Genomic DNA, 57,671 nt, shown 5'->3' with positions numbered 1-57,671 from the left:
AGTTACCAAGACGTCCCAGTTTGGCAACTTCTCCTCCAGAAAAGTGAAGCCAAGAATGAATACCCAGCCGGCAGGCAAGAACCACCACGTGCCTGGGGAGCAGGGATTCGAACCCCAGTACCGTGATCCAGAGTCACGTGTCCTGCCGCTGGACGACTCCCCAATCTACTTCAAGAATCTTATCAGAGGATTTGACCTATGTCAAGCAAAACCCGAACGATACACAAACTCCGCACCCGACGTACACACCGCACCACTACACATCAATATTACTACAAACCTCCAGTCGGGGTCAAACCCCGAAAAGCAAATCCTTTACAGCCATCTCATGTCTTACATCTTACCGTCTTGTTTTCGTCTTAGCTGACAGCTGATGGCTAATAGCTATTGCAAAGCGTACAGCGCATAGAGTACAGCTACATTATCGAGAACTTCGCTTTTGTCATCAGCTCTGAATGGGCATCTATCACCTTGGCAACAATGGCCCCCAGCTCAACCCTCTCCCCTTTCATCGCAAGGTGATAGAGTTCCTTGAATCTCGCCTTCTCCTCCCCGGACAACTCTTCGGGGTTGTCCAGAAGTTGCTTGAGGAAACTCATTTCAGGGTTCTCGAAGAGAAGAGGGATGCTCGCCAGCAAAACGGGAGTGAGTGGATGTGTCGCCCTTTCTCTCACACGCTCTGCTATAGCATCCAGTCTTGTTTTGGCCACACGGTCGAGGATGTTCCTCGTGCCGCGACGGTTTTCAAGCCACAGGACTATCAGGTATACAGGATCCTCTTCAAAAGCAGTCAAGTTCAGCCTCACTTTTTCCAGTTCGATCCCCCCAAAACCTGTCTCCCGCAGTACTTCTCTCACGGGTGGCCAGTGCTCCGGCCGTATCAGTCCCCTTTTGGAAAAAAAACTGACCAGACTGCGCATAGTCATCTCTCGGAAAGGGAACTTCTGAGCCATTTCATTCTTGAGGCTTTCGGTCAGTTCTGAATCAAGCTCAGCCGCCTTTTCCTCGAACTTTTTCAGGTAGGATTCCAGCCCGGACTTCGTTCTGGAATCCAACTTGTCAGGGTCGGCGAGATAGGTCCTCAATTTCTCAAGGTTCTTCTCCATCTGACTCCTTGATTCGGCAATCTCAATGGCCGTGGTACTACTACGCCTGGTTCGAGCCATGATTCACCTCAAAAAGATCAACTTGGAGGAGACACTTCCGTGGCGGGAGTTGAACCTGCAGAAATAGACTCCGCTGGGAAGTCCATTGCCTCTATCATCTTTCCCGTCCCAGACCAGAGTGTGACAGTAGCCAGGTGCAACTTCTCCGCTGTCTTCACCGTCCCCACCCATGTGGAAAGTCTTGACCAACTGTCCTGTGATATCGTAGATGTAAAGAGAGACAGCGTCCTCGGATTGGGTACCCATCTTTGAGACCAGCGTGAGCTTAATGCTTCTGGCGAACGGGTTTGGCGAGACAGCGATATGCGCTTTTTCTCCCTGACGACCGTATGCATTTTGCCTTTCTGCGATGCCCGGCTCATTGCGGACGAGCTTCAAGATCCAGTCATCTGGATCGAATGCGAAGCTGTCCGTATTTGCACCTTCAAAAGCAAAAGTCAAACTCTCAGGAGATTCATCTACCCAGCCAACGACTACGGTATCTCCCGTTGAAGTACCCACTCTGAAATCTACGGGCATCACAAATACGGGACCTATTGTCTGCTCCTGTGTAACGACAACCCTTACTGTATCCACTCCAGACTGCCAGTAGCTGTAGACATACTTGGGATACTCCCAATCATATATCCACTGGTCGAAAAACCAGTCAAGGTCTTGACCATATACAGACTCGCAAACCGCCTGGAAGTTTGGTGTCACAACATTACCATAGGCATATTTGTCGCCATAACTGTTGAGAGCATCGAAGAAGATAGAATCGGTGATAACATGTCTGAGCATATGCAAAACCGAAGCTCCTTTTTCGTATGATGTCGCCCCCCACATTTCCTGGGGGTCATATATGGGAAACAGCTCTCCGGAAGCAAGGTAATAGTTCATGATACTATTCACCACATAATTGTGGTACGCATTCCAGCCACCGATGTATTCTTGATAAATCGCCTCACAGTATGTGGCAAACCCTTCATTCAGCCAAATATCTCGCCAGTCCGCAATCGTAACCCAATCACCCCACCACTGGTGGGAAAGTTCGTGAGCTAGTAACCAATCGTAGTTGTTGCCCCCGTTTATGCACAAATAGTAGTGTGACACACATGTCTGATGTTCCATATCACCCTTCGGTGTCTCCACAAAGGAGAACTTATCAAAATGATACGGAGAAAAGAAGGTTTCATACGCATCCATCATCCTGTGCACGTTGCGGAAACTGGTTACCGCCTTGCTTGAATCTTCAGGATACACATAATTGTAGATCCAGGCGTAGACCGAATCTGGTACGACCACGTAGTCTGATATAGACACGGCGACAAGATAGGTCGAAGTTGGATGGTGTTCTGACCAGACATAGGTCATGGTACTCTCTGGGTAGTCAGGGATTGTGTCAACAAGAATCCCGTTGGAAACCGCGACCTTACCCAGCGGTACAGTATAGGACATATCAAACTCTGCCTTGTCATTCGGGACATCGTAGCAGGGGAACCAGTACCTTCCCATCGAAGGTGGGTCAGTGTTCAGTCCTACACCCAAGTTGAAAGCAGCCTTTGACGTAAACCAAAAACCGCCCCATGCTTCGTGAGCCGGGTGGCCTTGATAGGCAATGTTTACCTGGAATGTGTCGCCCGCAGGAATTGTCGAATCCAAACCTATTTCTATGACTCCAGCACTGTGACCGAAAGGCAAGTTCCTGTCCATCATCCAGATACTATCCACGGTCAATTGCACAAGATGCAGGAAGATGCTGTCCAGATCGGCTACTTCGCTCCTTATGAGCACTCCCGTTGTCCCGGTGAGGGTCTGTGCGACCAGATCGAAACTTATGCTCAGGTCATATTTGAGAACATCAAAGTCATGAAGGGAATCTGGCTTCGACACAACGCAAGCACGGTGAGCCTCCATCTGGTGAAATTTATCCCTCATCTTCCACCTCTCCGGTCGCTCAGAAGATATCCCTAGGGTGACCGACACGAGAACAAGTCCCAACGCTACGGCCAGGGTTTTCATCACTTCTCCTTTTTGTTCAGTGGCATGTTAACATGAAAAAAACCGCCTGTCAACGCACCACAGCCGGCAACATCCACCCGCCTCTAAGCCCCTACACAATCCAAACTTATGAATGGGAACCTATAATGAAACACAGAATCTTACATCTTATGTCTTATATCTTGGATCTATTGGCTAACAACTCTTCGCCAGCGACCGAAGACGAGATCCTAGATCATAGATCTGAGATCTTAGATGTACTGGTAGCCCCAAGGGGATTTGAACCCCTGTCTCCTGGCTGAGAACCAGATGTCCTAGGCCGGGCTGGACGATGGGGCCACTTAACGGCACACTACAGCGCTGAAACTTCTCCAGCGCATTTCTGTATCTCAGATCCCAGATCTTAGATCTGAGATCTTAGATCATAGATTATGTATAAATTCGACAGCCCTGTCAAGTCTATCGACTACTCTCTCCTTGCCCAGGAGTTCCATGATTTCAAACAGGCCCGGACCCACCTGAAGTCCTGTCACAGCCATTCTGGCAGGATGAATGAGTCTGGCAGCCTTTACTCCCAGTTTCTCAGCCAGACCCCTCAAGAGAGTTTCAACATCTTCTTTGGAATATGAGGACGCAGAAGAAAACGCATTTCTCAGTGATTTAAGTCTTTCCCCAACATCAGCGTCACTGAAGTGCTTCTTAACTCCCTTCTCATCATAGCTGAACTGGTCTGCAAAGAAATACTGCCCCAGGGTTACGAAATCTCTTAGAGTCCTCGCTCTCTCTTTCAGAAGGTTGAGAACCTTCACTATCCACTCCCTCTTTTCTGCCGCCATTCTATCGTCTACCAACCCACCGCTTTTCAGAAAAGGAAGTGCTGCGTCAAAGAGTTCATCCGGTTCCATCCGGTTTATGTACTGACCGTTCATCCACTCCAACTTTTCCCTGTCGAATACAGCACCCCTTTTTATCACCCTATCAAATGAGAACTCCCTGATGAGATCATCCGTACTGAAGATTTCTTCACCGGTTCCGGGAGACCATCCAAGCAGAGCCAAGAAGTTAATGAGTGCTTCTGGAAGATACCCTGCCTCTTTGAGCTCCATAACCGAGACTGCTCCGTGTCTCTTCGAGAGCTTAGACTTATCCTCTGCAAGTATCAGCGGCTGATGGTAGAACAGAGGCCTGGATAAACTCAAGGCGTCAAAAATCAGAACTTGTTTGAAAGTGTTTGAAAGATGGTCGACGCCTCTTATGACATGCGTTATCCCCATGTCGTGATCATCGATAACCACAGCAAAATTGTAGGTAGGAACGCCGTCCGATCTCACCAAAATGAAATCTTCTATGTCCGAGTTGTCTTTTTCCAGATGGCCGTGAACTCCATCCTCAAAAGAGGTCCTGCCTTCAGCAACACGAAAGCGAAGCGCCTTTGGCACACCCTTTGAGTCGAGCGCTTCCCTCTCATCTGCAGACAGCCTCAGACACTTTCTGTCATACTTCCACGGCTTCTTCTGCCTGAGGGTAGCCGCTTTCCTTGACGCCAGTTCCTCGGGAGAGCAATAGCAGTAATAGGTCGTGTCAGTCTGGATGAGCTTCTCTTTGTATTCAGAATAGAGCTCGAGCCTTTGTGACTGGTAGTATGGCCCTTCTCCCCATTTCAGGCCGAGCCACTCAAGGCCCACGAGGACTTTCTCGGTCATGTCTTTGCTCGATCTGGCGAAATCCGTGTCCTCAATCCTCAGTATAAACGTGCCGTCTTTCTGTTTGGCGTATAACCAATTGTACAATGCTATCCTGGCGGTACCTACATGGAGATAGCCTGTGGGACTCGGCCCAAGCCTCACTCTGACTGTTGACAGATGCAGCCCCCTTCTAGAAAGCAAATCACAAATTCCAATTCCCGATTTCCAAACAATGACCAATAACCAATAACCCAAATCCCAAACTCAAGACAAATTCCAACTTCGAAACAAATCCCAAATCATAGACTCCAAAGGTTTGCTGCCTTTTCCACAACCTACGCCTGAGAGCTCAAGACAGCTGACCAGTTCGCATTTCCAGTTCGTCCTTCGACAACGCTCCCCTCGACGGAGTTTATGCTGAGCAGAGCGAAGTGCTCGCGAGGCCGTGAAACGGCCCCGGCAGACAGGATCTTCGATAGCTTATAGTTTGCAGTTCCTCAAGGTGCAATAGTAGCGCAATCTATAAGAAACGGAATGCCAAACTCGGTCTTCTCCCCAACCCCTTTCCCGGGAGCTGGAAGGAGTCTTGCTGATAGAGGCTTGCCTGTTCTTGAACTCAGAGCAGCAACATCAAAGAGAATCGCCTCGAGTTTTTCGAGTGAAATATCTCCAGGCAGTGGGATAGCATCCAACCCCGCGCCACATACCGCAGATATGGCCAGAAGAAGCGCAAGGCTCATTTTTCCTTCATTCGCCCTTTTAACTAGACCATAGTCCTCCAGGACCGGAAGAAAAATGCCAGAATATCCACACATGTCGATTTCCACTTTGCCCAAAGCATCAACCAGCATGGCCACTATCCTTAGCGTCCCGGAGCACCCGAGCGTTCCTCCTGCAAGCTTCTCCACAGCCAAGCAGATGCTCTCCGTCTCCAGAACTCCGGGGTTCAAAGAAATGTCCGCTCCCGCAAAGTCAATCCTTTCCGATCTGGAAAGCTCTTCACAAGCTGCCCCGACCTTTTCCAACTCAAACTCCATCTCTCCCAGGAGAATAGCAACTGCGGCCTCTGCGTTTGGTGCCTGGTGGGCAACAGCATAGAGGCTGCCCCCAGACTCGAACCCTACCGAAAAATGGGGATGCCCACCGTCGTGGTACCCCGAAGGAAAGAAGGGAACGAAAGGAGGGCAGTTGGCAACAACCCCGAATCTGAAATTTCCAGCCCCACGCTCAGTCCGCTCTGAGATTCGCTTAATCGCCGCCGCAGCCTCTCTGACCGCGTGTGCGACTGGCCCTCTACCGGGCAGAGTCAGAGAAACACAAAGAGAAACGGTTTCTGTCTCAGATATTATCTCAGGTATCAGTTCGTAGACTGATGGCTTCACTCCGGGTCTTATCGTCCCCAGGCTGACGAAGTCGATGCCACAGCTGTCACAGATGGATTGGATGTTGATCACCCACGGAAGCACATCCTCGTAACTCAGATTCAGCCTGGCACCCTCGAAGAAGTTGGTGGCAATCCGCGTCTCCTGCACCTCAAATCCTCGATCCTCCAGGAGCCGCTTTGCCCTTTTGTTGAAACTCGCAATATTCTCCAACTCATCGGGTTTGGCCGGGTATGACAGGTTACTGAACGTCGTTATTGTTCGGATTTTCATGTAAGTGTTCCGGTTAAGAACACAGTCTCCATCTTACAAAATATCAAATCCCAAACTACAAACCTCAAACTTCAAATTGCAGAAGGAAATCTAAAGGCAGCCATGCTGTTGGTCCTTTCCGCCCACGAATTCGCGGCTCCCCTAGAAGGCCCTGACCGCCGAAGCTGGTTGTTGGGATCGTGTGGTGAAGAAGCGCAGTCGGTCCTGACCGCCGGAGCTAGCTGTTGGCGTCGGGTGGTTGAGAAGCGCAGGCGGCTTTGTCGGGATCCGATGCTGGCGATTCAACCTCGACAGGTGGTTCCAGTCTTTCAGGATGTTGGTAGTAGAATGCAATCAGTTTTCCATCCCACTTACCAACTCTGAAGTTACTTGCGAGATGTGAGCCAAGCTCTTCCTGAAGGAGCTTCTTCTGAGGATCGAATTTCCTCAGGATCTCAAACCACTCCGAAATTGGCTTACCACTGCGTTTCTCCAGATCTGCGACGAACCTCAGCTCCTGTTCTCTGGTTACGACCTTGCTCGTTCTTATCCGCCTCTTCCTCTGCTTTGGCCTCTGCTTTTTCTTCTTATCCTTACGTTTTCCTCTGCCTCTGTTCTTGCCCCTATTGCCGTAAGGGACCATGCTCACCCCCGTTTTGTTCCGCTCGTGGTTCTGACCGACCGAAAGCTCATGTTGATGCCAACTCAGTTGGCCCAAATTCCTGGAGAGACTTCTCCTCTCCGGACGGACTACACCATGTCCTCAAGGCTGGTTATGGGCAGGTACTTACATCTCTGATCTCAGGCTTTCTCTGCTTGCCCAGTATTGTACAGAATTAGCGAATCCTGTCAAGTAGGATATTCACCTAAAATCCACCCCATCTCAGCTGGAACCGATATGGGGTCAGACCTCAGATGTCGAAATTGAAGCTCTGACCCCAGGTAGCGAAGCCCCACGCAAAATCCCACGGAGTCATGCAGGCGGAGTGGGAAAGCCCCGAGAGACGTAGTCGGGTCAAGAAGTCAAGCACCGTCCGCAGCTTTAAGGGCGATTCATGTTTTCAAATCCATTTTTCAAAGAATACATCAAAGTAATCGGTGAGTATATGTGAATGCTTATACCAAGCCAAGACATATACTACTTCATTCAAGACGCTAGGGTCTTTTGATTGTCCGAACTCCCCCTCAAGGAAACCGCTTCTTCATGAAGGCCATAGCCTTCCTTTTGTCCCCTAAAGGTCCTTTTTTCTTCATCCCTTCATTCTTCTATGCGCAAATTCTCTTCAGAACTTCAATTGCCTGTGGGGACAGGCAACACTCTGCACTCAACTAGAGGCATCATGGTGAAGGGATTCAAGTTGACAGGCCGGCGCACTATCTGTATCATAATTTCTGACTATGGAGGGCTAGACCTAACCCTCCGGCTCACTATGTTCGTAAACCGAAGGGCAGGCTGGTCGGCAGTGGATTTGAAATCCATTTCAGGGTGTTTGCGTAACTCCAAGGCCGACAAGATAATAGAAAGTCGGCCTTTGGCTTATCGCAGATTTTGACTTCACAGGAGTTCATGCTGATCGGAGCCACCCGGAGCGAAGCATCTCCCTTCGGTATCCCTCAGGGTTAACTCTCTGTAACAGGCTCGCCGCGCTACGTTTGTGACCTTTAACACAGAGTAAACAGGATTTGATTCTGGTTTATCACAGTATTATCATAGGAAGTTCACCGGACAAACTCTTCGTAGGACATCGCTGTTAGCCTTGTCAAGATGTGATGAACCATCATTCTGGTGTAAAGGTGGATCTCTCCACCCACCCAATCCGATCTCCGCTTGCCTGGATCTTCAGCCAGTCTTCTTGGTCGTAACGCTTGGGATCCTCGTAAAGGACAGTCACGCGGTTCCTTTTCGACAGGATGAAGAGATCCTTTGCTTGACGGGCCGGCCTCGATTTCACAGCCACTTGCCCCACTGAAATGATGGCTTCGTATTCCTGAAAGGACAGGATGGTATTCAACCTTTTACGCACTCTCCAATGGTTGCATTCTTGGTAAGCACTGACAACAGCTTCTTTCGAGGTCTGCAGAACATCAAGAAGCCGAGCTCTGGCGCAGAGCAGATTCTTGTGCAGTGTGGGGTGCTCTGTTTCTGAGATTAACTCCTCACAGAAAGCGAGTGCTTGATCGTAGTCATCAAGGTCTTCAGTCAGTGATTCGACTACTAGCTCAAGAACCTCCCGGGAGTAGTCAACGCGCATGTCCTCCTTGTAGCCCGCACCAGTAGCGGTTGGCCACCGGAGCACTGCCTGCATTGCAGTATCCTTCAACCTTTCATACTCTTTCTGTCTTCTATACCCTTTACAGAGTAGGACATGTCCAATCATCTTCACTGTCGGATCCGACGCAAGACCTATCATTTTGTGACCGTGAATAAGGAGCTCGGGGGGGCTTGGTGGCTCCTCACTCAACATGCGAAAGGCATATTCCCCCGCTTCAACATCAGCCTTGCCGTAGTGCTCAAAGCCGTTTGTCGGTTGTCCTGGGAATGCAACCATTATCCGGTAGGCAGTCTGCAGGCCCGAATCGTGGTCTCGCAGATCGTGATCATAGATCCTTATCATCATCAACCCGGCTTTAGCTCTTGCCTCGGTAGGAATGGTGCTGTCCGAAACAATCATCTCGTAGTGTTCAAGAGCTTTCTCGTATTCCCTCATAGACCTGTACATTATCGCCAGGCCCATTGAGGCACCTGTTCTTGCGCTACCCCTAGTCAATATGTAGTTATCGTAGTATCGTATCTCGACTTCAGGCTGATTGTCTAGAAGTTGTCTGAATAGACGCTCCGCAGTCTCATAGTTTTTCTCATGCAGAGACCTCAGGCCGACAAGATATCTCTGGTAGGCAAAATCATCTCGTCGGGAACCTATGTACCAGAGGAGGTGGAAATCAGGACCTTCAAGACCTGTATACACGAACACAGCTTCCCTGCCTTCTGTGCCTGCAATCCAGCCATAGGTGGTGCTATCGGGAAGAAGCACGTGAAACCACGGAGGCGGTTCCCGCCCAGGATAGTCCCTTCTGTTCGACCTCTTGGGCACTTCGGGATCGCCAAGGCTGTAGAAGGGTGTGCCGAACTGGAGCTTCTTAATGACCGCTGAACCACTGTCGGGTTCCGAGCGAAGCAACGCCTTTTCCGCAATGACGATTCCACCGCAGATTATCTGCTCGTCCGGGTCTGCGCTCGCACCGACTGTTGGGGGATTCAGAAGGCCGGAGCACAATAGGAGAAATGCTAAGAACCTTCCAAGTGTGATCATCGTTCTTGTCGAATTTATCATCGCAGAAACTGGTGTGCCAGACATCTGCCTTTCATCAGTAATGCCAGCACAATTCTATCACGAAGTCTAGTCTCCGTAAAGGGGCATCTTGAAGTCGGTGAGGGGCTTGACCTAGAGATGTTCGCTACGTGTGGGGCCTTCGCCTCTCTGGTGCCCATCGCGACCACACCGCGAGTCCTGAGTTATATGGCCCTGTAGCGTGTCTTTGCTTTTCGATTCATTGCATATCTCAGTCTTTGACATGTTTTGATACTCGTTATCAGGGTATTATCACAGATGAATCCGGTACAGATTGAGCACGTCCTGACCGACATAGCCTGCTCAGACGACCCGGGCTCCGGCACCCCCAGCTGCATTGTTTCGTTGACTTATGCCTCACGATGGCACTAACCAAGACATGAAGACGAAGATCGAAAATCGAAAATAGAAAATCAAACCAAAGACCGCAAATCACGAGGTTTGCGATTACAGGCAAATGCGCGTCTACATTCGCATTGACTTCCTTGTGGACGGTGAGATAGAATAATGTCTGGGAAGTGACAACTCTGTCGTCTTTGAGGAAGAAATCTTGGATAGTACCCACCATACCTAAGGTCCGAATGAAAAAGTTCATCTTATTGTGTCTGCTACCATTTGCCTTTTGTGGGTGTGAGAGAGACGCCGAGACCATTTACGATGGCGGGCACAGAGCTTCCACATCCTTTAGGTTTCCACTTCAGGAATACTTTGTGTCTCAGAAATACGTCAAGATAAATATAAGATTCAGCAGAAATTATCATGCTGGTGAGGACGCCAGCGGAAGTCCTGGTACTCCTGTTTATGCAGCAGCCGATGGGCACATCAGTTATTCAGGCCCAGGAGGTGGGTATGGATAGCTGATTACAATTGAACATCCGACTGCGAAGGTATATTCGTTGTATGGTCATTTGAGTACCAGGAGACACAAAATAACGGAAGGAAAAGTCAAAAAGGGTCAGATCATCGGTTATCTAGCTGATAAAGATGAGGACGGAAGCGGAGATGGATATCCTGACTGGGGTTGTCATCTGCATTTTGCTATTCGTAAAGGGAGCAGGTATGATTATCCGGACGACGGTGATGACCGTTGGATGGCTGGCTACACGTCTGTTCATCCTACCGAATTGGGCTGGCTCGACCCAACAGATTTTGTGAAAGAACACTCACAATAGTGTTTTGAATAAGTCAAGCCCGGCATCAGCCTTGACTTCTGGCGGACAACTCTATAGAATCCTGTTTGGGAAGTGACGATTCAGCCGTCTTTGAGGAGACGATGTCGAAAAGTCAAGTACCCTTCCCAATTACTCAAATCTTTTGGGATCTTCGGGAATCTTAAATCATAAATCTTCAATCTTAAATGTAGAGGGGCACCGTCCCTGAAGTCACAAAAAGGTATATAGCAACGGCAAAATACCTTGCAAAAAGGAGGAGTGTTTCAAATGGAAAACGAGAAAAAGCTTCAAATTCTTCAGTTCACCTATGCAGGAGTATTGGCTGATGCGGTACTTCAAATGGGCAGAGAAGGAGTTTTGGAAAAGGTAACGCAGCAGAAGAAAAAAGAGCAGATGCTCACAGGAACAATGAAAGCGGAGCAATTTGGTATTACCCAACCGGAAGAGGTATTTCTAAAGCTTTCCGAAATCTTTAACTGCGCAAGCTGGGAGATAATATCTGAGCAAGAGGGATTTTCTGCAGAGGCAAAAGCCTGCAAACTTTGTGGGTTTGCCAAGAAAATTGGTGCACAGAAGCCATGTAACCTTTATTGTCTTGACCCAATGGAAGGTATGATTAAGGGCCTGAACGATAATCTTAGTTTTGCAGTGCGCGAAACACTGTGGGATGGGCAAAAGTGCAAGGTTGAGGTAAAATGAATCGGCGGATATGGGATCAGTTCTCAGATGTCACCGGTTGCTGCGCTCTACATTATTGTATTCACAGCCAAGACGATCGTGCCGATTGCCATCAATCCCCATAGGGTTAGAAACACACGGATCACTTTCAGGTTTTGTGGCAGTCCAATACGAATACCACGGCGTTGCATTACGAGGCGAACCACAGTCCCGCGCCCCGCGAAGTACAGATATGAGCCGCTGCCAACCAAACCGAAATAGGCCCAAGAAGGATTGTCCAGTATGAGCAGTATGGCTGCAACGGTCAAGGTCCAGAGGCTTACTGCATCCCAAATCGCTTCACCCCGGGCATCTGCGAAAAACGTTGGGTCCACATTAGCCTCAGGCTCGGTTAAACCCATCTTTGCGGCGGTTACCGGCCGAAACACAGTGATGACCTGCCCAATCCAGCCGATCAAAGAAAGAACAAGAAGGATCATTCCCCAGATCAAGTTCATTTTGCGGCTCCCATGTCAGTTGTTTAAATGGAAGAGACCCCGCCATCAGAATGCCACACCCGACAGTCGCACTGCGGAATACGCTATGGTGAGTATACCCCAATACACAAAGAACCCCCAATAGTAGGTGTAGTAGACGAGTGGTCCACATGAGGGATATACGTATTCTTTCTCTGCAATCCACAGGACAATGTTGATGTACAGCGAAATGGTTCCTGCTCCGACCCACAACACATAACCCCATGGCTGTCCCAGCAGCACTCCTATACTGCCGCAGACTAACAGCGGTGCCCAGATCATCCAATCGACCCAGGCGAATGCATAGGAGTAGCGGAAATGGGTCTTGCCCCGCCACTCTTCTCCTTTGCCGATAAGAAGGTTCTTGGCTCTTTCGCCGTGCGGCTGCAGTAACATTAGGAGTTGTGCGTACAGAAGCCCCAGAATCGTAATGGCCCCAAAGATGACGAGTATCCATGTGATAACTGTTGGTTGAAGTGCCATTGTGCCTCCTAGCCTCTAGCTGCTATGCAGATCTCTTCTTACGCAAAAACCCAATACCACCTCGAGTAGACCCAGGCCGAAGAACAAGGGCTGGAGCCAAGAAGATAGTCCAATCCAGTACATCTGCACAGCGATCCACGCCATCATGAACAGACCGAGTGCAGCAGCGGTCTCTCCGGCGAACCGTTTCCCAGCGAAGGACACCATGCTTCCCGCAAGACTACCCAGACCGTTCACGGCGAGCAGCGCGATGCCCGGGATGAGATAGTTCGAGAACGGCGATCCTGCTAGCCACTCAACCCGGAAACCCAGATTAGCGCCCGATGGATTCGAGACAAGACCAATCCCTCCCCCAACCACACCTAAGCCAATAAGAACCTGCAGGATGCCCTGCCCCATTCTCAGGCGCCTTGCACGGCGGTTCGATGTGTTCTTCTCAGCGGCTGGAGTCATCGAACCTATTGTAGCCGTGCACTGGCTGGCAGAGCAAGGCCTTTTCTGCAAACATCCCACTGAGCCCATCTCGGTCCCAAAACGTCAGGGAGTCAGACCTGACATTGTCGCTCAAGTCACAATCTCTCGTTGACTTGGGCCCCACGATGGCATAGAATTCATTCTGGGAAGTGACGATTCCGGCGACTCGGGGGAGACAATGGCAACGAAGAAAGATAGGATCCTATCTAGGGCATTAGACATATTACTGTCGGAGCCCCAAGGTGTCCGTTACTCTCGTCTCGTAAGGAAGATAGATGAAGAGCTCCCTGATGTCGCTTTCAAGACGGTGGAAAGAACGATTTGGGAGCTAGAGGGGTTGTTGCCCGAGCAAGTCTACAAGCCTGCACGAGGGCTCTATAGGCACACCAAGTTCAGGGACGAAGAGCTGGTTGTGCCGGAGCCCATTTCCCCAGAACCCGAAGGGATAGAGGAACAGTGCTTTTATGGGCCTTTCGCGGAATGGTTGAAAAGCGAACTCGAGGAATGTACTAAGGCAATGCCACTGGGAGGGAACAAGTTCAGGGACAAGTGGGGAACGCCAGATGTGATTGGCATACGCGAATCACGTAGGAGCGATATCGTGAAGTTTCCGACAGACATAGTCTCCGCGGAGATAAAGACGAACACAAAAGATCTGATTACAGCCTTCGGCCAGGCGTGTTCATATAAGCTGTTCAGCCATAAATCGTATATAGTTGTTCCAAAGACCTCTGCTCAGGATGACATCGCAAAACTCGATGCGCTGTGTTTGATCTTCGGCGTAGGCCTAATTCTGTTTGATTGCAACAACATCGCCGAACCGCAATTTGACATCAGAGTGCGAGCGTCCAGGCATGAACCAGACATGTTCTATGTCAACAAGTATATGAAGATCATCGAGAAGGAATTGTTCGGCTAGCATCTGCTGTATGAAAAACGGTGGGTACAGTCGTAAACTTGTAGACCTTTGCCCCCGATCTCACTGACCTGAGACCATCCCGGCTCCGGTTGGCTACAGGCACACGAGCGCCGGGCAAAAATCTTTAGCTCTTGCCTGCCCTTGCTCGGATAGCTTCGTCAGACTGCCCCGGTGTGAGCCCGGCCCTTCAATCTTTCCCTTTGCCTTAGTTCGAGCTTGGTTGACCGAAGGGCTGAGGGCAAGCGGGGTTCCCGATCTGGACAGAGGCTGGCCACCCCTCCCTGATGGTCTGCGTTGGTGCCTGGCGCGACGTTATGACATTGTTGTCGAAGGCCTGCTACGTACGCCATCCGCCTGTGCAATGACTCCTTCGTGCCCTGAGTCAGACCATGCTGAATCCAGTCCACCTTATTGTGGAGAAGCAAGAGCGACGGGTCGAGCATTGACACTTGTGTAACTTCTTGATACTCTATAAGTAGGCTGAACAAGAGGGAGCTTCTTGTTTGGCTTGAAGATCGAGTTGTCTTGGAGACATCCCAATGGGAGCTAGAGCTTCTTTTCCGAACTGGATCAAGAACTGGACGCCAGCTCTGGTATTGGTGGTCACGTGTGTGTACGTTGCTCTCACTTTCTACATGTTGCGAGAAATGAAGGAACAGACGACGCTCACGAGAAGCAGCTACCAAGAGACACTCAGGGCTTTTCTTGCCCTCGAATTGAGCCACGGTCAGTTTATTGGTGCTCGGCCAGAAGCGGTAACAGCTGATGTCAAGATGAAGAACAAGCAGAGTACCTTGGCAGAGGTCATCCACCTCGTCTCCGAAGTCTATGAATTCGGCATGGATAGGGTCAGTGTGCGAGACTCACTGCTGGACACATGTGCGACATTCCCAGCATGCCTTGACATCTTGTCTGGACGGTTCTCTAAGTACATCCCTCCTAAGGACTCGTTCTCGTATGCACAGATGTGGAAGCTTGAGGAATCAAGAGTAGGAGCGGACGGCACGTTCTTCCTGCATTTGCTGGTGTTATATAGGGACGTGTTCGGCTCCTACCGTGATACATATTGCACCTTCAAGTTGAACACTAACAGAAACGTACGTTATATTTACCCAGTCTATGACTGTTATGACTACAGCCAGGAAGAGGCCCAGAAGGTCCTGGCAACGATTCAACGTGAAATGGCGAGACAGGAATAGCTCGAACCTCGTGGGGACAGGCATAAACCTCTGGGAAGTGATGATTCCATCGTATTTGGGGAGATAGTGCCAAGAAGTGAAGTGCCGTCCACTGCACATCGAGTATCGTACGGTTCAAGATAATCATTGCTATGAAGACTAAAATAGAAGAACATAATGCCTTTTTCCGAAAAAACAAAAACAGATGTTAGAAAGAAAAGTCACTTTTCTTGCTGTCTGTGCCAAGCACTGGGGATTGAAGTCCACCATATCATTCCAGAGCAAGAAAACGGTACGAACACCTTTGATAATGCAGCTCCCCTTTGCCCGACTTGCCACGAAACCTTTGGTAGTAACCCTAGAAAAAGAAAAATGATACGCGAGGCGAGGGATTCATGGTATGAAATCTGTGAACAACGATACATCTCTGATCAGGAGAGGTTCAAAGCAGACATTGCTGATAAAATTATCAAAAGACTAAAGTCACAAGGGCTTTTGACTCAAGAAAATAATAGGGAAGGATTGCCCTTAAGCCACGTGGTTGAAAAAATATTGTCATTTGAAAAAGAACGAGTAGTCCCAAACAAGGAATCCATAGATGTAACATATATCCTTCTTTATCAAACAAAGGGTGATCCAAAGTCTGCTGACGACAAAGAATATGGAAAACTCCGGGAAGTCTTTCTAAGAAAATTCGGTACAATTGTTGCGAGGAATATTTGCATCTATCTGGTCAATGAGACAGAAATAGACTGGTTTAAGGGAGTAGCGGACTCAACTATATCAGGATTGCTAATCCAGAATCAAATCATTATGGCAGCCATCTATGTGCGGGGACGGTGCTTGGCATTTTGGCATTTTCCCCTATTTCTTGTAGCCTTTTGCCTTCGCCCTTATATACAACTTTCCGAGTGTGGAGTACTTGAGTGACTGAAACGGCGCGTATTCTGCTATTCTTGAGTATGTCAGCCCAGCCTTGTCTTTCAGCATGATCATTAGCTCTTCCCGGAGTCTCCTCCCGACTCTAGTCCCTGGATCTATCTTCTCTATTCCCAGCTGCTTCCTTTTTTCGAAATCCCTTATCAGCTTGTCAACTGCTGGGAAATCGTGCTCTTCCATCCGCATCCGCCTGGACTTCGATTTCCTTTTCCGTCGGTCAAACCTCCTGATAGCAGCTTCGATGAAGCTGTCGTCTCCAAGAGCGTACCCCATCCTCGTCTTCTCTACGGGTAGTTCTTGTTCTGTCCACTCCTTCAGTAGACTCCTCAGAACCTTCTTTTCTCCAAACAGTTCTTCGACGAATCCGCTGTCGATGAACGTAGCCCTCCTGTGAGTGAAATACTCCCTTATGCTTGACCATTTGTATCGCCAGGGACTACTCGCTATTCGCGCGCGCACCGGATTCAGCAAAGTATAGAGGATTGCCATATCCATGTACTTGTCTTCTTGTATGAGTGTTGATTTGAACCTACCCTGAAACACATAGCCGGATCCTCCAGCTCTCCTTCGGTAGTAGGCTCCATATTCCCCATTCAGTTGCTTCATGAATTCGGACAGCTTTCCACTGGAGTTTTGCAGAACGATATGATAGTGATTGTCCATAATGCAGTACGTGAAGATTCTTATCTTCTGGGCCACGGACCTGCGCTCGAGGATCTCGAGAAAACAGGTCTTGGCTACCTCATCCAGGAGTATCTTCTCTCCGCCATGACCCCGATTCATCACGTGGTGGTACGCACCCTTATAGGTTAGTCTTGCTCTGCGCACTGCCCAATGTTAAACTCGTTCTGCCAAAATGTCAAGCACCGTCCCCAAGTCTAAAATGTCAAGCACCGTCCCCAAGTCTCAATCTATAATCTGTGTCGTAGGGGCCTTGAGTCCCTTATATCCTGAGGTTCATCAACCACTATGCCCATCCTCATCAAGGCTTCATACGCACAGTCGGCGACTACCCTGTACGGCTTACCGTCCTTGCCCTCGATGGCAAATTGGTCATTCATGACATCCTTCAAGGCCGAAATGCTCCTCTTGTCCCTTGGCAAAGCTCTGGCAGCGTGGCATCTAGATCCATGGTCATAGTCACTTCCATTCCTCAGGATTTCGATGAGCGGACCAATGCTCCTCTTATCGTGCAACCTGGCTAATGTTAGAGCAACCTTCAGTCTTATCTGTAGATTTGAATGGCCCAGCAGCGGAATCAGCAAATCTGGTTCAAAGGAAAGAAGATATACTTCGTACCACTCAGACAATGTCTCCCACTGGGTTCTGCCGCTGGTGCCGGGTATGATGCTATCCTTGAATGACGGTACAGGATGCTCATAATGGTCGATGAACGACTGCAGAAAAAGTCGTTTCATGCGCTCATCCCTATCCCTGTATTCACCAACCCATTCGACGGACCTAAAGCGCAGCCAATAGTGCGTAGTGTTCATGTTTTGGACGGCTATATTGGCCACTTCATGCAGTTCTTTCTTGGTTGCTGCTTCCTTCGGGAAGTAGTCCATTATTGCGGCTATCAGCACGGGCTGTGAAGAATCGTTGACTTTCGCCGCCTCAATCAAATGTCCTACTACTCTTCTCTGTCCAGACCTGCCGAGAGCAATGGCAGCAGAGACTTGGACAGTGCTGTTGCTGTCTGATTCCAGGATTTCGATAAGACGTGGTAGAGCTTTCCTCGCAGAGACAAATCCCTTGGAGAATGCTACATCAACAAGTGTGGCTGCTTCATTTCTGACCTCTGCATCAGAATGGTACAGTAATTTGATAACCGTATCAACATCAGCTTCTTCAAAAGATGCGTAGCGGTATTTGTACTTCTCTAATACACCATTGGAGCAAAAGGAAGTTGCAGACCACAAAGACAAACTGAAAACAGTAACAAGTGTTATAAGTGTTTTCATTCTATCCCCCTTACTTTCGCTTTTGTCACTCTAGAATGTGGGGTCCGTCTGCTTGCCAGGCTTCGCCCAATCAAGGTTGTCCCAGTCGCCGTGTTCAAAGGTGTGGTGGAGCATCTAGACAACATACTCAAAATCGGTGTCAATATGACCCCCACCGCCACCTAGGCCAATAAGAACCTGCAGGATGCCCAGGCCCATTTTTAGGGGCCTTGCACGGCGGTTCCATGTGTTCTTCTCAACGACTGCAGGCATCGAACCTATTGTAGCCGCGCACTGGATGGCAGAGCAAGTTCTTTTCTACAGGCATCCGATAGGCGTGCCTGGGTTGACTGTTTTGCAACCGGAGTATGTTCTACCACTCGTCAGACAAACTGAAACTGTAAACACTTTGCCAGAACATCAGAAAGGAGTAATGGTCTGGCCGGGTCTTTTCGGCTGAGCCCATCTCGGTCCCAAAAGGTCAGGGAATCAAATCTGGCATTGGCCCTCAAGCCATATTCTTTCGTTGACCCATAAAGTCTGATGGCATAGAATGCCTTTTGAGAGGTGACGATTCTGTCGTCTTCCAGGGCAAAATACCAAGCAGAGATCCTGGGTCTGTGGAAGGACCGAAGATAAGGGCTGTTCCGAGTACCAGGCCCAAGCAGTCACGTGTTTTTCGATCTAAGTTCTGCGATCTACGTTCTGAGTTGTGAAGGGGCACCGTCCCCAAGGAAGTCATGGGCTGTTATGCGGATCGGCATAAACAATGTTATATGTCCAATATCATCAGAATGAGTGATTGAGGCAAAAGTAGATGAGCCTTCGAATAGACGTGACCGACGTTGTAGATGCCACAGGATTAACAGGGACTCGATTGTTTCAACATCAAAGAAGAAAGAACGATCTCATCGAACTAGTTGGTAAGCATCTCCCCTTGGGGAGCCGGCTTCTTGATGTCGGTTGCGCATCGGGTGACATTGCCATTGAACTTGCCATCAGGGGCTATAGGGTTCACGGCATTGACTTTGAGCCTGAAAGACTGAAACAAGCGCAATGGCTGGCCGAAAAATGCGGTCAGGACGTAACTTTCACTCAGTCATCCTTTGATGATTTTGATCAGAGTGAAGCATTCGATGGGATCATACTGGGGGAGGTCTTGGAACACTTCAGTGATCCAGGCGCGATGCTCAGGAAAGCAGAACGGATTCTTGATAAAGATGGCAAGATAATTATTACAACTCCAAATATGCCAAGTTTGAACAGTAGACTCAGGTTCTTACTTCTAGGTAGCTTCCCCGACAACAATCCGGAGCACAAATTCTACTTCGATAACCGCCGTTTTAAGGAAGTCGTTGATGAAACGAATTTCATAATTGAGTTCTTTGAAACACGATACGCAAACTTGCCAACCTCCTCGGTATTTCTGACATCTCTGGAAGATGTGTTCCTCGGCTGGTTTCCAAAACTATTTCGCAAGTCAGGAAATACGATTTTTGCAGTGCTCTCAATGCAAACCCACTCAGCAGGGGACACATAACCAGAGCATTCAACCGACTCCGATATACGCGCTCCGCGCTTTAGATGCTTGGGGACCGTGGCCCTCGACAAGCTCGGCATCTTCGACCCTCCGAATACTCGAAGGATCTTCGACTTGACATTTTGACAGACAGTAGGTCTGTATTACGGTGTCGTGGAAAGAACCAAACTGACCTACAAGGGCGCATCCCGGGAGCAGAGAAACGAGATTGAGAGATGAGCTCTTGGTTTTATTGAAGGAGAGAGCAGGCCTAACGTATTCGGAGATTGTGCGTTACTCGCCGTTTCAGTCACTGAAGCACTACTTGCTGGGTCAGTTGTACAGAAGGGCAAAGGCTCGAATGCGCAAACTGGAATAGAACTGTCATAGTGTCAACCACCGAGGTATGTCCACAAAGCAGTAGTAACAGTGCTTGAGTATCCAAACGACGAGGTTTTCAAGAAATCCTGCAGGAGGGCCATACTCGAGGCCAAGGGAAGGGACATTAGGTTCCCGACGGGTCCCAGGAAGTCGGGAGGTGGTTAGTGAGATGAAACCCGGTGACGATGCCTGAGTGCGCGGGCAAGGCTCTTTGGCTCCTGCGGGTCTGGACAAAGGTTAGCGACCAGTCCTGCACCGAGTTTCACAAGTAGTCTATCGCAGTGACAACGGTATTGTTTCGTTGACTTGCGCCTCACGATGGCATAGAATTCTTTCTGGGAAGTGACGATTCTGTCGTCTTTGAGGAGAGGAATGTCACAAAGTCGAGCACCATCACCAATCTCTCATAACTCTAAAAACGAATTCAGAGGTGTTGTCCAGACACTGCTGAGATTTTGCTCGTGCCGACTCCGGCAAAACAGGAGCGCAGGAGGTTTATGTGGTTAAGAATAGCCATGATTTGATTCTATTAGTACAGATAAACTTATGTTAGGCGGCTCGCAATTTCAATGACTCAATGTTGAAGGAGGTGATGTCCACAGACATTTTATGCAAATTAACTCCCCAATGATACATTTGGGGTTACTCGAAATCTTAACGCTGGTCTAACCAGTAAGGAGGAGAAAATGAAAGAATCAATTCGGTTGATCACAAGAACCACTTGGATTGTCACTCTAATCCTGCTTTTCTTTACTTATGGCTGCCAAAGGGAAAATTCAACGAGCAAAGAAGCCTTAGATCAGGCTAGAAAGGAGGTAGACGCAGCCTGGTTATCCGAAGATGTTGATGTCATAATTGCCAATTCTGCGGATGATATGATTCTCATGCCGCCGAATGTAGAAAGGAAAACCGGAAAGGAAGAAATTCGCAGTTTCCTGCAAGGCTTTTTCGATCACTTCACTATGACAGAGCTTAAGACAGTGGAAAGAGAGGTTATAGTCTCTGGTGACTGGGCATTTGAAAGTAGCTCATACGAATGGGTGATTGTCCCAGAAGGCGGGGGCGAGGGGATTAGCGACCAAGTCAATTTCATTGGCATTTGGCAACGCCAGTCCGACGGGGCGTGGAGAGAAGTACGCGCGATTTGGAATAGCACCAAACCGATTGCCGGCACACAATAGCGTCCCGTTTCTGACGAGCGAGCCTGAGTACCGCGGCCCTGCTGCCTGAGAGTATACTGGGGACGGTGCGTGACCCTCCGAATACTCGAAGGATTTTCAACTTTCTGACATTTCTCTACTGCACGCTGGCAAAGCATGGTGTTGAGTACTAATCATGTCCTCTGATTCGAGTTGACACGCCAATTGGCCGACAGTATCATCATTCCGTACACGGAGGGCTAGACCTAACTGGTAAGGCAGTGGATTTGAAATCCACCGTCCCTCGGGACTTGGGGGTTCGAATCCCTCGCCCTCCGCTCCTAATCCTCAAGACACGAAATTAGGAAATTGAGAAATTACGAAATTGAAGACCAATAGGTCGACTCAGATGGAGTGCGCCCATGTAATGGGTTTGATTTTTTGGGCGGGTTAGGGTATTATCGAAAAATAGAAGTTCAGAGCACGGAGAGGTGGCCGAGCTGGACGAAGGCAGCCGCCTGCTAAGCGGTTGTGGGGATAATACCTCACCCTGGGTTCGAATCCCAGCCTCTCCGTCCGTCTTCGCCTAAACTTGGTGAGACGTTTTCAGTCAATTGGCAAGGCTACGACGGACAAGCCCGTCTTCCGCCAGTTCTATGGTGCCTTGCTCACCGTCTGTGCGGCCTGTCCGGCTGGATTGTGTGCATCGCTGCTGCGATCGAGTATTTCAAGTGTCTGACAAGTATTACGTGTACATATTAAGGGCTATTGGTGATCCCGACAGAACATATATGGGCTTGACAACCGATGTCGATCGGAGGATTGCAGAACACAATTCGGGCTCTCAGATGCATACCAAGAGATACGTTCCCTGGGAACTGTTAACTTATGTGGTATTCAGCGAGAAGAGGAAGGCAACCGATTTCGAGAAATACTTGAAGAGCTCTTCGGGGAGGGCTTTTATGAAGAAAAGGCTTCTCTGAAAAGGGGTCGAATCTTGACCGACGAAGCTGGAGGTTGCGGATTCGCCGGTGGGAAGCGTAGGCGGTCCCAGCCTCTCCGTTCCCTTTTCCAGAGTGGGGATTGGGGACGGTGCTTGACATTTGACATTTCGCCCTCTTAGCATATTAGTGTGTGTTTCCATGTAGCTGTGTTTCAGATACTTACCCACTCAGCCTGGGGACGGTGCTTGACATTTGACAAAATGGCCTTCACACGGTGCTGAATGAATTCTCAATTCCATCATTGCATACCTAATAAACTGAAGTAGTGAATATGGCTAAACACAAGTTCACATTCCCGGTCGGATACCATCAGTTCCATAAAGACCAACTCTACAATTTCCAGCTAAATCGTTGGTACTCCCTTGGATACGCCAGGTTTGAGGATATGAAAGAAGCGGGTCAGAAGATAAATTCGTTTGGGGAATGGAAAACGGAAATGCTGAGACTGGCGGAAAAAGCCGTTTCTGAAGAGAGGCTTATGAACGCCGCCTTTTATTACCGGGCAGCTGAGTTCTATGTGACTCCAGGAGATCCAGACAAGGAATTGCTGTATGATAAGTTCACAGACCTTTTTTACAGGGTTTTTCAAAAAGATGAAATTGAAAGATTCAAAGTGCCCTATGACAATGCATTTCTACCGGCAATGAAAATGCCTCCCGCGAGTGGAAGGAAGAAAAGTACCATAATCATGCATGGGGGATTTGATTCCTTCATCGAGGAGTTCTACTCCTGGATGAGATATTTTTCAGACCATGGTTATGAGGTGATTGCTTTTGAAGGTCCTGGGCAGGGCGCTGCCCGCAAAAAATACGAACTTGCGTTAGATTATGAATGGGAGAAACCTGCCAAAGCGGTTTTGGATTATTTCAAGCAGAATAATGTCACCTGGCTTGGAGTATCAATGGGTGGATGGTTTTGCTTCAGAGCCGCAGCATTTGAACAACGAATAAATAGAGTGATTGCTTCAAGCATTGCATTTGATTATATGCAAAGTATGAATGTTGTATTTCGAAAGATGCATTTGTGGTTCTTCAAATATCTCAGGAATCTTACAAATAACATGGCAATGAAGACAATCAAAAAGGGAAAAGGAATGGAAGCATGGATGACCAGTAATCTAATGTATATCACAAAGAAAGAGACACCTGCGGACGCATTCGAAGTCTGGTTACAGCTTAATGAGAGAAATCTTCATTCAGATCTGGTAAAACAAGATGTTCTGATTCTTACTGGAAGAGATGATCATTTTATTCCTTTTAAGATGCATGACATGCAGGTGAAAGCATTAACCAATGCCAAATCTGTGACCGCCAGGGTTTTCACAAAGGAAGAACAAGCCCAAAATCATTGTCAGATAGGAAACATAGGTCTTGCGCTTGATGTAATGGTAAAATGGATTGAAAACAAATCATAAACTTATTTGGATCATATTTGGGGTCAAACCTCAAATGATGCGTTTTCACCCATACGGTGGTTATGATTGGATTATTTCAAGCACCAATCCATCAGGATCTCGTATGAAGAATCTCTCTTCATTTGGGGAAACTTCTTTAACAAAATCTACTCCTTCTGATTCGAAGAACTTCTTAGTTGCCTGTAAATCTGACACTAGCAAATCAACCGAAAAGGATGCCTCTGCGCAGTACTTCGGCGGTTTGCGAGGACTGCCCGCAAATGGTAGAAGTAGGAATTTCGTCTCTCCACAGGCAAGATGCCAACAACCTCCGTCTTCCCCAAGAACTTCAAATCCAAGAATGTCTCGATAAAATCTGAGAGATTTCTCAGCATCGGTGCATACAACATTTATCTCACCTATTCTGCAATTAATCTTTCCCATGTGATTTTCCTCGCCCGTTGATTAATGACCAGCCGCAACCCGGCACGATGATACAAACCCCAACTCAACGTGTCAACTTGAATTCCCTGCCAGGGAAGTCGAAGCCATTTTGTCAGAATATCACGTAGAAAATCCCGAGCACCGTCGAGGGGCACCGTCCCCAATTCATTCTAGGGCGTGGGGACAAGCACCAGGTTGCTGTGTTTTGGACAAGTATGGGGATAAAGGCGCTATCGACTACTGCGGCAAAATGTAAACAGAATTGGCTAAACTGGTCCCAAGCTCACTAGTGCACTCCCCGGAAAACCTTGTGAAAGCTGGGGCTAGCGACGGGCACCGGCCGAAATGTAAAAATGTAAAGCCTGGCACCGAACATTCGTTATAGGTAAAGCGAACTACTTTTTCTTTCCTTTTTTCCGACCAGGCGCCTCCATCTCTGCCTTCACCTTTGTGACCCAGGATTGATCATTGCGATTAAGGTCAATGGCCTTTTGAAAATTCTTAAGGGCTGCCTTCGGTGTGCCTTTCTGTTTATGGCAGAGACCTAAGTAGAAATATGCTTTGAAGTTAGCGGGGTTTTTTTCGATGGCCTTCTCGAATTGGTGAATTGCTTGTTTGATGTGCCCTCGCTCATACTGTTTTACCCCATTTTCAAAATTATTCTTCGATGCAACGACTTGTCCAGGTGGCCTTGTCGCCGAAGAACAGCCGCTAATGATGAGAACTACGATCATTAATAGTACCAAAGATTTCATTTTTGCCTCCTATTCCTTAGGAACGGTGCATGACCCTTCGAATACTCGAAGGACTTTCGACTTTCTGACCCGACTACGTCTCCCCTGACTTCACCTCTTTTGGCTCCGTCAGGCTTTGCTTGACTGCCCCACTTCGCCAGCCTCCGCCTTCGGTGGCTTCGTCTGGTTACACTCTACCTAGCTTCGTGGGGCATCGCATTTTGTCCTCAAAGACGACGGAATTGCCACTCCCCAACAGAATTCTATGCAATTGTGTGGCTTAGGTCAAGAGAAAAGTACGGCCTTGCGAACTTGTGAGAACGTCATTCAACCTCCGCTCATCTAGATTGCTACGCCCAGCCTGGGGCTGGGCTAGCAATGACCCTCCTTAGTCCTCTCTCCATCTGGATTGCTTCGTCGCCCTGTCGGGCTTCTCGCAATGACAAGCGGAGTGTGCTCGTCAGGGTGAGGAAGAGAGGAGTTTGTCATTCGTTCTTCGTTCACTCACCCTCCCTGAAGGGAGGGGAAGGTAAAGGTAAGGCGTCCCTCAAGGGAGAGGAGATTGAATAAGCATGGGGACCCCGTGGAGCGGGGGACCGTGGGACGGCTCGGGCGGGCAAGCACTGCGTTGCTGGCCCTTAGACCTGTTTTCGTTTCAACCAGAAGTCAAATGATCGGCCGGGAACGAATATATCAAGACCGGTCGATGCATGGTTAAGGGGATTCCTTACGACGTGTGGCTCGTTCCCGGGGATGTAGGCGGCATCACCCTCGCCGAGTTCTTGCTCCCCGTCACCATCCGTATCGATGACAAGCTTACCATGCAACACAATTAGAACCTGTGCGCTCGGATGTTCGTGTCGAGGGGACGCGTGACCGGGCGGCTTGACAATGTGCTCTATCGAAATGTCGTCCTCGGCACAAAGACTCACGCGTTTCCAATCCTTCTCAGGTTCATAACTTTCCGCATCCTGGAAATGAATAACTTTCATCGGTTCTCCTCCTTGTGACAGGATTTCGATTTTCTATTTTCGTTTTAGTCCTTCGTGAGTGGGTTCGGCAATAAGGTCATAACCGTCTGCAGTAATTATTTTCGCATCCAGAATTGTCCCTGGGGTAAGCGATTTGTCATCAAAGTATACCCGATTATCAATCTCAGGCGCATCGCCATATGTTCTTCCCACCCACGCAAATCCCCCCTTTTTGCATTTTTCATCTACAATTGCTTTTACAATCTTTCCCACGAGCTCCTTGTTCTTCTTGAATGCTATTTCTTGCTGAGTCTTCATTAGCAACTCAAATCTCTTCATCTTCAGATCCTCGCCCACCTGATCTGGAAGATCGAAAGCCTCTGTTCCCTCTTCTTTTGAGTAGCGGAAAACACCAAGTCGATCAAACTGTATCTTTCTTGTGAAATCCAAAACCTCTTTGAAATTCTCTTCCGTCTCACCGGGAAATCCAACCATGATTGTTGTTCTTAGCACAAGACCTTCTATCTTTTCTTTCATAAGAGACACGAGACTGGACAGACCATTCCTGTCTATCAATCTCTTCATCCTGTCGAGAATGGTGTCACACGCATGCTGTATGGGAACATCAATGTATTTGACAACTTTTTCATTTGTTGCCATGGTGTTGATAAGTTCCTCTGAAATGTGTGCGGGGTGAGCATACAGTATCCTTATCCATCTTATTGATTCAATCCCGGAGAGTTTGTGTATGAGCTGAGGAAGCCTTGATGCACCGTGAACATCTTGTCCGTATGCGGCAGTATCCTGCGCAATCAGGTTTAGTTCAACCGTTCCGTCTGAGGACAATTCTCTTGCTTCAATCAGTAGCTCCTCCATGGACCTTGATCTCATAGGTCCTCTGATCGAAGGTATTATGCAATACGCACACTTGTTGCTACAGCCTTCTGAGATTTTCAGATAAGTATAATGCTTGGGAGTCATTCTCAATCTGGAGCGGCCATCCAGCACCTTGTCAAAACACCTCGAGACTATGACCCTTGGAGACAGTTGGCCCGAGAGGATGGACATGCAGATCTGCGGTAGTTCATCCCTTTCGGTTAGACCGACAACGGCATCCAATCCGGGGTACTTCACGAGGAGGCCTTCCTTGTACCGTTGTGACATGCACCCAAAAACGACTACGCCCTTGACTGCACCCGACAACTTTAGAGCAAGGACATCCTCAATCGCTGCATGAGATTCTCTTGTTGCTTCTTCAACAAAACAACAAGTGTTGACTATTGCAATGTCAGACTCGCTGGGCACCTCGCACAGGAGAAATCCATTCTTCACCATTTTCCCCAGGAGTACTTCTGAATCCACAAGGGCCTTAGGGCATCCCAGGCTTATGAGCGAAAAGGAAATCTTGTTACACATAGTCTAGAGTACCGGCTCGTCTCCCACAAACATAGCTGACTCACCCTCCCTCTTACTCCCTTCGAATTCTCTCCCCTCGACTTCACTCGGGACAGGCCGTCCCTCAAGGGAGGGAGACTGGTGTGGGTGCACCATCCTTGAGGAAACGGAAGTTTGCACGCGACGTATCAATCCCGAACCCATTCCGAAAAGCAGTATGCCCGTCACAAAGTGACGGGCATACTGCATCTCATCTAATTCATGTCGGCTACCGTTTCTTCTTATGCACTGTGCAGTACCTCGAACCCTTCGCAGCAGTTTTCTTGCACTTTCTCCCGGCCGCAGTTCTAGCTGCACACTTTAATCCTGTAACCTTCTTCTTCGTAGTCTTTCTCTTGGCAGCCTTTCTTGTCGTCTTCCTCTTTCTTCTAGTTACCATATTCCTTCTCACCTCCTTTCATCTCGATATGCAACATTCAAATCAACACAATTATAAACTAGACACTACATGATGTCAACAAGAAATGACATGTTTTACGTACGTTTTTCATTTTTTTTCTACACCTTCACTCCCAATGTTCATCTGTACTCGACCATACATCATCGTCTTCGTAGAATGAAAAGTCGTTTCTGTCCATGGTCAACAACCTTCTTCTATTCCGTTGATGCTTGGTTATGAAAACAATGACAAACAGTACAATTATTGTCGACCAGACTATGCCGGGACTGAAGATAAAAGATGTGATGCTGAATCTACTTTTCGTGTACTCCATCCAGTCTCTTTTGAATCTCTCGTATCCAATTCCCATCGTTTTTCTCATCGCCTGTTCCATGTCTCCGCTAGATTCCACTTCCTGGAGTAGCTTGATAAGTGCTTGTTTCCCAAACTGTTGGATGATATACGCTACTGCCAAAAACGACTCTGTGTATGCAAGGTTAGCTTCGTCTTCCGATCTTGGAAATGCGACTTCAAGGTCACCCAAGTCATGGAGAGAATTTGAAAGGGCTGCTCTTCCGACAATCCAACTATTCCCGATCCTCCACTCTCTTGATTGATACATTGCGAATCCTTCATCCAGCCAACGTGGAATCCTAGCTTTTCCCACAAAGCTATGGAGAATGATGTGTGTGACTTCGTGAGTGATTACCTCAGTGAAGTTGACATTCCTCTTCAATAGTCTGGGCGATTTTAGAATTATCAAATTCTCAGAAGGAATAGCGAAGGCCGCACTCCATTCCGGAAACTTACCCTTAGTCATTCCGTTGAATGTTTCAGCAGAGGAACACAGAACCATCCTTATCTTTTTTGTTGGGGCGTGCCCTAACTGACCACTCACCTGTTCAAAGGATCTTTCAGAGTAGTCGAGTATTCTTGAGGCAAGGGATGCATCCGCCTGTTCAAACTCAAGAACAAAATGGGGTGAACTGAGTGTGGAGGCTATGGCCAGCAGAGGAACTATTGGAATGAGTACGACGAAACTGATGAGACTTTTCCATCGATTGCTCAACAACATCACTAGTGCTTGTTAGTCTCCCAGGACTCTAAGGAAAGACACCTGCCGGCGTACAGAACGAAAAGGCGGGATTGTGTACTTTATTGTTCTCCAAGGAAGTCGAGTAGTCTGGACAGTAATTGCCTCAATTCTCCTCTGTGGACAATCATGTCTATCATCCCGTGCTTGAGTAGGAACTCCGAGCGCTGGAAACCTTCCGGCAGTTCTTCTCCAATCGTCTGCATTATCACCCTCGGCCCGGTAAAACCTATTAATGCTCCGGGCTCCGCAACAATAACGTCCCCCAGTGACGCATAAGAGGCCATCACACCTGCGGTGGTAGGATTTGTGAGCACGCTGATATAGGCTATTCCCTCTCTGGAAAGCTCCGCCAGAGATGCCGAGGTCTTCGCCATTTGCATGAGAGATATTATCCCCTCTTGCATCCGTGCCCCGCCGGAGGCACACACTATGATAAGAGGAATCCTTTTCTTCTTTGCCTCTCTTGTAGACCTCGCCACTTTCTCGCCCACCACCGAGCCCATGCTTCCACCCATGAACTTGAAATCCATGATGGCCATAACAACACGCTTTCCATCTATCGTGCCTTCTCCACAAGTTATGGCTTCAGGTGTCCCAGACCTCTCTGCTGAGACCCTCAATTTGCGCCTATACTCAGGAAAGTTGAGAACGTCGACACTTCCCAGGTTCCCATTCATCTCTGCCAGCACGCCCTTGTCCAGAAGTATTCGAGCATACTGCCTGCTGCCTATGCGAAAGTGATAATCACATTTTCCACAGACCCAGAGGTTTCTCTCCAGTTCCTTCGTATAGAGTATCTCACCGCAGCCGTCGCACTTCATCCAGAGACCGTCAGGGATCTCTCGTCTTTTCTGCGGTTTACGTTCCTCTCTCGGTCTTTTGAACCACGGTATATGAACCAAGATCGTTCTCCTGCTGACAACAACAAGGCTAGCACACCTCCTGTCCCCTGTCAAAACAAAAAACTATCCTGTACGGAGTAACATAACCAGGGCATCTTCATCCTCACTCCCGTAGTAGTTGCGTATTATTGCAACATCCTTGAATCCAAACTTATGATAGAGTGATATTGCCACCGTATTAGATACCCTGACCTCAAGCGTGACCCTCTCAACCCCTTTTTCCCTGGCCAACCCTAGAAGTTTGGACAACAACCTTGAACCGATTCCCTGTCTTCGAAGCGGCACATCTATTGCAAGGTTCCCGATGTGTAGTTCACCGGGAACCAGCCAGCAAACAGCGTATCCTACCAGTCTGCCTTTTGTTCTAGCTACATAGCAGACTGAACGGCTACTTTTGATATCTTCTATGAAGGTATCTGCCGGCCACGGGCTAGGAAAACTAGTTTTCTCGATGGCAACAATCTCATCAACGTCGCGGACACTCATAGCCTCTATTGTCACATCCGAAAGTTTATCCGCTGTATCCTCACCCATTTTTCTCCTTGATCTCTGCATCCGACGGCCTGATATATATTGGTTCAAGAGATTCAATCTCCTCTATCTGGTTAGCTTTGAGCCTCTGTAAGCCCAGGACAGCGATAACTGATGGCAACGGAGATTGAGGATTCGGCGTCACAAATTTTGCCAATCCTTTCCTATTCTCGACGATAAAATCCCTATACACATCTACTCCCGACCCGATCAACATTGTTTCTTCTGATATTCGTTCAACAAGGCCCTGGGGAGTAACTGCAATGTATTCTCCAGTTCGCGTCTGCATTCCGGACTCGTACCTGTAGCTCGACCAGTAGACCTCTCCCCGTTTTGCATCAATAATGGCGTGCACGGGCAGAGAGCTCTCAGGGCACATGCTTGCCAGGGCATCCAGAGAGGGAATGCCCAAAAGCGGGAGCCCCTTTGAAAGGCACAATCCTTTCGCCGCGGCAAGACCTACCCTCAGTCCTGTAAACGAACCCGGCCCTATAGAAACCGCCACACCTTGCAGGTCGTCGAGCCCGGACCGGAGGCCCTTCAACGCAGAGCTTATAAGCTTGACGAGCTCTTCGGAATGGTTGAGCCTTCTCCTGGTGAGTTCCTCCGCAACTACACCCCCCTCGTCTGCTAGTGCGACCCCACCAAAATCCGAGGAGGTTTCGATGCCAAGGATCAACCGGTTCATAGGATGCACCTTTGCCCTCGACTGCTAGCCTTGGATCTCTTGAAGAAGGTGTACCGGCAGAGGTGGCAGCACCACACTGCGAGGAATTACTTCTATCTTTCTTTCGTCTTCAGCCACATGGAAGAGTTTGATGTCCAGTCTCTTTTCCGGCAACAACCGCTGGATCTTGTCAGCCCACTCGATGACACAAACTCCGTCACCATACACGTACTCCTCATACCCGATCCTCAGAATCTCCTCCAAGCTTGACATTCTGAAAAGGTCCATATGGTAAAGCGGAATCCTGCCCTCGTACTCGCCGACTATCGTGAAGGTGGGGCTTTCAACATTCTCTTTTACACCAAGTGTCTCCGACAACCCCTTTACCAGTACTGTCTTTCCTGTCCCGAGTTCTCCATACAGAGCCAGTACATCGCCGACTTCCACCCAGGCGCCGAACCATCTCCCAAATTCTTTTGTCTCTTCGACACTTTTCGTCCTGAGAACGGTAGACATCAGTCCTTCTTGTTCTTTTCGTAGAGGATTCTAAGGCCCTTAAGTGTCAAGTTTCTGTCTATCTCCACATCGCCCAGTTCGGGGGCAATAACATCTACGAACCCACCAGTGGCAACAACCTTTGGCTTTTCCCCCAGCTCTTCTGTGAGCCTGGAGATCAGCTCCTTCACCTGTCCCACCGCACCATAGATGATACCCGATTGCATGCTCTCCAAAGTGTTTCTGCCCAGAGCTCTCTGCGGTACCTTTATCTCCACCTGAGGGAGTTTGGCTCCTCTTCTGGCCAGGTCGAGAGCACCGCTCAGAATACCAGGACAAATGGCTCCTCCCACACACCTGCCATCCCTGCTGACAACATCAAAAGTGGTAGCTGTTCCGAAATCGATCACGATCAACGGACCGTGATACCTATCCCACGCGCCAACCACATCTGCAATTCTATCAGCGCCCATCTCTTCCGGGACGGAATAGCAAAGCTCCACATCCATCTTCAGATGAGAACCAACGACTACGGGTTCCGCGTGAGTTATCTCTCTTGCGCCGCGAACAAACGTATCAGTAAGTTCTGGCACCACACATGACAGTATCACCCCATTCACGCTTCGGGCAGGCACCTCAGCTGAACTAAGAAGTTGGCTAATCAAAAGCATACTCTCATCACCAGTCATGGGACGCTGCGTGGATAATCTCCAGGTGCGAACAACCTTACTGGAATCAAACAAACCCACAAGTGTGTTCGTATTACCGACCTCTATCGCAAGCAACACTTGTTCACCTCACTGTATTAGCCTCTCCGGCGAATATCTCCCTTATATTTCCATCATCTGTTCTTATTATGAGCCTGCCCATATCGTCTATGTCCTGGACGTAACCCGATATGGTCTCTCCACCAAGACTCACTTCAACCCGCTTCCCCATTAGTGTAGAAATCTCCCTCACACCCTTGAGAATCCCAGAAAACCCGTCCTTCTTGCACTGAAAATAGAACTCCTCCAGGTTTTCGAGTAGCTTTCTGATTAGAGGCAACCTTGGTATCTTCTCACCGGTTTCGATCTTTACGGAAGTGGCAACTTGCTCCAGGTCCCCCGAAAAGCTTGACTGGTTTACATTCACTCCAAAACCAAGTACGATGAACTGGTTTCCCCTTGCGTCTTTGCTAAGTTCAGCAAGGATTCCGCATATCTTCTTCTCACCGACACGAACATCGTTTGGCCATTTTATCATTGCGCGCACGCCAGCAACTTCCCGCAGTGCAATCGCAACAGAGTAGGCTGCAACTAAAGAAAGAGCAGTGGCCGGTTCCAGATGTGGTTCGGGTCTCAAAATAAGACTCATCCATATTCCTTCTCTTCTTGGCGAAACCCAACTCCTTCCGAACCTCCCTTTTCCCTTTGTCTGCTCATTTGCTATGATCACCGCACCTTCTTCTGCCCCTTGCTGACCCAGCCTGATCGCCAGCTCATTCGTGGATCCAACGCTCGAATAGCAATAAGCCTTTCTTCCTATAACACTGGTCTTGAGCCTTCTGGCAATTTCAACCTCTGAAAGGGTGTCCGGTTCCTCCAGGAGCCTTATCCCAAGCGCAGGATTCTCTTCGATCTCATAACCTCTCTTTTTCAGTGAAGATAGGAAATTCTCCAGTTCGTCCAGCGAGCATCCCGCCTCGGCGACCAATTCGTCGCTGCGCACGTACTCTCCAACCTTCAGGAACTGAGCTATCTTTTCCTCTATGTCTTCCAAAAAACCATCCTCCTGCTGAATTAAAGCATACTACAACCAATGCGTACTGTCAATCTCGCTATACGCTATACCTATACACACGAAATTCCCGCCAACCCTCCCATACACCTTCGAAAATCGAAAATCGAAGATCGAAAACCCCAGCATCCCCTCCCCTGCACCTTCGAAAACAGAAATTGACCCAGGGTAAGACGTTGAAAAGCAGATCCTTCGACCTCGCGTAGCATTTAGCCTCGAGGATGGCAGGTCCTGTGCACTTCTCTAAGATACTCTCTGTCAACATGGGTGTAGATCTGGGTAGTGGAGATGTCTGCGTGCCCCAGAAGCTCCTGAACAACCACAAGATCTGCACCTCCCTCCAGCAGGTGAGTCGCAAAAGAGTGTCTGAATGTGTGGGGGGTAACGTGCTTCTTTGCTCCAGCCCGCAGAGCACATCTCTTGACCATTTTCCACAGTGTGTTCCTCGACATTTTTCCAGAGTGGGTACTCAAAAAAAGGTAATCAGATTGAGCCGCGGCTCGAAGAGTGGGCCTGACACTCTTGAGATATTTGTCGACAAACTCCTTGGCAACCGCACCAACAGGCACCAATCTCTCCTTGGATCCCTTCCCGAAAACCCTTACCATCGAACTTTCCCAAACCAAATCACCAATCCTGAGACCCAATATCTCAGACACCCTCGCACCAGTCGCGTACATTAACTCCAGAATCGCTCTGTCTCTCAGACCGAGAGGCTTTGAGGTGTCGGGTGCTTCGAGAATCTCAAAAACTTCTTCGGGGGACAGCACGTCTGGCAAACGCCTCAGAAATCTGGGAGCGTCAATGTTCAAGGTAGGGTCGACAGTAGCCTTTCCTTCAGTGACCAGGTATCTGTAAAAGGACTTCAGAGATGACACTGCTCTAGCCACGGTGGTAGGCGCGGCGTCTTCATCCTTCATGGTTAACAAGAAGTCCTCTATATCTTCAGTTGTGGCCAGAGTGACCTTCTTCACTCCTTTATGAAAAAGATGTTTCACATACTTCGAAAGATCATATTTATAAGAAATAACTGTATTCTCCGACAGCCCTTGCTCGGATCGCAGGTAGTCTACGAAGGTTACTACCGTACTACCCAGTTGGTCTGCAGTCTCAATGGAGTTCAAAGCTGTCTCCAAGATTGGGAACGTGAACACCACAGTTGTTACTCTTGCGTAGACTCTCCGCGAATTCCTTTGTGGCGTTCTCCTCACCGTGAACGCAGAAGATATTCTTCGTAATATTCATCTTCCCGATATATTCGCCCAGTTCCCTTTTGTCTGCATGAGCGCTATAACCGTTGAGGACCTCAATCCTGCATCTCCTTTTGTATTTCTCTCCAAATATCCTTACGATTTTCTCTTTCTCCACCAGCCTTCTGCCCAACGTTCCCTGGGCCTGATATCCCACGATCAAAACAGTATTTCTCTTATCAGTAATCGAATTCTTCAGGTGGTGCAGAATACGACCAGCTTCACACATTCCAGAGGCTGAGATTATGACACAGGGATAGTCCACGCGATTCAAGGCCCTCGACTCTTCCACATCGCTCACATACTTGAGGTTCCCGAATCCGAAAGGATCTCCCTCGCTATGCAACATTTCTCTAATTTCTTCATCATAGCATTCCGGATGTCTCTTGAAAATCTCCGTAACATTCATAGAAAGCGGACTGTCCACAAACATGGGGAGCTTCGGTATCTTCTCTTCAAGGGAGAGCGAATGCAGGCTGTAGACGAGGGCCTGGGTCCTGCCTACCGAGAATGCAGGGATTATCATCTTCCCCTTCCTACGCACGCTCTCTCTGATAATCTCGGCCAGCTTCTCCTCGGTCTCCACCGCCCTGTCGTGTAGCCTGTTGCCGTATGTAGATTCAGTAATCAGAGAGTCAGTTTCTTGGACCTGGTAAGGATCTCTCAGGATTGCCATGTTCTTTCTTCCCAGATCTCCTGTGAAGGTCAGAGTCGTTTCCCCGTCTTCAATTCTTATGAGAGCTGAACCAAGTATGTGTCCCGCATCGAAAAACTCTGCACTGACTCCCTCGCCAAGCGAGACCCGGGTGCCATAGTCTACTCCTTCCATCATTCCAAGAGCCTGCTCCACATCATCCAGGGTGTAAAGGATATCTTTGGGAGGGAGGCCCTTCTTCTTCCTCTTTTTGTTCACATATTGAATGTCTCTTTTCTGTATGTGGGCCGAATCTTTCAGCATCACATTCAGAAGATCAATTGTCGCGCGCGTCGCTATTATCCTTCCCCTGAAACCCTTTTTGGCCAGTGTAGGCAGATTCCCGCTATGGTCAATGTGAGCATGTGAGACCAGTACAAAGTCGACCCGGCTCGGCTCAAAAGAAAAAGACCTATTGAGCCTGTCAGCTTCGTCTCTGTGCCCCTGGTGAAGACCACAGTCCAATAGAACCGTCTTGCCATTACACTCCACCCTGTGGCATGACCCTGTAACGCTCTTTGCTGCGCCTAGAAAGCTAATCTTCATATCATAAACAGAGGAAGGGGTTCACCGCTCTTATTTCCCCCATTCTCCCCCACGGTCCATGGCCCGGATATACTGTGACATCATCGTTTAGAGGGATGAGAACTTCCCTTATCGAGTTCATAATGTCCTCATAAGAACTACCGGGGAAGTCTGTTCTTCCAATAGAGTCAAAGAACATCGTGTCGCCGGAAAATACGAGCTCGTCACCCAAAAGACAGATAGAACCGGGAGAGTGGCCGGGAGTGTGTGCAACCTCCAGTTTTACATCCCCTAACATTATGGTGTCTCCCTCGCCAAGAATCCTGTCTGCATCGGGCGAGGTAATCTCACACCCCATGAGTGTGGATAAGTTGTGGACTGCCGAGGTAAGCATTCCGGCGTCCGCCCCGTGAATCATTATGGGAGCACCTGTCAACTCTTTTATACTGCCGTTTGCCCCAATGTGGTCGATGTGTCCGTGGGTGTTTATGATATAGGCGATTTGAACACTCAGCCTGTTCACCACATCCATTATCTTTGTTGGTTCTCCTCCTGGATCAATGATCGCTCCGACACCTTCTTCTCCGTCAGCCACCACGTAGCAGTTAGTTGCCACGGGACCCACCACTATCTGCTCAACTACCAAGATGCACCCCTGGCCGCAACTTCCGAACGATTCTTCTCCGTCTGTGCTCCAACTTCCCCTCGTAGATGGTCCCGCGGAAGATATTCAGGGCCTTGACGACAACCGCCTCAGCCTCATCTAGTTCTCTACTTACATGTTCGTAGTACTTCGCAAGCTCTTCGTAGGCTCCATAAGTATCGCTTTCCAAGAGTCTCTTCCACGCAGACACGGCTTCGTCCCATCTGCCGAGCCTCTTGTAGGTCATCCCCAGGCGGTATGCAACAGCAGCCCTGGCACTCCCTCTAAGGCTCTTCAGTGCCTTTCTGTAAAATGGCAAGGTTTCATTGCGCTTACTGAGACTGTCGTAAACCACACCAATCGAATAGAGATCTATTGGAGAGAGCGTTCGGTGGGTTACGTCCTTTACGGCACCACAGACTTCCTTCATCAAAACCGGGAGGAAAAGAACATCATTCCTGTTGTGTTCAAAGACCAAAGGCAGTCCGGAAGCATCACCACTTGAGACGAATGCGAAGAACCTGGACGGGATCTCTTCGCCGGGCATATCTCTGAGCCGCTTAACCCCAAGCACCCTCTGTTCAACAGTATGCAGGCGGCAGTCCTCCAAGCTTCTTCCCCACACTCTTCTGGCAGCATGTAGAAGGTCAAGGTGCTCCACACTGCTGAATACTGCTTTCATTCTGGACATGATAAGTCTGCTTTCAATCAAAGGTACATCGAAACTCTTGCCATTATACGTCACAATGAATCTGCGGTTCTTTACCAGTCTTGATAGCGTGCTGAGGAGAGCTGTCTCTTCATCATAGTCGCGCATGAATATTTGCTGAACGTGAAATGTGTCCCCCTCATAGAATCCCACGCCAATCAAGAATGCGCATGTTCCCGCACCGCCATGGAGACCCGTCGTCTCAGCATCCAGGAAAATACAATCTTTTGTATCAAAGGAAAAAAACCGGCTGTCCTTGCCGGCAACGCAAACGCTCTCGGCGTCAAGTTCCATGACAGAACCGAGGGAATGATGACCATACATGTAACCCGCTGGATATTCAGTGCTGACGCAATAACAGGAGCCGTACTCAGTCAACAGACTCTGACCGGGGACATAATGTTGAATGCCACCCGTGCTCTTTATCAGGGCTTCACTCTTGCCTTCCCCAAGAATTTCCTCTAACCTATCCCGAAGTTCCATGTCTTTTACCAGAGACGACCGTGCAAGCGATCTTGCAGGCCCATCTCAAGAATCGTCCTCACCAAAGAGATGCAGTATCAGTCTCAGTGTCTGTAGTGCTGCATCCTTGCCCCTGGGCCCTACCTCATCCACCGGTCCCACACAGGACGGACAGCCAGCAGAACATGCGCACTTCTCTATCAGTCTGACAGAGGCTTCAAAAATCGCTCTATCCATCTCGTAGATCTTCCTGCTCAGGCCAACTCCTCCCGGATGCACATCATACATAAAAACTGTAGGGTGACCTGTAAATGGAGATTTTTCTTGATGTACAGCGAACACATCCCGCGGGTCGCACAATAGAAACACAGGGACAACATTTCTGACAACATTCGCAAGCGGGCAAAGCGCTTCCTTCAGGTCTGCGTTTTCCAGCTTCTCTGTGAAAGATTCCAGGAAACTAATCCAGTAGGAGGTCGTGTGCATCTCCATTTCTGGAAGATGAATTTCGCCGGAACCGATATTCTCGTGCGTATGCAGCCTGATCTTTTTGTACATGGTGGGCAGTTTCTTGACTGATATCTCTCCCTCGCATTTTTGTACATCGAGAGATGTTTGTTTCGAGAAGACTTCCATCACCTGTATGTCTGTATCAATCTTGGCATCTGTGTAGTAGTCAACGTCTACCTCACTGGCGTACACTTTTTTCCCTTCCCAGTCCATCTCATCGATCTGGAACTGTTTCCCTTCATGCATGTAGATCGCATCTTTGTGTAAAAGCATGGGCGCGCTTTCCAGATCGACCTCCCCGATAGCCTCGTTGCCACGCGTTGAATTGAAGACTACAAAGTTTTCGGGGGTTGCGAATCTCAGCGAAATCGATTCAGCGGGATAGGAATCGCTCATCCAATGGTAGCGACCGCCGACCAGGTGGACTACTCCTTTATCCTCAAGAAATGAGAGAATCTCGGAGGTGTCCTGGCTGCCAAACTTCTCCCCTTTTTTGAAAGGAAGCTCAAAGGCGGCGCATTTGATGTGACTCAGGACGATGTGCAGATTGTTTGGGCCCACTACACCATTCTCCGGATTGGAGCCGAAGAAGTAGTCCGGGTTGTTTATGATGAACTGATCAAGGGGAGAAGAACTGGCCACCAGAACCGCACAGGAGGCCTCGGACTTCCTCCCCGCTCGACCAGCCTGCTGCCAGGTCGAAGAAATTGTTCCGGGGTATCCTGCCATGACACAGGCCTGCAAGCTCCCAATATCGATACCCAGTTCCAGAGCGTTTGTGGATACAACGCCCAGCAATTCCCCATTCCTCAATGATTTCTCAATCTCCCTCCTCTCCCGGGGAAGGTATCCTCCTCTATACCCCCTTATCAGGTTTGCTGATTTCCCACGGCGTACAATTTCCTCTTTCAGATAGGTGACCAAAACCTCAGTAGAAAGCCTACTCCTTGCGAAGGCTATCGTCACAACACCAGCCTCCATAAACTTTGAAACTACCCTGCGTGTCTCCAGAAGCAGATTCTTTCTTATTCCCAACTGCCTGTTTATGACTGGAGGATTGTAGAAGATCATTATCTTCTCGCCCCGCGGAGCTCCGCTCTTGTCAACAAGCACAAAATCTTCCTCTATTAGCTCCTGAGCAAGCTCTCTGGGATTGCCTATGGTGGCTGAACAGCAAATGAACTGAGGGCTTGAGCCGTAAAATTTGCAAATCCGCTTGAGCCTTCTTATCACATTTGCAAAATGGCTGCCAAATACACCCTTGTACGTGTGCAACTCATCAACAACCACAAATTTCAGCCCACTGAAAAGTTCGTTCCATTTGGTGTGATGCGGAAGTATGCCTGTGTGGAGCATGTCGGGGTTGGTAACCACAATCTGGCCCCTCATCCTTATCGACTTGCGCGCGTCCTTTGGAGTATCACCGTCGTACGTGTATGCTTTGATGTCAGAATCGAGTGCATCGATTATTCCGTTGAGCTCTGAAACTTGATCCTGGGAAAGGGCTTTTGTGGGAAACAGGTATATGGCCTTCGACTTCTCGTCACCAACAATTGAGTCTAATACCGGCAAATTATAGCAGAGAGTTTTCCCTGAAGCGGTGGGGGTCACAACCACAACGTTCTTCCCTGCATCTATGAGATCCACAGCCCCCCTTTGATGCGAGTAGAGCTTACTTATCCCCATCCCCTTTAGCACTCTCACAAGAGATTCCCTCAGGAAAGAGGGATACTCCCTGTAGGAGCCTTCCTTCACAGGGAGTACGCTGTAGGCGGTTATCCTGTCGCCGAACCCCTTTTCTGCGCGAAGACTCTCAATAAGTTGGATAAGCTGCATATGCGGCTTGAATCAGGCTACATCCAGCAGCCTGCGAAATCTGTTTACAGCATCGGCGGGAGTACAGACTTGCTCCTCACCCTTTCTCACCAACCCCATTTTGGCCTGAACAAGATTCACCAGATGCCAGAAGAAGTCAATCGCAACTTCCATAATGGCCTTGACTTGATGCTCAGGAATGACTTCTGTCTTCTGGCTTCTGTATTCGAGGGCTTGCTCAAGCCACATCTTGAACCTATCATCATGTGACAGGCAATACTGGTGGACAGCAGTCTTCTTTGAACCTACTCGACCGGTCTTCATTGTGTAAAGGACCCTGGCAGGATACAGGAGCCAGTCGAGTACGAGTTCAGGATTCTGAGAATACTCCTTGATAGATTCTTCATCTTCCTCAATATCACAGGGGATCCCGGCCTCTCTCTTCCTCAAGATCTTAGCGATATCCTGGGCCATGTATGTATCAAGTTCCCATCTTGTTGGCGGCTGCACTGACATGATAATCTCTCTGCCATATATAAGCTTGCCGCTTTGAATCAATGAAGTCAGGTTAACAAATCCCAGATCCTCCTCCAGTTTCTTCCTGTCCTGAAGAGAGGACATACTGATTGGATGATCAAGAATCTTCCCCTCGTATGTCGGATGGATCTTCCCAAGGTTTGAAATCATATCATCATACTTTGTCAAATCCTCTGCGGAAGCACCTTCCCTAAAGAAGCAGAAGCCATCTATGTCACTTCTGCCCGGGACGAAATCACCATAGGCTAGGCTTCCAGTTATGTATATCGCACCAACCCGGTCACCAAGAAGAGAGCTAGTTCTATCCACAAGACACCCCAAGAGATCGTCGATCTCCTGATCTTCATTGTGCAGTCTGTCGAACCTCATGCGTTGAGTTAGTCTACAAGCCTCACCTTCAACTGTCAAGACCATAAAACCACGGAACCACGAGATTACACGAGATTCGATGACACGAAACACGAAAATGGAAAATCGAAAATAACACCTTATAGCCAGACCAGACAATGAGAAATCTTGTGAAATCTGTGGTTGCAAAGGTTGGACTCCGCAGGGGTGAAGTTCCGTTTTTGCTTGTGCCCGATGCTCTTTGCATCTATAATTACCCGCCAGAAATTATGAAGGCGTTTCTCACACTAAAAAGCTACTTCTTCGAAGCCAGATGGCGCTTGCTGGCCGGATTCCTCAGCCTCCTTTTGGTGGATGCTCTCCAGCTCATAATCCCCAGGATAATAAAATGGGCCGTTGACGACTTGACCGAAGGCAGAGTCAATCCATTTGGTTTGCTCAGATACGCCCTTTATATTGTGGCCATCTCTGTCAGCATGAACTTCATCAGATTCTTCTGGAGATACTTCATAATTGGAAACTCCAGAAAGATCGAGGAGAAACTCAGAAACCGACTCTTCTCGCACATACAGACACTCTCGTTCAAGTTCTTCAACAACACCAAGACGGGCGACCTTATGGCGCACGCGACCAATGACATGAATGCCGTAAGGATGGCTTCTGGAATCGGCTTGGTCGCTGCAACCGACTCAGTAGTACTGGGAAGCGCTGCCCTTGCATTCATGTTTGCCATAAATGTCAGGCTGACCCTCATGGCCTTATCCATAGCTCCTTTTCTCATCGTGACCGTACTCTTCTTTGGAAAGATGCTCCACAAGCGATTTGAGGGAGTCCAGGCCACTTTTGCTCTTCTCATGGAAAGGGCGAGAGAGAACTTTTCAGGTATCCGAGTGGTAAAGTCATACGTACAGGAAAAAAGCGAGACAGACAAGTTCTCGGAGATCTCTTCTCTCTATGTACAGGATAACATGAACCTGGTGAAGGTGTGGGGGATGTTCTTCCCAACCATAATGTTCTTCGCACACGTGAGCTCTGCGATTGTGCTCCTGTTTGGTGGTGGAAAGGTAATTCTCACTGAGATTTCAATGGGAGACTTCGTAGCTTTCACCAGCTATCTGGGGATTCTAATCTGGCCGATGATGGCTATCGGTTGGGTGATAAATATGCTACAGAGAGGCGCAGCCTCCCTGGGCCGGATAAACAAAATTCTGGACACTAAGCCGGACATAAAAGACGGCGAAGACCTGATCGAGACGGAATCCGTAAAAGGAGACATAGAGTTCAAGAATGTGACCTTTTCCTACAACGGTTCTGGTCCAATCCTCACCAACGTATCGCTGAAGGTCAAACAGGGAGAGACCCTCGGGCTAGTGGGTAGAACAGGAACCGGAAAGAGCACCCTGGCAAATCTCATACCCAGACTCTTTGACGTCCAGCAAGGAGAGATAACTATTGGAGGACACAGTCTGAAAAGGTACCCACTCAAAGCCCTCAGAAGAAGCGTCGGATGCGTTCCCCAGGACACATTCCTTTTCTCGGATACACTGAGAGAGAACATCACCTTCGGGAATGCCAATGTTCCAGAAGAGGAAATAGAAGAGATCACCTCAGCCGCGCAGTTGAACAAGGACCTGGAGGATTTTCCGCAGGGACTGGATACTCTGGTCGGAGAACGGGGTGTCACCTTATCCGGAGGTCAGAGACAGAGAGTTGCTATAGCGAGGGCGTTGCTCCTGGATCCTGAGATACTCATCCTGGACGATGCCTTCTCATCAGTGGACACGGACACAGAAGATGCCATACTTCACTCATTGAAGAAGAAGAGGGAAGGAAGGACTACCATCATCATCTCTCACAGGATCTCAACGGTCAAAGACGCGCATAAGATAATCGTCCTCGATGAAGGAAAGATAGTTGAGCAGGGAACACACGATGAGCTTCTGAAAAATGAAGGCATCTACTCTGAGATGTACTACATGCAGCTACTTGAGGAGGAACTGGAACAATCAACCACGAGGAGATAGTAGTTGTCTGAATTCTTCCAGGAAGAAGAAGAGCTTCACAAGCCATACGACGCCCGGTTGATGAAAAGGCTACTCGGCTACACCAAACCATACAAACGGCTGATAGCATTTGCCGTACTTCTGCTTCTCTTTGCCACAGCTTTTGACCTTTCGCTTCCGTACATCAGCAAGGTAACCATAGACCGGTATATCATCCCCTATGCGAGAATGTTGACGCTTGCAGGTCGGGATTCAGAACTTGAAAAGAAGATACTTACAGACTATTCCGGGACGCTCATAAAAATAGAAGGAAACAGATACATGGTTCAATCCACATCTTTCAAGGATTATGACCGTCGAGACCTCAAACGGTTGGAGCGGGACGACTATTTGATGCCGAAGAGATACTACATGCTTTCCGAAAACGAGACAAAGGGCGATATCCTTGCGATCATCGAAGAACATTCCGACCTCTTCCACACAGCGGAAGGATACAGGTACATAGCCCTGGACGACATGTCAAAAATCCCTGGAAAAGAGCTTTGGGTCTTAAGAAGCAGTGACCTCAAAGGCGTGCGGTTCATGGCGATGCTCTTCCTGGGAATACTAATCCTCAGTTTCCTATCCAACTTCAGCCAGGTCTATCTTATTCAATATACGGGCCAGAAGTTCATGTTCGATCTCAGAATGAGGCTTTTCTCCCACCTCCAGACATTATCTGTCTCTTTCTTTGACAAGAATCCCGTGGGCAGACTCGTTACAAGAGTGAGCAATGATGTCGAGGTCCTGAGTGAGATGTTCAGTTCTGTTCTTATCACCTTCTTCAAAGACATCTTCATGCTTGTTGGCATAGTGATAATCCTGCTCAGGTTGAACGTACGGCTTGCCCTCGTATCCTTCACTCTCATACCACTAATAGTCTATGTGACTATGTACTTCAGAATAAAGGCAAGAGACGCCTTCAGGTCGGTGAGACTCAGGCTAGCCAAGATCAACGTCTCCCTGCAAGAAAATATCTCAGGGATGAGAGTAGTCCAGATGTTTGTAAGGGAGAAGGAAAACTATAAGAGATTCTCCAGGATAAACCATGACTACTTCCTTGCGAACATGAGGCAGATAGTGATCTTTGCCACATTCAGGCCGCTCATAGAGATAATAAGTGCTTCAGCCGTGGCGCTCATCATCTGGTATGGCGGCGGTCAGGTGATAATGGAGGCAATAAGCCTGGGAACTCTCGTCGCGTTTCTCTCTTACGTCCAGATGTTCTTCAGACCGATAAGAGACCTGAGCGAGAAGTTCAACACCCTCCAGGCGGCGATGGCCTCATCTGAGCGCATCTTCCTTCTTATGGATACCAAAAATACCATCCTTGAGCCTGGTGAACCTGTCGAATTGGGGAAAATTGATGGCAAAGTAGAGTTCAAAAACGTCTGGTTCTCTTATGACACAGAATACGTGCTCAGGGATGTTACCTTTGAGGTAAGGCCGGGGGAAAGCGTGGCCATAGTAGGCGCCACCGGGGCAGGCAAGACATCCATAATCAATCTGCTGGAGCGCTTCTATGAAGTCAAGAAGGGAACCATATTGATAGACGGTGTAGACATAAGAAAAATGCGAAAATCGGACTTGCGTTCCAACATTGGTCTTGTCATGCAGGACGTCTTCCTCTTTGCCGGAGACATACAAGGGAATGTCCGGCTTGGCAACAGCTCCATCAGCGACGAGAAGGTCAGAAGAGCAACCGAGTACGCGAATGCCTCAGGCTTCATCAAGAAGCTCGATGGCGGCTACTCGGCGGAGGTGAAAGAGAGAGGCGTCACACTCTCAGCCGGTCAAAGACAACTCCTCTCTTTCGCCAGGGCTCTCGCTTTCGATCCCTCAATACTTGTGTTGGATGAAGCAACTTCAAACATTGACACTGAGACTGAGGTTCTAATACAGGATGCACTTCAACGCTTGATGAAAGGAAGAACTTCGATTATAATTGCCCATAGGCTCTCTACAATTCAGAGGGTAAACAGAATAATTGTGCTGCACAAGGGCGAGATTGTAGAAGAGGGTACACATCAGGAATTGCTGAAGAAAAGAGGCATCTACTACAGGCTCTATCAGTTGCAGTATAAGAAGTAGAAAGGCAAACATGCTCAGCAGGCTCCTCTAGGCTCCGAGAACAGAACTCGAGGCCCAACAGAAGAACGTCGCGAAGGAAACATGTTTTTTCCCCTCTCAACTGAAAAAAAGACGGTCCAGAGATGGCCTATTGTGACCGCCACAATCACGATAATCTGTCTACTTCTGCTTATCGTCACCAATACCGTCATGGCCCTTCAAAGGAGAGAGATCCTTGAACTGTGGATGAAGAAGTTTGGGATAGAGAGCAAGTACATGTTTGACGAAGGCCTCGGTGCAATATCCAGCAAAGAGGCGTACGACAAGTTTGAGGAGAGAATGAGAGCTGGTGAGATCATTGACAAAGACAGCAGAGAATACAAAATCTGGGAAGAGGTGGACTCTGAATACCGAAAAAAATCTACAAGTACCATCTTCCACGTTCTTGGGTTCATCCCTTCTAAATTCTGGAGAGTCCATACTCTCTTCACCTCAGTCCTTGTGCACGGTGGAGTTGTTCATTTCCTTGGTAACATGTGGTTTCTGTGGCTTCTGGGGTGCAATATCGAAGACATCTGGGGGAGACGGAATTTTCTGTTGTTTTTCTTTGCAGCGGGCATTGTGGCCACTTTTTTACACAGCCTGATAAACTTCGGCTCTGAAGTCCCCACTATTGGCGCATCCGGCGCAATTGCCGGAGTCATGGGCGCATTTATGATTAGAAACTACAAGACGAAAATAAAGTTCTTTTACTTCCTGTACCCACACCCTGCCCTTATGGGAACTGTTCTGGTTCCAGCGTGGGTAGCCATGGGGCTCTATCTCTTATTCGATTTGTTCTACGGGGTCGTCAGTTTTGGCCGTGCGACAGGAACCGCATATTGGGCACACGTGGGTGGATTCGTGGCAGGTATCGGAACGGCAGTGGCATTTAAAGCAAAAGGGATTGAGGAGAAGTACATAACCCCAAAACTGGAAGAGGGAATTGAAGCGGTCAAGGTTTCTCCTCTGATGGACCGGGCCTTCAAAGAAAGAGAAAAGGGGAATTTTGAGAAGGCCGTGGAGCTCCTGGAGCAATTAACTTCTCAACAACCAGAAAATGTAGACGCCTATAGAGAAATGGCAAACATCCACACTACTATCAACAACCCGGACAAGGCAGCGGACGCATTCACCAAGGTAATTCAATTGTCGCTCAAGAAAGGCGAACAAGAAGCCGCTTTGAACACATACTATGAGATGAAAGTGCGCAATATTCCGCTGCCCTTGGGGCCGGATGACCTTTACGGTCTTGCTGGCGCTCTATACAGGAAGGGAAGAGTGGAGGAGGCGCTTCAGATGTATCAACAATTGATAAAGAAATTCCCGGACAGCACCGTAGCATCAAAGGGCGTTCTTAAGTGTGCAACAGTATTTGGTGAGAGGAACCAGCACGAATTAGCCATGTCAGCCTACCAGTATCTCTTATCCAGATATCCTGACATCGAATGGAAGGACATGGTTGTATCGGAGATAGAAAGCCTGAAAAGAAAAATGTCCAAGGAAAATAAGTAGCCCTCATCCGGATACTGCTACTTCCCAAATCCCACAGTAAGCGAAAGCCAGGGTCCTCCTTCTCTTGGTGGGGGTCCGGACTTCAGTGATGGCCTGTACAGACGTGTTCAGAGCGTCACCACGCCCTTTGACTCCACCGACGGGGTCTTTGTTCCCCCTGGTGGAGAAGACCAGAAGGCTGTTTTCCTTCCTTGACAGGGTCACTCTGTTCGCGTAGTCTTTGTGCGCAAGTGTAGAACTCCTCTGGTAATCCCCAAGGAGGTAGGTATGAGAAAGCATGCGTTACTTGCCTTTGTACCTTTTCTGATCGTCCTTTCAGCGTCGGCTCAGATCCCCACGACACGCATGCCTTACATGCCAACTGAATTCAAGATGCCATCTGTCGGCTCCTGGTCACAGTACTGGTCCATAAGCACCGAAGAGGGAGATACCGTTGTTTTCAAATACTCTCTTACCGGGAAGGAGAAGTGTGGAAAGACCGATTGCTACTGGTACGAGTTTCAAACGACCGAAGGCAAGCAGACAAATATGGTGAAAATGTTGGTCTCCGGTGACCCGGATGAGCCAGGACATCTCAAGAGACTTATCATCAAGAGCGGAGATGAACCTGCTGTTGAGCTCCCTGTCGGCACCTCGCACGGCGCTGGCACGCCTCCTTCCAGAGTCAGAGAATCCAACGAGGCAGAAGTTGTCTCCGAAGAAGAAAACCTCTTTACCGTAGGAAAAGAGACGATAACTACACCAGCAGGAAAGATCAAATGCACGCACCTTAGAATCAAGAACCAGGAGGGGCAAACAGACCTCTGGACAAATGAAGCAATACCATTCTTTGGTATTGCGAAGCTGGTTCAGGCTGGGATGACCATGGAAATCACAGGCTACGGGGAATCCGGCGCAAAGACGTCAATCAGCGAGGAGCCTGAGAAGATGCCCAAACCGGGAATAGGTCGCTAGAACCATCCCTTTCATTCCAGTGAGCGAGACCCGAATAACTCTCCACAGGAGCGTGACTGAGGATGGCGAGATCGCCCTGCGCCAGCTCACCAGTCCACAGGGCAATTTGCACTTCGAGGTGGTGGTTAATGGCACGTTCCTCTTTTCCACATACAATCGTGATTCTGAGAGGGCTCTTGCAAGGCTGGCAGTCTATCCCGTTCTGACTTTGAGGCGACCACTTCATGTTCTCATTGGCGGTCTGGGAATAGGATACACTCTTGGGGCAGTACTGGAATACAAAGAGGTTTGTTCCGTGACGGTAGTGGAGAAAGAGAAGACGATAGTAGACTGGTGCAAGACTTACTTTGGGCCCTACAACGGCAGGTCCATTGAAGACCCAAGAGTCAGTATTGCGGTTGGCGATTTCTTGAGCTTCATAAGGAACACCAGAATAGCCTATGATTCTATGTGCCTTGACCTGGATAATGGACCCGACTGGCTGGTCTGGGAAGAAAATAGAGTATTGTACGAGGAGTCTGGACTGAATCAGATTAAGAATGTGCTGAAGTCCGGCGGCTGTCTGGGAATCTGGTCATCAAGCAGAGCAAACCTGTTCGAGGATAGACTGAGACGCGTATTCAAAAATGCCTCGGTTCATACGATAAGCACCACAGAAATGGGGAAAGAGGTCGAGTACCACATCTATACAGCTACCAGGCAACACTGATAGGTTCGGACAATATGAAAATTGGAGTAATAAGAAAGGTAAGACTGTCAATCATTGTTGTGGGGTCACTTCTGCTCCTGCTCTTCGTCACGACTCTGCTTACCATCAAGATTCCCTATGTAGACTATTCCAGATATGAGGGGACCGTTCCGTTCTATCCGAAGGTGGAACACAGACGAACCGGCGAGACTTATGAGTTGTACAGTGTCGTCTTAAACAGCCTGGACAACGAAAACATCAATTGCTACCTGAAACTCCCCAAGACCCATCCTCCCTACCCTGCTATCGTCTTTTTCAACGGGTTAGGCCCGGGAAAAGAGGTGATAGATTATATTGATGACTCGTGGTGGGAAGTTGGGTTCGCTGCTCTCACCATGGACTACAGATACTCAGGCAGCACGAGCAACAAGATACTGATCTTCCTTCAGGGAAGGAGAGCAGCGCACGAAGCCATTCTCGACATAAGGCGGACGATAGAGTACATTTATTCAAGGGACGATATTGACAGCACCAGGATCGCTGTCATGGCCACAAGCTTGGGGGCCATACTTGCACCACCAGTGGCAGCCAACAACCCCAGGGTGAAGGCAGTGGTCATGATACAAGGTGGAGGTGATGTCGGCCTGATTGCCGCCAATCAATTTGAAGTCAATCGATTCTTCAAGAGGCTCATCAGATATGCAGCGAGGATTTACTATTCACCTTTCGAGCCGCTTAAGTATGTCAAGAAGATATCCCCCACACCGTGCCTGTTTGTCATTGCAGAAGACGACGAATTGATACCTATAGAGTCTGCGAGAAAGCTCGCAGAAACTGCCCTTGAGCCCAAGGAAATAATGCTCGAACGTGCAGAGCACCTTTTCCCGGGTGTGACACCCCAAATCGACTCTCTGTTGGCCATCGCCGTCCCCTGGCTCGAGAAAAACATACCTTGACACGTTAAAGTGTCGTGCCTGCCTAGCACGGACAATGCTCTGCCAGTTGTCGCCTGACATTTCTCCCTACCAGTGGCTATATTCTACTAGATAGGAATCGTCAATTTAGACAGGACCCCCGGCTAAAGGCGAGCCATAACCACCTAAAACCCAAGATGGAGGTACGGCAGCTATGAGGAGAATGGTTAATGTGCCACTGCTTTTCTGTACGCTAGTTCTTTGCGTTGCCTCGACTGCACATAGCGCGCAGGACATTACCATCCTTGTTGTTTGCCACAATTTTGTCCAAAATACCACAAAAGTCAACTCACAATCATAGAAAACTCTGGGCAGTCACCTCTCAATCTGTGAAGCCCAGCAGGAGAACTTAACTCAGGCTTTCACAGTTGGCATTACACATTTTTGTCTCACAACACTGCGTACTTCGCATCTCGTACTTCGTACTTTGCGTCATGGTGTCTATTGACATTTGCAGCGATTACGGTATGATAATAGTAGAGGGAGACGTAAATTAGTCACTCCACAAGATGGGTCCTGACTCAGTAGAGTGTTAGACATGAAACTGAAACAGGCCAAAGACCCAAGGAAGCAAGCCAGCTCTCAGGAACATACCAAGCCTCGGCAAAAAGGCACCCCGGTGAAAACATTGTCAATACCTGAGCCGATCTCTGGAGGTCTGCTACTTTCATACAAATGTACCAGCGAGTGCAAGCACTGTATGTATGCCGGGTCACCGAAATGGGATGCTGACTGGATTTCCAGAGAAGATGCAGAAAAGATTCTAACTCAACTATCAGGCAAGATTAAGCCCAGCCCCTACGGCCCAAACAAAGTCGGCGTAAACTATGGGCTTCACTTCACAGGCGGTGAACCATTCCTGAACTTTGGTCTCTTGCTAGAATGCACAAAAATCGCTTGTGGACTGCAAATCCCTTCAACTTTCGTGGAGACCAACTGTCACTGGTGCACGAGCGACGAAGTGACCAGGAACAAACTCGCGCAGTTAAAAGGCAATGGCCTGAATGGTATACTGATAAGCGTCAATCCCTTCATTCTTGAGCACGTCCCCTTTGAAAGAACAGAGAGAGCTCTGCGTATCAGTATGGAGATGTTTGGAAATAATACATTGGTTTACCAAGATTTCTTTTATCACCAGTTCAGCAAGCTCGGTATCAAGAATACCCTCCCCTTTGAAAGATATCTGGATAAGGCAGGTCTGGAAGGCCTATACTATGCTGAGTTACTCCCGACGGGGAGATTGCTATACAAGCTTGGACATCTGTTCAAAAAATACCCGGCAAGGCATTTCTTTGCTGAATCCTGTCGACAAGAGCTGGAGCGCGACTGGCATGTTCACGTTGACAATTACGGCAACTACATGACCGGATATTGTGGAGGCATTTCCCTGGGTGATGCGCATGATCTGAGCTTACTCTGTCAGGGGATAGATTTGCGTAACTATCCGGTCTTGGAAGCCCTCATGACAAAAATGGAAGGACTTTTTGAACTCGGGACAAAATCTGGTTACAGAGAATTACCAGAGGGTTACATTTCTAAATGCCATCTCTGCACAGACATTCGCAAACACCTCATTCAGCAACCCAGGGAATTCAAAGAGCTTGCCCCGAAGAAATTCTATTCCCAAATTACAAGCAAATCACAATAACCAAACTCCAAATCACAGACAAATCACAATGACCAAGCACCAAATTGCAAACAAGTGACGGTTCAAGTTTGTGATTTGCGATTTAGAGCTTGGAATTTGTTTGTGATTTGGGATTTGGTGATTGGAAGTTATTTCTCATAGTGTACTCTCACATTTCTTCGCAACAAAAATCATATCGTTGGAATCATTTGTAAGTTCCGACTTATCAAAATTCCCGAACAACTGGATCACCTCGAAACCTGCTCGTGCCAAAAGGTGCTCCACTTCGTACCGAAAGAAGTATCGAAAGGGAAACGCCTGAACCAATCGCTCAGTTCGCCCGTCAGGATGGGTCACATAAAAAATCAATTCAATGTCGTTGTATTGTTCAGCTCTGTGAAAAGCAATAGTTCGGTGGGAGCGACGGAAGCTTCTGCCATCAGACAGTATTACCTCTGCAAACTCCTCAGTCTCCTTTGTATATGCTGGGTTGTCTATCCTTGAAGGGTCGACTTGAAAGACATCAAAGACAAGTCTCCCACCTACCCGCAAATGACGATTCACGCAACGCAGACAACTAAGCTGCTCCTCGATGGAAATGAGGTGCTGAAAAGCCCGGAAAGGTGCTGTCACTAGTGCAAACATTTTCCCCAATTCGAAGTCGGTCATACTGCCGTTAACAAGCTGAACGCGCCCCTGTACTTCCTTGGGCTGGCTTTGCAGCTTTTCACGGCACCTTGCCACCATGAACTCAGAATTGTCTAGCCCGACGATTCGGCAGCCTGCCACCGCGGAGGGTATCAGTATCCTTCCCGTGCCGCAGCCCAGTTCCAGAATCTTGCCTTCTATAGAACCTGCAAGGTTTAGATAGAAATCTATGTCCGGCCGCGCGTTATAAGGAGGTGTGAAGTCGTAAAGCTCAGCAAATAACGGGTCGTCATATCCGCCGAATTTATTCATCCCTTCATCCTCTGTTCCATTGGCATTTCCCATTTACAAAAGATGTGCTCTTATCTGCCTGACTATCTCACGGTACTCGCTGTCTGCCAGCCTGACTTCAGTGTAATCTTTGCCCCAGATGGGCCAATGCAGTTCAATCGGATCTGCTTCTCGACGAGGAATAATATGCCAGTGCAAATGAGGCACAACATTGCCCAAGAGTTCATAGTTCATCTTATGGGGACGATAAACATCATATATGGCCCTTGCTACTTTGCTTAAGTCTTCCATGTATGCTACCTGGTTCTCCCTCTCGAGCTGAAATAGTTCTGTATGATGCGCCTTATTGTAAATGAGAATGGTATAACCTCGACATATTTGATTGCTACACACAATTGCGGTTGAAACCTGCAAGTCAGCTATCCACTGGGGGCGTTTTCTTTCAAATCTTGCGGCAATATCCTTGCAAAACACGCATTCGTGCATCCTTTCTGCCATTTTTGTACTCCTTCTTCCTACATCCAGAATGCGTACGTTCCAATAGTCCCCCTTGCCAGAGCTTGATCGCTCTAGTCTAGACCTTTTGGTCTTTCTTTCTTCCGAACACCTGCATAGCGCACAGCCACACAGATGGAATTCGAGAAAGACCTAGGTTCCACGTTTGTCGACTCTTCTGTGCCGTCTCTTATTGCAACAGATATTTCTCAAGAAACAGGAAAACGGCATTCTTGTAGTAATCGCGGTTACTCTTTTTGCTGAATCCGTGCCCCTCATCCTTGGCCAGCAGATACCACACGACGCCTCCATTCTTCCGGATGGCCGAAACGATTTGCTCTGATTCGGTTACTGGCACCCTCGGATCGTTCAGACCCTGCACAATGAACATTGGTTTGGTTATCCTGTGAGCATTCGTTGTTGGTGAGATGCCTACCAAGAATTCGCGCATCTGGGGATCCCGTTCATCCCCATATTCGACTCTCCGGAGGTCCCGCCTGTACTCACCGGTGCGTTCAAGGAACGTCACGAAGTTACTGATCCCGAAGACATCTATGCCGCATTTGATCCGGCCATCATAGTGAGTCATGGAAGCAAGAACCATATATCCTCCGTAAGAACCGCCGACAACCGCGACTCGTGAAGCATCAAGCTCCGGCTGATCTTCAATCCAATCCAGGAGTTTGCCGATGTCTTTGACGGAATTTTCTCGCTTGTAGGCATTGTCGAGCTTGAGAAAGTTCTTTCCGTAGCCGGAAGAACCACGTACATTCGGGGCAAGCACGGCTACCCCTAACTCGTTAACATAGTACTGCGCTGTGGGAGAGAAGTATGGAACGTATTGGCCTTCAGGTCCTCCATGTATGCTAACGACGACAGGGTACGGGCCCTTCCCCTTCTGTGGTTTGTAGTAAAACGTTGGAATCATACGAGACTTGCCATCAACCTTGTCGAACGTCTCATAATGGACCAACTTGGGCACCACAAATGAATCTGTGTTGAGCCCACCAACCTCACTGTGCGTCCAACGGACAAGCGAATTGTCTTCAAGATGAAGTACATAGATATCACCTGGTCTCTGGGGCGTGTTGATGACTAACGCCAATCGAATCCCATCAGGATGAAAGTTTAACGCATAGACCTGTCCAAGGGGAATGCCCGGAATCTGCTTGTATTTCTTAGTACTCGTATCGAGGAGATAGAGCTTGGTGATACCACCCTCGTTCGTTGAGAATGCCAGCTTGTCTCGCTCTCGGGACATCTCAATTGCCTTTACATCCCAGGGAATCTCTGCTGTCAAATCGCTAACCTCATTCGTACCAAGGTCATAGCACTGCAACTGCCGGAATTCACTCCCTTCATCCGATGTAATGAAAATCCCCTTGCCATTCTTTGCCCAACGAGCGGATCCATACGCAACTTTCTCGTCAGTTGGGTTGATCTGTCTGATCCTGCCGGATGCGATATCAAGTATGTAGTAGTAAGACTCGTTAACCGAGACATATTTGTGGATTAGCAAAAGCTTGTCATCCGGCGACCAATCTCCCGCACTCCACCACCCTTCGCCTTCAAAGATTAGTTTCGCCTTGTGCGGGCTATTCATACTGCTCAGGTACAGGTCCCAATCACGGCCATTCCGTTTCGTGCTGCGGTAGACGAATCTGTCCCCTTTATTGGACCAGCGCATCCCCCCGTTCTTGGATGTGCCATCTGTCAGCATCGTGTATTTCCCATTGTCGAGATCGAAATAGAAGATCTGATAGAGCTCTTTTCCTCCCACGTCCTTGGTGTAAAGAAATCCCTGTCTGGAAGGATCCGGACACATCGCAGCGCCGCCGACCGGATCTGAAAAGAATGTGATCTGCCTCCGCGCACCGCCTGGTTTCTCTATGTAGTGAAACTGGCTTGTTTCGCCAAAGCGCGCAGAAATCAGCATGCCACCGCCGGTAGGATTCCAATCACGCACAGAGGCCGAGCGAGTGTTCTGATACTGAAAACTCCGTTCTATAATCCTTTGTGGAATCCCAGGAATCCCTTCGATAACAAGATTTCCTTGTTCCTTCCGGCCCTCATAAGAAAAAACATGACCGTCCGAAACAAACATCAGAAAAAGAGCTACCGCGATACATACGGTCCTTCTCATCTGCACATCCTATTCACTTTGTACTTCGTTCTTCGCCCCTCGTCACTCAATATTGTCACCCTCCCTTTTATTCCCCTCATAACCTTTCTCCTCCCCCCCGTTCAAATGCTCAAGAGTTCAAATGTTCAACATTGAACCCTAGAACCTCCCCTGATTCCTCCCTACAACTCCCGTTCAAGTGTTCAATTGTTCAAATGTTCAACATTGAACCCCAGAACCTCCTTTGTGAAAGCTATTCAAGCCCATATACTTGTCTCGGTGCAAGGTATTCTGGAAACTTATCTATCATGGCCAGGCGAGTGAGATAGCAGAGATGGCAGGCATCAACATACTCGTCATGGTGGTCGATACCACACTCCTTAGCCAGAAGTGCAGGCCCACCTCTCACCAAGGGGCCGCATATTGGGTGTGAATCAGCATCATAGTTTTTCACTAACACTGACAGGGGAGTCTTCCACATATTACCCATACTCAGTCCCTGACACAGATGAACATTACCGTATGAGTCGAGATGCACTCTTTTGGGTTCCTTTAGGTCTTCATCCGGACACTCTGTGAATTCCTCCCACCGCCTTCTGGGAAGTCCCTCCAGCAGTTTCTCAACTGCTCTTCCTCTGAACTTCGCACCACCTCCGATGACCGGTGCTCCCTTATCTTCCTCCTTCTCCGTAGTTGTTTCAACCGTAGGTTTCTCAATGCAAATCGAATTCACGGGCATGCCCAACCTTTTTGCCGCAGCTGAAACTCGTTTGGCAGCATTGTCTTTTTCGTCTTCACTGTGATATGAATCGTCACTCACGCTGAGAGCAGATATTCCCATTTCACAAAGAGGTTTCAGCCAGATCTCTGCATCTTCCTTGGAGGTTGCATAATAGGCGTTAGTCACAACACCAGTTTTGAATCCCATGTCCCGAGAGAGCTTGATGCCTTCAACCATTATGGGGTAGAATAAGAACGGCTCCCCACCTTCGAAGTATATCCACTCTATTGTCCCAATCTTAACTGCTTCACCAAGAACATCGCGTATTTGCTTCAGCGTGAAGGTGCCTTTGGCACTTGGGGCACTGTACACAAAACAGTGATCACACTCCAGATTGCACATATAGCTCAGAAGAAAATGCAGCCCTGTCAACGTGATGTTTTGCCTCCACTGTACACGAACAATTTCACACCATACCCTAACGCCAATTCCGACAATCAGGCAAGATTGTATGCAATGAAACAGGCAGTGTCAAAGACTAACTACTCAGGGTAACAACGACAAAAGAATCCTGCCACCAGGAAGCGGCATGGCTCTCCTTCGATTCTACACAAAGTCTGTGGTTGTATTATTCGGCGCCCGTTTTCTTCTCAATCAGCTCTCCTATTTCCTCCATCTTATTCTTCAGCTTATCCATCTTCTTGTCGACTTTCGCTTCCAGTCTCCTGAAGCTGCTTTGCAGCAAGTTCGCGCCGCCTGTAACCAAACTCGCACCAATGACTCCTGCTATGAGTAGCAAGAAACATGCAATAACATATGCCATGAAATGGAAGAGGCCTTCTGGTATTACCACCTTTTTTCCTTCTATATCCAGCTCTCTAAATTCGGGGTTCTCTGGCGCAATCTGTTTGAAGGCCCCGATCTCCTGAGGATTCGTGAATATCTTATAAACACTCGCGAATGCCCAAAAAGCCATCATGCATCCAACAATTACTAATGCTACTCCGATGATGGTTCTGATACGTACAATAACATCCTGGCCTTCTTCTCCCCCATACCGTGCCTGCGGAATCATATCATGCCCCTTTTGGTTGACCAGCTATTTGCATCAGACAGCGATTACTCAAGAGAGATGACCCCGACTCGTTAAGGACATTCCCCTGAGTTTCTATTATATCCGAAGCATTCCGAACATACAAGACCATCACAAACAAATTCCAATAACCAAACTCCAAATCATAAACAAATTCGAATGACCAAGGACCAAACTACAAACAAATGATGGTTCAAGTTTGTGATTCGGGATTTGGAGTTTGGGATTTATTTGGAACTTGGAATTCGAGATTTGGAATTTGATTCTATGTTAGATTCAGCCCTGCCAGCCATCAACACTGAAAGCCCCGAACCAGAAACAGAACCCATTTATAACCTACAGCTATTTATCGGAGTTGCTGCCTGAGCTTTATCAAATGCAGCGCGGCACGTGCAGTCCCCCTGAAATGCTCATGTTTTAAATCTCGAATGAACCGAAGGAGAGGATCTACTGCTCTTTTGTCTCCTATCTTTCCAAGCGCTGCTGCCGCCTTCTCTTGAACAAACCAGTCTTCGTCCTCCAGGGCTTCAATGAGAGGCTCCATTGCTCTTCTGTCCCCTATCTTGCCGAGAGCCTCCGCCGCATTCTTTCGAACATATTTGTCTTCATCCTTAAGCGCTTCAATAAGAGGATCTACCGCTGTCTCGTCCTTCAGCTCTCCCAATCCAGCTGCTGCACCCTTTCTGACATCCGAGCTATTCACGTACTTCAAGGCTTTTATCAGAGCCTTCACATTCCTCGCAGCTTTTAGCCTAACCACATTGGGCTCGATTGGCGCGAATAAGGCCATACGCTCACCCCCCTCAGAATTGTGGCTACCAATTCCACCATTCTGCCAACCAGGCAAATCTCGCCAGCTCAGCGGGACCCCGAATCCCAAATCCGCCGTCTCGCTGAATATCTAACTCCTAACCTGCCTGACGCATCACCTCATACAAAATTGTAATACCCAAAAGGCGATTTGTCAAGGGTCCGGAATGCTCACTTTCACGCACAGCCGTTCATACGAATGTCAGTTGCATCTTTATCGCGTTGACTGCCGCACGTGCTGTTTCTCGAACATACTCATGTTTGACATCGTGAATGAAACGAAGGAGGGGATCTATCGCCCTTCTGTCTCCCATCTTTCCAAGAGCTGCCGCTGCCTTCGCTTGAACAAAGCAATCTTCATCATTCAGGGCCTCAACGAGAGGTTCCAGCGCGCTGCTGCCCCCTATCTTGCCGAGAGCCTGAGCAGCGTTCTTTCGGACCAATCTGTTCTCATCCCTGAGCGCTCCAACGAGAGGGGGTATAGCCAACCTGTTTCGGAGCTCTCCAAGAGCCTGAGCAGCGTCCGCCCGAACACCTGAGTCGGCCCTATATTTCAAGGCTCTTGCCAGGCCCCCAATATTCCTCATAGCCTTTAGCTTGATCACATTCGGTTGGGTTAGTGCAAACATGGCCATGTGCTCCACCTCCCCGCTTATTGCGACTGACTCTGCGGTTCTGCCAATCACGCAGAATTACAGCCACCAAGACATCCATTTCCGTTGCTACTATACATAAAGTCGCAAGATTCATGCCGGAATCCAGCTTCCTGGAAGGATTTAGGGCCTACAGCTAGCCGCGAGGATCCAGCGTTCTGCAAACGCACGTAGCCTCACCTTGAAGCTTGCTGCCCTGGAGTAGCCGGATTAGATGATTTCGTTGACAACCCCCCGCCTTCCCCCTACAATCCCAAGTGGAACCTGACACAGGATTCCTTTTGACACGGTTCTTTGAAACAGCAATCTGAAATCTTCAATCTTCAATGTAAACGCGCCCGTAGCTCAACTGGATAGAGCGTCGGACTTCGAATCCGCCGGTTAGAGGTTCGAATCCTCTCGGGCGTGTATCAAAACAAGCTCAGTGGTTTTTC

Annotated in this window: 55 protein-coding genes and 5 tRNA genes (1 of these 60 running past the window's edge); 20 read left to right on the top strand and 40 right to left on the bottom strand. The window is 48.6% G+C overall.

The features are described 5' to 3' along the window. The 9 genes from E3J62_03520 to E3J62_03480 form a co-directional block, all read right to left on the bottom strand. Positions 1-27, bottom strand: the 5' end (the start) of a protein-coding gene (locus E3J62_03520) for a D-glycerate dehydrogenase (protein TET46680.1). Its footprint begins 963 nt before the window's first position; 27 of the gene's 990 nt are visible here — the first part of the coding sequence; it begins with the start codon at positions 25-27; its stop codon lies off the left edge, out of view. A 62-nt stretch (positions 28-89) separates the two neighbouring features. Beyond that, positions 90-163, bottom strand: a tRNA-Gln gene (locus tag E3J62_03515). Between the two features lie 253 nt (positions 164-416). After that, positions 417-1,166, bottom strand: a complete 750-nt coding sequence (locus E3J62_03510; protein TET46679.1) for a hypothetical protein — start codon at positions 1,164-1,166, stop codon at positions 417-419. A 3-nt stretch (positions 1,167-1,169) separates the two neighbouring features. Then, on the bottom strand, positions 1,170-3,167 hold the full coding sequence (locus E3J62_03505; protein ID TET46678.1) for a hypothetical protein: 1,998 nt from the start codon (positions 3,165-3,167) through the stop codon (positions 1,170-1,172). Between the two features lie 240 nt (positions 3,168-3,407). Continuing rightward, positions 3,408-3,485, bottom strand: a tRNA-Glu gene (locus tag E3J62_03500). An 83-nt stretch (positions 3,486-3,568) separates the two neighbouring features. Next, a complete protein-coding gene (locus E3J62_03495) occupies positions 3,569-5,008 on the bottom strand; it encodes a glutamate--tRNA ligase (protein TET46740.1) in 1,440 nt (479 codons plus the stop codon). A 320-nt stretch (positions 5,009-5,328) separates the two neighbouring features. Next, the gene (locus tag E3J62_03490) at positions 5,329-6,486 is read right to left on the bottom strand and encodes a DUF711 family protein (GenBank protein TET46677.1); all 1,158 of its coding nucleotides are present in this window, start codon (positions 6,484-6,486) and stop codon (positions 5,329-5,331) included. Positions 6,487-6,703: 217 nt separating this feature from the next. Then, positions 6,704-7,108 carry a hypothetical protein gene (locus tag E3J62_03485; protein ID TET46676.1) on the bottom strand — a complete coding sequence of 135 codons (405 nt, stop codon included), beginning with the start codon at positions 7,106-7,108 and terminating at the stop codon, positions 6,704-6,706. A 1,135-nt stretch (positions 7,109-8,243) separates the two neighbouring features. Continuing rightward, positions 8,244-9,821, bottom strand: coding sequence for an SH3 domain-containing protein (locus tag E3J62_03480; GenBank protein ID TET46675.1), 1,578 nt, complete (start codon positions 9,819-9,821; stop codon positions 8,244-8,246). Positions 9,822-10,396: 575 nt separating this feature from the next. Between E3J62_03480 and E3J62_03475 the strand changes: the two genes are divergently transcribed. From E3J62_03475 to E3J62_03465, 3 genes are all read left to right on the top strand, one after another. After that, on the top strand, positions 10,397-10,672 hold the full coding sequence (locus tag E3J62_03475; protein TET46674.1) for a hypothetical protein: 276 nt from the start codon (positions 10,397-10,399) through the stop codon (positions 10,670-10,672). Then, positions 10,673-10,987: a M23 family metallopeptidase gene (locus tag E3J62_03470; GenBank protein TET46673.1), complete on the top strand. Its 315-nt coding sequence runs from the start codon at positions 10,673-10,675 to the stop codon at positions 10,985-10,987. Positions 10,988-11,254: 267 nt separating this feature from the next. Next, complete coding sequence (locus E3J62_03465) at positions 11,255-11,686, top strand: hypothetical protein (GenBank protein ID TET46672.1); 432 nt, start codon at positions 11,255-11,257, stop codon at positions 11,684-11,686. A 47-nt stretch (positions 11,687-11,733) separates the two neighbouring features. Here E3J62_03465 and E3J62_03460 read toward each other — a convergent pair whose 3' ends face one another. Genes E3J62_03460 through E3J62_03450 form a run of 3 tightly spaced genes read right to left on the bottom strand, consistent with a single transcriptional unit; the run spans position 11,734 to position 13,062 of the window. Continuing rightward, positions 11,734-12,162, bottom strand: coding sequence for a hypothetical protein (locus E3J62_03460; GenBank protein TET46671.1), 429 nt, complete (start codon positions 12,160-12,162; stop codon positions 11,734-11,736). Between the two features lie 45 nt (positions 12,163-12,207). Continuing rightward, complete coding sequence (locus E3J62_03455; protein TET46670.1) at positions 12,208-12,663, bottom strand: hypothetical protein; 456 nt, start codon at positions 12,661-12,663, stop codon at positions 12,208-12,210. A 15-nt stretch (positions 12,664-12,678) separates the two neighbouring features. Then, the gene (locus E3J62_03450) at positions 12,679-13,062 is read right to left on the bottom strand and encodes a hypothetical protein (GenBank protein ID TET46669.1); all 384 of its coding nucleotides are present in this window, start codon (positions 13,060-13,062) and stop codon (positions 12,679-12,681) included. A gap of 253 nt (positions 13,063-13,315) precedes the next feature. On the opposite strand from E3J62_03450, the gene E3J62_03445 reads away from it, so the two are divergent. The 3 genes from E3J62_03445 to E3J62_03435 all read left to right on the top strand — a co-directional run bounded on the left by E3J62_03445 (position 13,316) and on the right by E3J62_03435 (position 16,164). Beyond that, positions 13,316-14,056 carry a hypothetical protein gene (locus E3J62_03445; protein ID TET46668.1) on the top strand — a complete coding sequence of 247 codons (741 nt, stop codon included), beginning with the start codon at positions 13,316-13,318 and terminating at the stop codon, positions 14,054-14,056. A 539-nt stretch (positions 14,057-14,595) separates the two neighbouring features. Continuing rightward, positions 14,596-15,255 carry a hypothetical protein gene (locus E3J62_03440; protein TET46667.1) on the top strand — a complete coding sequence of 220 codons (660 nt, stop codon included), beginning with the start codon at positions 14,596-14,598 and terminating at the stop codon, positions 15,253-15,255. Between the two features lie 156 nt (positions 15,256-15,411). Further along, on the top strand, positions 15,412-16,164 hold the full coding sequence (locus E3J62_03435) for an HNH endonuclease (protein TET46666.1): 753 nt from the start codon (positions 15,412-15,414) through the stop codon (positions 16,162-16,164). Here E3J62_03435 and E3J62_03430 read toward each other — a convergent pair. Next, on the bottom strand, positions 16,099-17,001 hold the full coding sequence (locus E3J62_03430) for a hypothetical protein (protein ID TET46665.1): 903 nt from the start codon (positions 16,999-17,001) through the stop codon (positions 16,099-16,101). The genes E3J62_03435 and E3J62_03430 overlap by 66 nt on opposite strands. 83 nt (positions 17,002-17,084) lie before the next feature. After that, complete coding sequence (locus tag E3J62_03425; protein TET46664.1) at positions 17,085-18,134, bottom strand: HEAT repeat domain-containing protein; 1,050 nt, start codon at positions 18,132-18,134, stop codon at positions 17,085-17,087. Between the two features lie 796 nt (positions 18,135-18,930). Here E3J62_03425 and E3J62_03420 point away from each other — a divergent pair. The 6 genes from E3J62_03420 to E3J62_03395 all read left to right on the top strand — a co-directional run bounded on the left by E3J62_03420 (position 18,931) and on the right by E3J62_03395 (position 23,570). Continuing rightward, on the top strand, positions 18,931-19,653 hold the full coding sequence (locus tag E3J62_03420) for a class I SAM-dependent methyltransferase (GenBank protein ID TET46663.1): 723 nt from the start codon (positions 18,931-18,933) through the stop codon (positions 19,651-19,653). Positions 19,654-20,699: 1,046 nt separating this feature from the next. Next, a complete protein-coding gene (locus tag E3J62_03415) occupies positions 20,700-21,194 on the top strand; it encodes a DUF4440 domain-containing protein (protein TET46662.1) in 495 nt (164 codons plus the stop codon). Positions 21,195-21,406: 212 nt separating this feature from the next. Then, positions 21,407-21,490: transfer RNA gene (locus E3J62_03410), tRNA-Ser, on the top strand. Positions 21,491-21,637: 147 nt separating this feature from the next. Next, positions 21,638-21,727: transfer RNA gene (locus E3J62_03405), tRNA-Ser, on the top strand. Positions 21,728-21,808: 81 nt separating this feature from the next. Further along, the gene (locus E3J62_03400; GenBank protein TET46739.1) at positions 21,809-22,135 is read left to right on the top strand and encodes a GIY-YIG nuclease family protein; all 327 of its coding nucleotides are present in this window, start codon (positions 21,809-21,811) and stop codon (positions 22,133-22,135) included. Between the two features lie 292 nt (positions 22,136-22,427). Further along, a complete protein-coding gene (locus tag E3J62_03395) occupies positions 22,428-23,570 on the top strand; it encodes an alpha/beta fold hydrolase (GenBank protein ID TET46661.1) in 1,143 nt (380 codons plus the stop codon). Between the two features lie 60 nt (positions 23,571-23,630). Here the strand turns inward: E3J62_03395 and E3J62_03390 are convergent, their stop codons facing one another. From E3J62_03390 to E3J62_03305, 18 genes are all read right to left on the bottom strand, one after another. After that, positions 23,631-23,993, bottom strand: a complete 363-nt coding sequence (locus E3J62_03390; protein TET46660.1) for a hypothetical protein — start codon at positions 23,991-23,993, stop codon at positions 23,631-23,633. Between the two features lie 395 nt (positions 23,994-24,388). Continuing rightward, a complete protein-coding gene (locus E3J62_03385) occupies positions 24,389-24,748 on the bottom strand; it encodes a tetratricopeptide repeat protein (protein TET46659.1) in 360 nt (119 codons plus the stop codon). A gap of 617 nt (positions 24,749-25,365) precedes the next feature. After that, complete coding sequence (locus E3J62_03380; protein TET46658.1) at positions 25,366-25,719, bottom strand: cupin domain-containing protein; 354 nt, start codon at positions 25,717-25,719, stop codon at positions 25,366-25,368. Positions 25,720-25,752: 33 nt separating this feature from the next. Beyond that, on the bottom strand, positions 25,753-27,114 hold the full coding sequence (rimO, locus tag E3J62_03375) for a 30S ribosomal protein S12 methylthiotransferase RimO (GenBank protein TET46657.1): 1,362 nt from the start codon (positions 27,112-27,114) through the stop codon (positions 25,753-25,755). Positions 27,115-27,361: 247 nt separating this feature from the next. Continuing rightward, positions 27,362-27,532, bottom strand: a complete 171-nt coding sequence (locus tag E3J62_03370) for a hypothetical protein (protein TET46656.1) — start codon at positions 27,530-27,532, stop codon at positions 27,362-27,364. A gap of 127 nt (positions 27,533-27,659) precedes the next feature. Beyond that, positions 27,660-28,610 carry a hypothetical protein gene (locus E3J62_03365; protein ID TET46655.1) on the bottom strand — a complete coding sequence of 317 codons (951 nt, stop codon included), beginning with the start codon at positions 28,608-28,610 and terminating at the stop codon, positions 27,660-27,662. Between the two features lie 77 nt (positions 28,611-28,687). Beyond that, entirely contained in the window at positions 28,688-29,521 is an 834-nt protein-coding gene (locus tag E3J62_03360) for an acetyl-CoA carboxylase carboxyltransferase subunit beta (GenBank protein TET46738.1), read from the bottom strand. 72 nt (positions 29,522-29,593) lie between these two features. After that, positions 29,594-30,085: a ribosomal-protein-alanine N-acetyltransferase gene (rimI, locus tag E3J62_03355; GenBank protein ID TET46654.1), complete on the bottom strand. Its 492-nt coding sequence runs from the start codon at positions 30,083-30,085 to the stop codon at positions 29,594-29,596. Continuing rightward, a complete protein-coding gene (gene tsaB, locus E3J62_03350; GenBank protein ID TET46653.1) occupies positions 30,057-30,749 on the bottom strand; it encodes a tRNA (adenosine(37)-N6)-threonylcarbamoyltransferase complex dimerization subunit type 1 TsaB in 693 nt (230 codons plus the stop codon). The genes rimI and tsaB overlap by 29 nt, the downstream gene beginning before the upstream one ends. Positions 30,750-30,773: 24 nt before the next feature. Beyond that, the gene (tsaE, locus tag E3J62_03345) at positions 30,774-31,244 is read right to left on the bottom strand and encodes a tRNA (adenosine(37)-N6)-threonylcarbamoyltransferase complex ATPase subunit type 1 TsaE (protein TET46652.1); all 471 of its coding nucleotides are present in this window, start codon (positions 31,242-31,244) and stop codon (positions 30,774-30,776) included. Continuing rightward, positions 31,244-32,011, bottom strand: coding sequence for a type III pantothenate kinase (locus tag E3J62_03340; GenBank protein TET46651.1), 768 nt, complete (start codon positions 32,009-32,011; stop codon positions 31,244-31,246). The genes tsaE and E3J62_03340 overlap by 1 nt, the downstream gene beginning before the upstream one ends. A 4-nt stretch (positions 32,012-32,015) precedes the next feature. Then, entirely contained in the window at positions 32,016-33,005 is a 990-nt protein-coding gene (locus E3J62_03335; GenBank protein ID TET46650.1) for a biotin--[acetyl-CoA-carboxylase] ligase, read from the bottom strand. A gap of 206 nt (positions 33,006-33,211) precedes the next feature. Continuing rightward, positions 33,212-34,243 carry a site-specific tyrosine recombinase XerD gene (xerD, locus tag E3J62_03330; GenBank protein TET46649.1) on the bottom strand — a complete coding sequence of 344 codons (1,032 nt, stop codon included), beginning with the start codon at positions 34,241-34,243 and terminating at the stop codon, positions 33,212-33,214. Next, a complete protein-coding gene (locus tag E3J62_03325; protein ID TET46648.1) occupies positions 34,113-35,492 on the bottom strand; it encodes an MBL fold metallo-hydrolase in 1,380 nt (459 codons plus the stop codon). The genes xerD and E3J62_03325 overlap by 131 nt, the downstream gene beginning before the upstream one ends. A 1-nt stretch (position 35,493) precedes the next feature. Then, entirely contained in the window at positions 35,494-36,117 is a 624-nt protein-coding gene (locus E3J62_03320) for an MBL fold metallo-hydrolase (protein ID TET46647.1), read from the bottom strand. Further along, positions 36,107-37,306, bottom strand: coding sequence for a hypothetical protein (locus tag E3J62_03315; protein ID TET46646.1), 1,200 nt, complete (start codon positions 37,304-37,306; stop codon positions 36,107-36,109). The genes E3J62_03320 and E3J62_03315 overlap by 11 nt, the downstream gene beginning before the upstream one ends. Before the next feature lie 45 nt (positions 37,307-37,351). After that, the gene (locus tag E3J62_03310) at positions 37,352-39,631 is read right to left on the bottom strand and encodes a DEAD/DEAH box helicase (protein TET46645.1); all 2,280 of its coding nucleotides are present in this window, start codon (positions 39,629-39,631) and stop codon (positions 37,352-37,354) included. A 12-nt stretch (positions 39,632-39,643) separates the two neighbouring features. After that, the gene (locus tag E3J62_03305; GenBank protein TET46644.1) at positions 39,644-40,561 is read right to left on the bottom strand and encodes a hypothetical protein; all 918 of its coding nucleotides are present in this window, start codon (positions 40,559-40,561) and stop codon (positions 39,644-39,646) included. 203 nt (positions 40,562-40,764) lie between these two features. Here E3J62_03305 and E3J62_03300 point away from each other — a divergent pair, with 203 nt between their 5' ends. The 3 genes from E3J62_03300 to E3J62_03290 all read left to right on the top strand — a co-directional run bounded on the left by E3J62_03300 (position 40,765) and on the right by E3J62_03290 (position 46,161). Next, the gene (locus E3J62_03300) at positions 40,765-42,519 is read left to right on the top strand and encodes an ABC transporter ATP-binding protein (GenBank protein ID TET46737.1); all 1,755 of its coding nucleotides are present in this window, start codon (positions 40,765-40,767) and stop codon (positions 42,517-42,519) included. A 60-nt stretch (positions 42,520-42,579) separates the two neighbouring features. After that, positions 42,580-44,628 (top strand): ABC transporter ATP-binding protein, encoded by a 2,049-nt coding sequence (locus tag E3J62_03295; protein ID TET46736.1) that lies wholly within the window; start codon positions 42,580-42,582, stop codon positions 44,626-44,628. Positions 44,629-44,709: 81 nt separating this feature from the next. Further along, complete coding sequence (locus E3J62_03290; GenBank protein ID TET46643.1) at positions 44,710-46,161, top strand: rhomboid family intramembrane serine protease; 1,452 nt, start codon at positions 44,710-44,712, stop codon at positions 46,159-46,161. 3 nt (positions 46,162-46,164) lie between these two features. On the opposite strand, the gene E3J62_03285 is transcribed toward E3J62_03290, so the two are convergent. Beyond that, positions 46,165-46,440, bottom strand: coding sequence for a hypothetical protein (locus E3J62_03285; GenBank protein ID TET46642.1), 276 nt, complete (start codon positions 46,438-46,440; stop codon positions 46,165-46,167). Here E3J62_03285 and E3J62_03280 point away from each other — a divergent pair. The 4 genes from E3J62_03280 (at position 46,429) to E3J62_03265 (ending at position 50,425) form a co-directional block, all read left to right on the top strand. Further along, the gene (locus tag E3J62_03280) at positions 46,429-47,115 is read left to right on the top strand and encodes a hypothetical protein (protein TET46641.1); all 687 of its coding nucleotides are present in this window, start codon (positions 46,429-46,431) and stop codon (positions 47,113-47,115) included. The genes E3J62_03285 and E3J62_03280 overlap by 12 nt on opposite strands. 4 nt (positions 47,116-47,119) lie before the next feature. Further along, positions 47,120-47,824 carry a spermidine synthase gene (locus E3J62_03275; GenBank protein TET46640.1) on the top strand — a complete coding sequence of 235 codons (705 nt, stop codon included), beginning with the start codon at positions 47,120-47,122 and terminating at the stop codon, positions 47,822-47,824. Positions 47,825-47,838: 14 nt separating this feature from the next. After that, the gene (locus E3J62_03270; protein TET46639.1) at positions 47,839-48,759 is read left to right on the top strand and encodes a hypothetical protein; all 921 of its coding nucleotides are present in this window, start codon (positions 47,839-47,841) and stop codon (positions 48,757-48,759) included. 556 nt (positions 48,760-49,315) lie between these two features. After that, the gene (locus tag E3J62_03265) at positions 49,316-50,425 is read left to right on the top strand and encodes a radical SAM protein (GenBank protein ID TET46638.1); all 1,110 of its coding nucleotides are present in this window, start codon (positions 49,316-49,318) and stop codon (positions 50,423-50,425) included. 135 nt (positions 50,426-50,560) lie between these two features. Here E3J62_03265 and E3J62_03260 read toward each other — a convergent pair whose 3' ends face one another. The 7 genes from E3J62_03260 to E3J62_03230 all read right to left on the bottom strand — a co-directional run bounded on the left by E3J62_03260 (position 50,561) and on the right by E3J62_03230 (position 57,219). Beyond that, positions 50,561-51,397 carry a class I SAM-dependent methyltransferase gene (locus E3J62_03260; GenBank protein ID TET46637.1) on the bottom strand — a complete coding sequence of 279 codons (837 nt, stop codon included), beginning with the start codon at positions 51,395-51,397 and terminating at the stop codon, positions 50,561-50,563. Beyond that, entirely contained in the window at positions 51,398-51,841 is a 444-nt protein-coding gene (locus E3J62_03255; protein ID TET46636.1) for an HIT family protein, read from the bottom strand. Between the two features lie 187 nt (positions 51,842-52,028). Further along, positions 52,029-53,942, bottom strand: coding sequence for a S9 family peptidase (locus E3J62_03250; protein TET46735.1), 1,914 nt, complete (start codon positions 53,940-53,942; stop codon positions 52,029-52,031). Positions 53,943-54,213: 271 nt separating this feature from the next. Next, positions 54,214-55,113, bottom strand: a complete 900-nt coding sequence (locus E3J62_03245; GenBank protein ID TET46635.1) for a radical SAM protein — start codon at positions 55,111-55,113, stop codon at positions 54,214-54,216. 196 nt (positions 55,114-55,309) lie between these two features. Then, positions 55,310-55,756, bottom strand: a complete 447-nt coding sequence (locus E3J62_03240; GenBank protein TET46634.1) for a hypothetical protein — start codon at positions 55,754-55,756, stop codon at positions 55,310-55,312. Positions 55,757-56,120: 364 nt separating this feature from the next. Beyond that, positions 56,121-56,564: a HEAT repeat domain-containing protein gene (locus E3J62_03235; GenBank protein TET46633.1), complete on the bottom strand. Its 444-nt coding sequence runs from the start codon at positions 56,562-56,564 to the stop codon at positions 56,121-56,123. Positions 56,565-56,775: 211 nt separating this feature from the next. Continuing rightward, positions 56,776-57,219, bottom strand: coding sequence for a HEAT repeat domain-containing protein (locus E3J62_03230; GenBank protein TET46632.1), 444 nt, complete (start codon positions 57,217-57,219; stop codon positions 56,776-56,778). Positions 57,220-57,571: 352 nt separating this feature from the next. Between E3J62_03230 and E3J62_03225 the strand changes: the two genes are divergently transcribed. Next, positions 57,572-57,645: transfer RNA gene (locus tag E3J62_03225), tRNA-Arg, on the top strand. Positions 57,646-57,671: the final 26 nt, after the last annotated feature.

The sequence above is a fragment of the candidate division TA06 bacterium genome (assembly GCA_004376575.1).
In the GTDB taxonomy this organism is placed as follows: Bacteria; Hydrothermota; DG-26; order E44-bin18; family E44-bin18; genus E44-bin18.
This window is presented reverse-complemented; position numbering and strand designations above follow the sequence as displayed.

Coding starts and splice junctions, on each gene's coding strand:
- E3J62_03450 (TET46669.1), bottom strand. CDS start 13,062: ATGGGGCAGGGCATCCTGCAGGTTCTTATTGGCTTAGGTGTGGTTGGG.
- E3J62_03490 (TET46677.1), bottom strand. CDS start 6,486: ATGAAAATCCGAACAATAACGACGTTCAGTAACCTGTCATACCCGGCC.
- E3J62_03465 (TET46672.1), top strand. CDS start 11,255: ATGGAAAACGAGAAAAAGCTTCAAATTCTTCAGTTCACCTATGCAGGA.
- E3J62_03260 (TET46637.1), bottom strand. CDS start 51,397: ATGGGAAATGCCAATGGAACAGAGGATGAAGGGATGAATAAATTCGGC.
- E3J62_03415 (TET46662.1), top strand. CDS start 20,700: ATGAAAGAATCAATTCGGTTGATCACAAGAACCACTTGGATTGTCACT.
- E3J62_03395 (TET46661.1), top strand. CDS start 22,428: ATGGCTAAACACAAGTTCACATTCCCGGTCGGATACCATCAGTTCCAT.
- E3J62_03285 (TET46642.1), bottom strand. CDS start 46,440: ATGCTTTCTCATACCTACCTCCTTGGGGATTACCAGAGGAGTTCTACA.
- E3J62_03250 (TET46735.1), bottom strand. CDS start 53,942: ATGTTTGTTTCGGACGGTCATGTTTTTTCTTATGAGGGCCGGAAGGAA.
- E3J62_03295 (TET46736.1), top strand. CDS start 42,580: ATGAAAAGGCTACTCGGCTACACCAAACCATACAAACGGCTGATAGCA.
- E3J62_03400 (TET46739.1), top strand. CDS start 21,809: ATGGTGCCTTGCTCACCGTCTGTGCGGCCTGTCCGGCTGGATTGTGTG.
- E3J62_03480 (TET46675.1), bottom strand. CDS start 9,821: ATGTCTGGCACACCAGTTTCTGCGATGATAAATTCGACAAGAACGATG.
- E3J62_03445 (TET46668.1), top strand. CDS start 13,316: ATGGCAACGAAGAAAGATAGGATCCTATCTAGGGCATTAGACATATTA.
- E3J62_03440 (TET46667.1), top strand. CDS start 14,596: ATGGGAGCTAGAGCTTCTTTTCCGAACTGGATCAAGAACTGGACGCCA.
- E3J62_03235 (TET46633.1), bottom strand. CDS start 56,564: ATGGCCTTATTCGCGCCAATCGAGCCCAATGTGGTTAGGCTAAAAGCT.
- E3J62_03255 (TET46636.1), bottom strand. CDS start 51,841: ATGGCAGAAAGGATGCACGAATGCGTGTTTTGCAAGGATATTGCCGCA.
- E3J62_03310 (TET46645.1), bottom strand. CDS start 39,631: ATGCAGCTTATCCAACTTATTGAGAGTCTTCGCGCAGAAAAGGGGTTC.
- E3J62_03390 (TET46660.1), bottom strand. CDS start 23,993: ATGGGAAAGATTAATTGCAGAATAGGTGAGATAAATGTTGTATGCACC.
- E3J62_03385 (TET46659.1), bottom strand. CDS start 24,748: ATGAAATCTTTGGTACTATTAATGATCGTAGTTCTCATCATTAGCGGC.
- rimO (TET46657.1), bottom strand. CDS start 27,114: ATGTGTAACAAGATTTCCTTTTCGCTCATAAGCCTGGGATGCCCTAAG.
- E3J62_03425 (TET46664.1), bottom strand. CDS start 18,134: ATGAAAACACTTATAACACTTGTTACTGTTTTCAGTTTGTCTTTGTGG.
- E3J62_03230 (TET46632.1), bottom strand. CDS start 57,219: ATGGCCATGTTTGCACTAACCCAACCGAATGTGATCAAGCTAAAGGCT.
- E3J62_03370 (TET46656.1), bottom strand. CDS start 27,532: ATGGTAACTAGAAGAAAGAGGAAGACGACAAGAAAGGCTGCCAAGAGA.
- E3J62_03270 (TET46639.1), top strand. CDS start 47,839: ATGAAAATTGGAGTAATAAGAAAGGTAAGACTGTCAATCATTGTTGTG.
- E3J62_03325 (TET46648.1), bottom strand. CDS start 35,492: ATGAAGATTAGCTTTCTAGGCGCAGCAAAGAGCGTTACAGGGTCATGC.
- rimI (TET46654.1), bottom strand. CDS start 30,085: ATGCAGAGATCAAGGAGAAAAATGGGTGAGGATACAGCGGATAAACTT.
- E3J62_03305 (TET46644.1), bottom strand. CDS start 40,561: ATGGTCTTGACAGTTGAAGGTGAGGCTTGTAGACTAACTCAACGCATG.
- E3J62_03315 (TET46646.1), bottom strand. CDS start 37,306: ATGGAACTTCGGGATAGGTTAGAGGAAATTCTTGGGGAAGGCAAGAGT.
- E3J62_03435 (TET46666.1), top strand. CDS start 15,412: ATGCCTTTTTCCGAAAAAACAAAAACAGATGTTAGAAAGAAAAGTCAC.
- E3J62_03420 (TET46663.1), top strand. CDS start 18,931: ATGAGCCTTCGAATAGACGTGACCGACGTTGTAGATGCCACAGGATTA.
- E3J62_03505 (TET46678.1), bottom strand. CDS start 3,167: ATGAAAACCCTGGCCGTAGCGTTGGGACTTGTTCTCGTGTCGGTCACC.
- tsaE (TET46652.1), bottom strand. CDS start 31,244: ATGTCTACCGTTCTCAGGACGAAAAGTGTCGAAGAGACAAAAGAATTT.
- E3J62_03460 (TET46671.1), bottom strand. CDS start 12,162: ATGAACTTGATCTGGGGAATGATCCTTCTTGTTCTTTCTTTGATCGGC.
- E3J62_03455 (TET46670.1), bottom strand. CDS start 12,663: ATGGCACTTCAACCAACAGTTATCACATGGATACTCGTCATCTTTGGG.
- tsaB (TET46653.1), bottom strand. CDS start 30,749: ATGAACCGGTTGATCCTTGGCATCGAAACCTCCTCGGATTTTGGTGGG.
- E3J62_03290 (TET46643.1), top strand. CDS start 44,710: ATGTTTTTTCCCCTCTCAACTGAAAAAAAGACGGTCCAGAGATGGCCT.
- E3J62_03485 (TET46676.1), bottom strand. CDS start 7,108: ATGGTCCCTTACGGCAATAGGGGCAAGAACAGAGGCAGAGGAAAACGT.
- E3J62_03280 (TET46641.1), top strand. CDS start 46,429: ATGAGAAAGCATGCGTTACTTGCCTTTGTACCTTTTCTGATCGTCCTT.
- E3J62_03510 (TET46679.1), bottom strand. CDS start 1,166: ATGGCTCGAACCAGGCGTAGTAGTACCACGGCCATTGAGATTGCCGAA.
- E3J62_03380 (TET46658.1), bottom strand. CDS start 25,719: ATGAAAGTTATTCATTTCCAGGATGCGGAAAGTTATGAACCTGAGAAG.
- E3J62_03265 (TET46638.1), top strand. CDS start 49,316: ATGAAACTGAAACAGGCCAAAGACCCAAGGAAGCAAGCCAGCTCTCAG.
- E3J62_03475 (TET46674.1), top strand. CDS start 10,397: ATGAAAAAGTTCATCTTATTGTGTCTGCTACCATTTGCCTTTTGTGGG.
- E3J62_03240 (TET46634.1), bottom strand. CDS start 55,756: ATGATTCCGCAGGCACGGTATGGGGGAGAAGAAGGCCAGGATGTTATT.
- E3J62_03300 (TET46737.1), top strand. CDS start 40,765: ATGAAGGCGTTTCTCACACTAAAAAGCTACTTCTTCGAAGCCAGATGG.